The following is a 57,671-nucleotide window of genomic DNA, read 5'->3' as shown; positions in this document are numbered from 1 at the left end:
CCAGGTCGTTCTGCAGCTCTTTCTGGGTCACGTTGAGCAGGCGCAGTTTCAGCCGGGTGCTGGTTTCGGTGTTCTGCACCAGCATGTGCAGGCCACGCCACGAGGCTTCGAGTTTTTGCAGGTCGGGATGGTGCAGCACCTCGTTGAGCTGGGCGCTGATCAACTCGTCGATCTGGCTGATGCGGTCGTTGATCATCGCCACGGTGTCCTTGTCGATGGCCATGCCTTCGTCGAGCACCTGGGTGGCGAATTCCGCGAGCATGTCGCGGGCGTAATCCTGCTGACTGTCATCGTGGGCCATACGGCCATCGAGAATGATCTGGTCGAGCAGGGAAAGTGTCTCGGTTGTACTGTCGCTGGCTTGGTTCTTGGCGGCGGCGGGCATGGCGAATTCTCCCCTCGGTTAAGTGGACGATCAGGCTTGCGGTTCGGCCGGCGCCTCGGCATCAGCTGCCGGGGTAGCGGTGTCTGGGCGGGCCGATTTGATTTCCTGCAAGCCTTCGGTGTTGGCGATGACGTCGCGCAACAGTTTGTCCAGGTCATCGTTGCCGTCGAGTTTGGTCAACAGGTCACGCAGACGTTGGCGGGCCTCGAACAGGCGACGCAGCGGCGTGACTTGCTCCACTACCTTGACCGGGTCGAAGTCGTCGATGTGTTTGAAATTGAGTTCGATGTTCAGCTTGCTGTCGTCGCCGCTGAGGGTGTTGTTGACCTGCAACGTGGCGCGCGGGGCGATCGAGGCGAGTACTTCGTTAAAGTTGTCGCGGTCGATTTCGGTAAAACGCCGATCGGTCAGTTTCGCCAATGGTTCAAGGGGTTTGCCCGAGAGGTCGGCGAGGATGCCGACCACCAATGGCAATTCCTTTTTCTCGATGGCGTTGCCGATTTCGACGTCGTAAGTGATTTGCACTCGGGGCGGGCGCACCCGGTCGAGCTTGTGCTGAGTACTTTCTGCCATGTCGGCGGACTCCGATGCGATGAGCGGGCGCAATGCATCGGGGGGGGCCGTTCATCGCTTTCCCTTGCTGGACCGTAGGTTAGAAAGGGTGGCAGATGAGCTGTCGTTCCTTTGACAAACCTTCTTGGATTCGGCTGTAGGAACCGAACTACCCAAGACGCTAGAACAGGTCTATAAAAATGCAAGCAAAAACATTTTTGGACACGGCCGAGAAAAGGAAAATTCATTTTGTGCGGACGATTTTTTGTAGCGTTTTGGTTGGTGCTTCTGACGGGCTGTTCTTTCTTCGAGCCGACGGTGGACCTCGACAGCCTGACCCTCGACGTAGCCCCCAAGGCCAACGACGACACGCCGATTGCCGTGGATTTCATCGCCGTCAACGACCCTGATCTGCTCAAACAACTGTCCGGTATCAGCGCCAGTCAGTGGTTTGCCGAGCGCGAACAGTACCAGCGCGACTATCGTCAGTTGATGAGTGTGTGGGGGCTGGAGTTGGTGCCGGGGCAATTTATCGACCACCAACCCTTCCCGCTGGGGGGCAAGAAGGCGGCTGGACTTTTGGTCTTCGCCAGCTATAACACTCCCGGAGCGCACCGCTTGCGCCTCGATGATCAGCGTCGAGCGTGGCTGAAGTTCGACAGTCGCGAGATGAGCCTGGTCAGTCAGGAAAACTGAAACACACCGCCCGCCGCCGGATCGCGGCGAGGTCGAAGGGAGTCGTATGAGTTTGCTACCTGACGCGGTTTGCTGGCATGAAGGCATGCAATTGCTGCCGCAGCATTTTCAGTTGCAGGGGCTGCGGGCCGAAGCACTCGGCGCGCATCTGGCGCATGCGTGTAACCCGTGGTTCTGGGGCGTCAGCCACATGGAGTTTGACCCGTCGGCACTGAGCGCCGGCGTGGTGCGGGTGGTGTCGCTGCAAGGGACGATGCCCGACGGCTTGCCGGTGGATGTGCAGGCGGGTGTGGGCCCAGTGCTGGAACTGGATGTCAGCGCGGCGATCAACGCCACTGACGACGCCACCGTCACTGTGTTCCTGGCGATCAGCCCGATGTGGCGCGCCGGACAATTGCTGCCGCTCAAGGGCCGTTTGCAATCGGTCGTCGGCGAGGCGCTGCCGGATCTCACCAGCGGCCAATTCCCTGAATCGATCACGGTGTGGCGACCCAATCCACGCCTGTGCACACAACTGAACAAAGCCGACTCGATCTGCCTGCCGCTGCTGAAAATCCGCAAGGAGGGCGGAGGCTTCCTGGCGCTGGGTTATACGCCGCCAACGCCGAACCTGTTGCCCGAATCTGTGCTCGGTCGACGCATCGCCGGGCTCTGCGCGCGGGCTCGGGAGAAGTGTCTGTTTCTGGGCGGGCGCTTGCGTCAGGCGCAACAGGCCGGCAATCAGGATGATGCGCTGGAAATCCGTCGGCAGTTGACCGCGCTATGGGCACGCCTGCCGGAAGTCGAAGGTTCACTGAACAGCCGCATTGCCCAGCCGCAAAGGCTCTATGTGCAACTGCTCGGAATGGCCGGTGCATGGTCGGCGCTTGATCCGCTGGCCGGTGTGCCGGCGTTTGCGCCGCTGGATTTTCTCGAATTGCAGCGTGGTTACGACGCGGTGCTTCAGTGGCTGGAAACCACCCTCGAACTGATCCGCGCCGGCTATCGCAGCCTGCCGTTCGAACGCAGCGAGCAGAGTTTTTCCATTCAGTTGCCCGATGAGCAACCGAGCCAGCGTCTGGTCATTGGCTTGCGCATGCCAAACGGCGCCAGCGAGCAAGCCGCGATTGACTGGTTGCGCGGCGCGATCATCGCCTCGGCACCACACATCTCGCTGCTCGGTCGCCAGCGCATGAGCGGTCTGCCCCATCAAGTGATGAACCGCAGCGAGCAGGTGGCCTACAGCGTGGGCGAGGACACGCGCCTGTTTGTCATCACCGCCGAAGGCGCGTGGTTCGACGCGCAACTGCCGCTGGTGATCGCCGCCCCCGCCGCGAAGCTGACCAGCAGTCCATGGCAAGTGGTGCTGTTTGTCGCCCAGAACAGTGAAAGTGCCTGATCACACAAGGAACGCCGTATGTCGCAAGGAAGTGCCGCAAGCCTGGGGTTGCAGGACGCACCGTTGAGCAGCGCGTTCCGGCAGACGTGGCAGCAATGGCAACAGGATTGGGTGCAATTGCCCAAGGACAGCGACGACGAAGCGGCGCTGGTGGAGACGGTGGTCGAGCTGTCGACGCAGGCTTCGCAACGGCTCTGGCGCACGGCGTATTCGCGGGTCGGTGATTCGGCGACGGATCAGGTCAAGGCACTGGTTTACGCGTTTGTTGCACTGGTCGATGAAACCCTGTTGTTTACGCCGTGGCCGGGGCAAGCGGCGTGGCAGGAAAAACCGCTGGAGTCGCGGTTGTACGCCAGCCGTCAGGCGGGCGAGCAAGTGCCGGCGGCCATTCAAACCCTTCTCGATGAACAACAACCGACCACCCGCGATCTGGCCAACGTGTACTTGCAGTGCTTGATTCTCGGTTTCCACGGGCGTCTGCGCGGTGAGCACGCTCAGGCGCAACGGGAGAAATGGCGGCTGGCCCTGTTCAACTTTGCCTGGCAGGACGAAGCCACGTATGACGATGTCAGCCAGCGACTGGTGCAACCTTCACTGGTGGCGCCGTTGCAGTTGCCCGTGCGCACCGCGCTGCCGGACGGCTTTCGTCTGGCGTTGGGTATTCTCGCGATGGTGTTGTTGCTGACCGGACTTGGCCAGTTCCTGTGGCGTGACATTCGTTCCGAGCTCGATCCGGTGCTGCAAATGACCGATTCAGTGGCCGCGCCGGAGCAAGACTCATGAGCCCCCTGACGATTGTCGCGTGGGTCGTCGCGCTGCTGCTGTTGCTGGTCATCATCGCCGTGGCCGTGTGGTGGCTACGGACCCAGAGCGGCGCGGCGATCCGCAGTTTTTATGCGTCCGTGCGCCATATGGAGCAGGAGCAGGGCAGTCACGATCGTTATCAGATGCCGTGGATGTTGATGCTCGGCGATGAAACTCAAGGCACGCAATTGGTCACCGAGTGGCGATTGCAGCCGACCGATAAACCGGCGTGGTTTGGCCGCTGGTGGTCGGACCCCGAAGGCGCTGTGCTGGTGGTGCCGCAGGCATTGTTTCTGCCGGACGACGGCATGCATTTGCAGCGCGGTGGCTGGTGGCGACTGCTTGGGTTGATCCTGCGTATGCGCAGCAAGCGGCCGCTGGACGGCGTGATCTGGACGGTGCCGGTCAGCCACCTGAGCAATCTTGAGCAGGCTGCCAGCCTTGGTCTGGCCGCACGCCGACGTTTTATCGATCTGCTGCAACGCTTTGGCTTGAGCGTGCCGGTGTACGTGATCGTCACGGGACTGGAAGAGTTGCCGGGGTTTCAGGAACTGATCAGCGCCTTGCCCGAGGAGGCCCGTGAACGCACCTTGGGCTGGTCGTCGCCCTACGCGCGCGATGCCGTGTGGCAAGGGCAGTGGAGTGATCAGTCGCTGGATCGAATCCACCGCGCCATGGCCGAAGCCGTGATCGAAATCGGCACGTTGTCGGGGCAGTTGAGCGCCGACCTGTACGCCTTGCCGGAGCGTCTGGAGACGTTGCGCCGTGGACTTCAGAGCGTGCTCGAACCGGTTTTTCAGGGCAACGCGCAGGGCGAAGCGCCGTGTTTTCGCGGTGTGTATTTCACCGCCAATGAAGCTTCAGAGGACGCCAAGGACGGCTTTTGCGCCGATGACAGCGGCTTGCAGCAGAGCGTGTTCGTGCGCCAGTTGTGGCGTCAGCGTCTGGTCGGCGAACACGGACTGGCCCAAGGCGTGCCGCGTCTGTTGCGTTTGCGTCAGCGTTGGCAGCGGCTGACAGCCGGGGTGGCGTTGGTGGTCGCAGTGGTCTGGGCGGTAGCGATGCTGTGGGTCTGGCACCAGTCGGTCAAGGATGCCCACGAACTGGCGCGGCTGATGCAGGGCGCGCAAAAGAGTTACGTGGCGGTCACCGATGAGGCGCATCGGATTGAACCGACCCGGCGCAATGTGCAGGGTTTCTGGCGGGTGCTGGAGCGAGCACCGCAATGGCGCTACGTTTCGCTGGCATTTCCGTCCTCTTGGTTTTCATCCCTGGACACCCTGCTTGAGCAGGAGCTGTTCCGCTCAGCCCAGCGCCAGATGCTGGTACCGCTGCATGAACTGCTGGTTGCTGAACTGGCGAAAATCAAAACGATCCGCGCCACTGATCGGCGCAGCAGCATTGAAAGTGAAGACCCGGCACAGTGGAAAAACTATCAAAAGGCCACGGATCTGGTGGACCGGGCATTGCGTCTGGAGCAGCAGAACCAATTGTTTGGCGAAGTGCAGAACAATCAGCGGGCACCGCTGGACGATCTGGTGCAACTGAGCAACAGCGCTCTATCACTGAACCTCAATGCCGCGACATTGCCCCATGCCGCGTATTACAACCGGTTGTTGGCGGCGGGTGATGGCGGCAATTTGCAGGCGTTGGATTTGAGCGTCGAGCAGCCGCTGATACTGAGCAACTTCAACGGGTTGATGGAACTCTGGCTCAATCAGTATTTCCTTGCCGACAACTTTGTCAGCAAGGCCGGTTACCTCAAGTTGCACCTGGAACAACTGGAGGCCGGCAGCGGCAACAGCCTCGGTGAACTGGAAGAACTGCGCGCACTGATTGATGGCCTTCAAGGAGCGATTTCCATGACCAACGCGGCGTGGGGACGCGGCAAGGGCCAGGAACTGGTGCCCGGCTATCGCGCTTTTCTCGACAAGGTGCACAAGAGTTCATTGCTGGGACCAACCGTGGAGCAACAACTGGAAAACCAGGCCAGCAAATTGCAGCAGAGTTTTCGTGACCAATGGATCGCCCGCGCAGGTTCACGGGACAACTTGCTGGTGCAGCAAGGCAGTGGACAACTGGCGCTGCAGGAACACGTGATCAAACTCGATAACGCCCTGCAGTCGCTATTCAAACGCGATTTTCTGGCCGTTGCCTTGCGCGCCAATCAAGACGATGGGGGGATGCAAGGCCAGACCGTGGACGGCGATGACTTCAACCTGTCGTTGAGCTATTTCGCCAGTTACAAAAGTTACGTGGCTGAAGAGCTGCCCCGGATCCCGCCGGCCTATCGCGGCGCGGTGTTGCAAGCCGCCGAAAACGCCGCCGCCCAGGCGATGTGGCTCAGCCTCAGGGATCACGACGACCGGACTCAATCGTACGCAGTGTTCAACGTGCGCGCCGAGCAGGCCATGGCCCTGCAAAAAGCCTTTGTGGAACTGCGTCGCAGTGATCTGGCGGCACGTTTGCAAGGCGGGTTGAACCGTCGGGCGATGGCGCAGATTGTCAGTGGCCTGAATGAAATCAGCGACCAGCCGCTGTTTGGCGGGCGCACTGAAGTCAGTCAGTGGGACGGCTCGAAAAACCTCGGTCTGCAACTGTACGGCGCCAGTGATGTGCAGGACTTGAAACTGAGCCTCAAGCAGCAGTTCAACACCATGCTCGGCATCACCGAACGGCGCACCTCGGCGTTGCAATGGCTGATGACTCAACAGGGCAGTCTGTCGGCGCTGGATTACGAGCGGGTGACACAGTTCAGCGCGCTCAACGACGACTTGCTCAAGTACAAGGATTCGAACCCGGCCAGCTCACCGGCGCAGATCGAGCAACTGGTCAGCCGCGATTTCATCGAGATGGATACCGCCTCGTGCGAACACGTATTACAGACCGCCAATGTTGCTCCCGGACGCAGCACGCTGGCGATGCGTGCCGTGGAACTGCAACAGTCAGCCATGCAGCGTTGCCAGTCCCTGCAACAGCAACAGGCCGCAGCGGCGTGGAATGAACTGGCCAACTATTTCAATCAATACCTAGCCGATCGCTTTCCCTTCGCCAATGGCGTGCAAGCGCAGGATGCCGACCCGGCACGGGTTCAGTATTTCCTCGACATCATCGACAAACGCTTGCCGGTGGCGCAGGCCGGACTGGTCCTGAGCCAGACACCGGAACGGCTGGCGGCGGAAGATTTTCTCAATCGCCTGAAGCAGGCGAGCGTCTGGCTCAAGCCGCTGTTCGTGCGCGACAAGAGCGGCATTCTCGGCGTTGAACTGGACGTGCGTTGGCGTACCGATCGCGATGATGAAAAGGGCGCCGATAAGGTGATTGCCTGGAGCCTGCTCGCCGGCCGTCAGGAGATCAACTACCCGGCAGCCGAGGAGCCGAATCTGCGCTGGAGGGTCGGCCAGCCTATTCGCCTGACCCTGCGCTGGGCGCGTAACGGCAAGGAACGTCCGGTCAACGATCCGCTGCAACCGAACCTGGTGGTGCGCGATCTGGAGGCAGGCTGGGAGTACGGCGGGCCGTGGTCGCTGCTGCGCCTGATGCGTGCGCATTTCTCGGTGCAGCGCCAGCCGAGCATGGATTACACCGATTTCCCGCTGGCCCTGCGTTTGCCGGTGACCGGGGCGCCCGACAGCGTTACCAGTGAATTCGCACGGATGTACGTGCGCCTGTCGTTGATGAGTCAGGGCTCGAAACTGCCGCTGTCGATTGCACCGTTGCCCACGCGCGCACCGCACTCACCGTTTCAGTTCATCGGCACGACGACGGCCGCCATTGAATCGCAGAAGGAGGGATTGTGAATCTGCCATCGACCCCGTTGCCGGATCTGATTGATCAGTTGCTTGCGCCGATCAGCGCAGAAGCGCCGTGCGGCGTCGATCTGCGCTATGAACGCGAGTTCGACCAGTTGCGCGACCTGCGCCGCGAAGACGACGCCAGCCTGCCGACCGGCGTGTGGCAGTCGACGCTGAAGCGGGCGAACTGGCCGCAAGTCGAAAAGCTCACGACCACGTTGTTGCTGGAACGCAGCAAGGACCTGATGCTCAGCGCCTGGCTCGGCGAAGCGTGGCTGCACCAACAGGCGCTGGACGGTTTACCCGGTAGCCTGGCGCTGATTGCCGGTTTGTGTGAGCGTTTTCCCGACCAGTTGCACCCGCAAGCCGAGGACGGCGACCAGTCATGGCGGGTGATTCCCCTGGAATGGCTGGTGCGTCGATACAGCGAGGTGTTGCTCACCCGGGTGCCGCTGTTCGGCAGTCGCAACAGCGATTTCGAGGCCTATACCCTTGAAGTCTGGCGGCGTTTGCAGGTTCAGCAGGTGCAGGCCAACGACAGCAAGAATGCCAAGACATCGGCGCAAACCGCGAGCAATGAACAGAAAAAACTCAACGATCAGATCCGCGTTACGCCGCTGGCGTTCTGGCTACGCACCCAAGGCAATCTGCTGCTGAGCCTGCAACACCTGCAACGGCTCGACACCTGGAGCGAGGCTTATCTGGGCGATCAGGGCCCGGGGTTACGCCCGTTGCAGGACATCATTGAAGCGCTGCTGAAGCTGGTTCAGGAGTTTATCGCCATGCACCCACAACAACCGGCGTCGTCCGCGCCAATGCCCGACGTACCCGCCGCCGTGGCGCCATCGACTGAAGAAACCCCAGTGGCTCAGGTGTTTAGCGAACCGGCCAGCCGCGAAGAGGCCTACCGCCAATTGCTGCTGATCGCCGAATACCTGGCGCGCACCGAGCCCCATAGCCCGGTGCCGTATCTCATCCGGCGTGGAGTCGAGTGGGGCAACAAACCGCTGAGCGAGCTGCTTGGCGAGTTGATCTCGGCAGATGCCGAGTCACGACGTTTATGGACGTTGCTCGGGGTGCTTTAGTGCACGCGCTGATTGCCGGTTCTCGGCGGCAGTTGAATCGGTGTGAGTACCGGTTGGCCTGAAAAAAACGCCACGAGGTTTTTGCCCACCAACTCGACGGTACCTCGAATGGCTTCCGGTGACAGACCGGCGACGTGTGGCGTGAGCAGCACATTGCTGAGGGCTTTCAGCGCCTCCGGCACTTGTGGTTCGTGGTCGAATACATCCAGCGCGGCACCGGCGATTCGGCGTTGTTCAAGGGCCGTGATCAGGTCCGCGGTGGCGATCACACTCGCCCGCGCAATATTGACGATGAAACCTTTGGGCCCCAGCGCATCAAGTACCGGGCGGGTTACCAGGTGCTGAGTGCCGATGCCGCCGGGTGTGGCGACGATGAGAAAGTCCGACGCCCGAGCCAATTCGGTCGGCGTCGAGCAGAACGCGTAAGGCACGTCATTGCGTACCTGACGGCTGTGATAGCTGATCGGCATGTCGAAGCCCAGGCCTGCGCGTTTGGCAATCGCCATGCCCACAGATCCCAAGCCGAGAATCCCCAAATGTTTGCCGGCCAGCGACGGACGCATGATCTTCGGCCATTCACCCCGACGCACGGCCGCATCGCAACGTGGAATGTCACGCACCAACGCCAGCAGCATGGCCATCGCGTGATCAGCCACCGACGAGGCGTTGACCCCGGCGCCATTGGTCACAGTGATCCCGCGATCACTGGCAGCTTGCAAGTCGACGTGTTCGTAACCGGCACCAATCACCGTGATGATTTTCAGCGCGGGCAGGGCGGCGATTTCTTCGGCGGTCAGGCCCAAGGGGCCACGGGTGAGCACAGCGTCGATGCGGCTGCCATGGGTGGCGATCGCTTGAGCGCGTTCAGCGGGTGTCGGCGCCAGAATCAGGTGGAAGCCCTGATGTTCAAGAATCGGCAAATAGTCATTGATGGTTTCAACCAGTACCAGAACGGATGCGGGCATTGCGCGGCTCCTGTGATCGTCGGTGTCGAGGGCATCAAATGAGTTTCAGAGTGCTGATAGCAAGGCAGCATGGCAATGGTCGACATTCAAGCATGGGTGCTTTGATTCTGGACGGCTTCGCGCAAGAAGCAAGGGCCGCAGCACACCGGCTATCCAGTGCGCTCAAGGTTGGCGACTGATCGTGTTTGAGCCAGACGGTCAGTTCCCACAGTTGTCAATTAGCGGTCGGCGGCCTTTACCCCCCCCCCCACACACATGAACTCGTGGTTTCAAACCTGAGTCGCACGTTGCTTACCTGCAATCTGTCAGATATTTCGTCAGCTTTTGTAGCTGATAAACGCGATTCTTGGCTTCCGTGTAAAGACATCCGTAGTTACGTGCCAATGCCCACAAATTCTTGCGTCGTTGCCTACGCGTGCGCCAGAATCCGCCGGCTTGTGCGCCTGGAGGGCGGTCGGTAACTTGGTTCGCATCACTGATTTCCAGTGATCGGGCTTAGCGGTCCGAATAAACGACATCGGTTGTACAAGCGACATTCAGTCAGGCACCCCTTCGCCTGCACTCTATGGTGGCTGTGCGCATGGCGCCCTCGGGCGCACCGGTTTTTGTTGCTTATCCGGTCCGCTAACTTGCGCACAGCTGCCACCCTTTCGCTTAGCGGCGAAATCGTTGCGGCCTCTTATAGAGAAAGCGACTATGTTCAAGGTAACGCCAAACCCGCCGAATCCCGATCCGGCATCCCCCTACGAATCCCCTGGCTCCAAGAAATTCCACGAAGCCGCCGAGCGCGCCCTCGACCACTACCTGGATCCGCCAGCCGCCAAAGTCATGGCCGCGCCCTACGCACCCAATCGCCTGTACATGGCCAACCCCGCCGCCGGCAACGAACCCCTGCTGGCCGATGCGAGCGAAACCCTCGGTTCGGCCAACGTCATGCTCAACAACTTCGCCGCCCTGCTGGAAGGCACCCATCGCCAGACCGCATTAGGCATCGCCCAGAACGTGATGCTGGCGGAACTGGCGGTCAATCAGGTGCTCGATAATCTGGTGCCCGCGGAATAAGCCAAACGCTGCGGCGGGGTCATTCGCCTCGCCGCAGTCTCTGTCATTGCGTTGTATGAGGCGGCCTGCTCGACTCCCGGATTTTGCCTGCGAAACCCTCGGATCCATCCGCTTTCCGGCAAGCGATGAGCGCGAAATCATGAGGACTCAATGCAGTCTGAGCAGCCACTGCCAACAGCCAAGGAAGGCCAGTTTTGCATTTCACTTGGATTCATATTGGGTCGATCGGTCTGATCAAGTTTTTTCGGTCACATGTGGCACTGAAACATGCCTAAAAACGACAGTTAACCTTTCCATGGCCGACATATATTTTGCCAAAAGCGACATTCAATAATCTGATCCGCACAACCATTGCTCAGCTAAGTCTTTGCTTCTGTTGATTTATCACGGAGAATCGCGCCCCTGTTTCGGCCGGAGCATGTCTGTCGGTTTTTTCCGACGCGTCCTGACCGAGTGGCAAGTGACCGGAATGCGGAGATCCGACCGGATGAATGAGCAGGCCAATAGCGTCAACGAACGCTATGAAGCAGCACCAGCCGAGCTGTCGAGCTGGAGTCGCCAGGACACCACCTGGATGTTGGGACTGTTTGGGACGGCGATTGGCGCCGGTACCCTGTTTTTGCCAATCAATGCGGGGCTGGGCGGCTTCTGGCCGCTGGTGATTCTCGCGCTGCTGGCGTTCCCGATGACGTTCTACGCACACCGTGGCCTGACCCGTTTTGTGCTCTCCGGTCGCGAAGGCGCCGACATCACTGAAGTGGTCGAGCAGCATTTCGGCATCAAGGCCGGGGCGCTGATCACATTGCTGTACTTTTTTGCCATTTTCCCGATTCTGCTGATCTACAGCGTGGGCCTGACCAACACGGTTGCCAGTTTCCTCGAACACCAACTGCACATTACGCCGCCACCGCGGGTGATTTTGTCGTTTGTGCTGATCCTCGGTCTGCTGGCGGTGGTACGTTGCGGCGAGCAGGCGATCGTCAAGGCGATGAGCCTGATGGTTTACCCGTTTATCGTCGCGCTGCTGTTTCTGGCGGTGTACCTGATCCCGCACTGGAATGGCGGCATCCTCGCCACCGCTTCGCACGTACCGGCGCCATCCGCGTTGCTGCATACGCTGTGGCTGGCCATTCCGGTGATGGTGTTCTCGTTCAACCACTCGCCGATCATTTCCGCGTTTGCGGTCGATCAGAAGCGTCGTTACGGCGTTCACGCACAAGAGCGCAGTTCGCAGATCCTGTCCCGCGCTCATGCGTTGATGGTGCTGATGGTGCTGTTCTTCGTGTTCAGTTGCGTGCTGACGCTGTCGCCCGCGCAACTGGCTGAAGCGAAGGCGCAGAACCTGTCGATCCTGTCGTACCTGGCCAACCACTTCAGCAACCCGACCATCGCCTTCGCGGCGCCGTTGATTGCATTTGTGGCGATTTCCAAGTCGTTCCTCGGTCATTACATCGGTGCCAGCGAAGGTCTGAAAGGTCTGATCGTCAAGAGCGGCAAGCGTCCGGGGGCGAAAGCGCTGGATCGCATTGTGGCGGCGTTCATGCTGGTCATCTGCTGGATCGTGGCGACGCTGAACCCGAGCATTCTGGGCATGATTGAAACCATCGGCGGCCCGGTGATTGCGGCCATTCTGTTTTTGATGCCGATGTACGCGATTCGTAAAGTGCCGGCGATGGCGCGCTATCGTGGGCAGGCGTCGAACGTGTTTGTCACGGCTGTGGGGCTGGTGGCGATTTCGGCGTTGATTTATTCGCTGACGGCGTAGGCCAAAGCGCCGGATACTCAGCTACAGTGGCCGCTGTGCGTGATGCGCACAGCGGCTTTTTTTCGTCTGGAGACAGTGGATTGTCGAGCGCCCCGCAACCTGTTGAACCCACCCACCGCTGGCAGGACGTACTCGCCGGCCTGTCGATTGCCGGGCTTCTGTTGCCTGAAGCCGTCGCGTATTCGACCATCGCCGCGCTGGCGCCGCAGGCCGGAGTCATCGCGCTGTTTGCCGGTTTGCTCTGTTACGGGTTGTTCGGCACCAGTCGCTTTGCGATTGTTTCGGCCACCTCGTCATCCGCGGCGGTGCTGGCGGCGGCGACGGCGACGCTGGCTCAGGGTGATCCACAATTACGCTCGACCTTGGCGGTCGGCTTGGTGCTGGTCACCGGGGCGCTGTTTTTTCTGGCCGGGATCTTTCGTTTCGGCAGCGTCACCGCGTTCATCGCCAAACCGGTGTTGCGCGGATTTGCCTTTGGTCTGGCGCTGACGATCATTCTCAAACAGGTTGCCAGCGTCGTCGGTGTGCATCTGAGCGACGCCAATCTGGTGCGCTTCGCCCCGCAACTGCTGGAGCAACTGCCGCAATGGAACTGGCCGGCGGCGGGCGTCGCCGCTGTGGCGCTGGTGTTGCTGGGGCTGTTCTCACGCTTTCCACGGGTGCCGGGTGGCTTGCTGGTGGTGGTGATCGGCATTGTGGCCGGGCAATGGCTGAACCTGCCGGCGTATGGCGTGAAGATGATCTGACTCATCGATCTGAGCCTGGAAGTGCCGACTCTGCCAGTGCTGCCATTTGCTGATTGGCTGCGGTTGGGGGAGGTGGGGTTTGCGCTGGTGATGATTCTGTATGCGGAGTCTTTCGGCTCGATCAGTTCGTTTGCGCTCAAGCATGGCGATCGGGTGACTTCCAATCGCGATCTGCTGGCATTGGGGGCGTCGAACCTGTTGTCCGGGTTGTTTCATGGCATGCCGGCAGGGGCAGGGTATTCGGCGACATCGGCGAATGAGGCGGCGGGTGCGACTTCACGCTGGGCGGGTGGGGTTGCGGCGATGGTGGTGTTGCTGATCGTGCTGACGGTGTTGCCATGGATCGCCCTGACGCCGGAGCCGATTCTTGCCGCCATCGTCATGCATGCGCTGGGCAGGGGCTTGAGCTTGCAGCCGCTGGGTCGCTACTTCATTTGGCGCCGGGATCGGGTATTGGTGCTCTGTGCTGTGGGCGCGGTGCTGGTATTGGGCGTGCTGGATGGTTTGCTGGTGTCGGTGGCAATCAGTGTATTGCTGATGCTCAAGCAGATGTCGGCGGCGGATATTCAGGTACTGGGGCGGATTGACGGCGGGCATGATTTCGTCGACTTGCAGCGTCATCCGAGCGCGACAACGGAGTCGGGTGTGTTGATTGTGCGGCCCAGTGAGGCGTTGTTCTTTGCCAATGTCGAACGGATTCTCGGCGCGGCGTTGCATTTGGTCCGCCATTCGCCGGTGCCGGTGCACACGGTGATCCTCAGCCTGGAGGAAACGCCCAACCTGGATGGCACCAGCATCGAGGCCATGCAGGAGTTTTTTCTGCGGGTGGATCAGGAGGGTAAGCGACTGATCCTGGCGCGGCTCAAACATGAGGCCAAGAGTGCCTTGGCGAAGCTGCCGGAGGTTTCTGCCAATGACGTGATTCTCAGCGGGCTAAGTGTCGATGGCGCTGTCCAGCAAGCCCAATCCCACAGGTAATTTGAGTCCGATTGTTTGGGGTATAAAAAAACGCCGCTCATCTCACGATGGGCGGCGTTTTTCATTGCGTTGCAGCGTTAGGCTTGAACGACCGGGATGTTGGCGTTCGCAGCCGCTTCACGGAACTCGGCAATCTGGTCGAAGGACAGGTAGCGGTAGATATCGGCCGCCATGCTGTCGATCTTGCCAGCGTATTCCATGTACTCCTCGACGGTCGGCAGGCGACCCAGGATCGAAGCAACGGACGCCAGCTCGGCCGAAGCCAGGTAGACGTTCGCGCCGTCGCCCAGACGGTTCGGGAAGTTACGGGTGGAGGTCGACACCACGGTGCTGTTCGGCTCAACGCGTGCCTGGTTACCCATGCACAGCGAGCAGCCTGGCATTTCCATGCGAGCACCAGCCTTGCCGTAGATGCCGTAGTAGCCTTCTTCGGTCAGTTGGTGAGCGTCCATTTTGGTCGGCGGCGACAGCCACAGACGGGTTGGCAGCTGACCCTTGACCTGGTCCAGCAGTTTACCGGCAGCGCGGAAGTGACCGATGTTGGTCATGCACGAACCGATGAACACTTCGTCGATCTTCTCGCCAGCAACGCTGGACAGCAGACGGGCGTCGTCCGGATCGTTCGGCGCGCAGAGCACAGGCTCGTTGACGTCGGCCAGATCGATTTCGATGACTTCGGCGTATTCGGCGTCGGCATCGGCTTCCATCAGCTCAGGGTTGGCAACCCAGGCTTCCATTGCTTGCGCGCGACGTTCCAGGGTACGTGCATCGCCGTAGCCTTCGCCGATCATCCAGCGCAGCAGGGTGATGTTGGAGTTCAGGTACTCGGTGATCGACTCTTTCGACAGCTTGATGGTGCAACCGGCAGCCGAACGTTCGGCCGAGGCGTCGGACAGCTCGAAAGCCTGTTCCAGCGTCAGACCTTCCAGGCCTTCGATTTCCAGGATGCGTCCGGAGAAGGCGTTCTTCTTGCCTTTCTTCTCGACGGTCAGCAGACCGTTCTGAATGGCGAAGTAAGGAATGGCATGAACCAGGTCACGCAGGGTGATGCCGGGTTTCATTTTGCCTTTGAAGCGCACCAGGATCGATTCCGGCATGTCCAGCGGCATGACGCCGGTGGCAGCGGCGAACGCGACCAGACCGGAACCGGCCGGGAACGAGATGCCCATCGGGAAACGGGTGTGCGAGTCACCACCGGTACCGACGGTGTCCGGCAGCAGCATGCGGTTGAGCCACGAGTGGATGATGCCGTCGCCCGGACGCAGGGAAACGCCGCCACGGGTCATGATGAAGTCAGGCAGGGTGTGGTGGGTGGTCACGTCGATCGGCTTTGGATAAGCCGCGGTGTGGCAGAAGGACTGCATCACCAGATCAGCGGAGAAGCCCAGGCATGCCAGGTCTTTCAGTTCGTCACGGGTCATTGGACCGGTGGTGTCCTGAGAGCCGACGGTGGTCATCTTCGGTTCGCAGTAGGTGCCAGGACGAACGCCTTGGCCTTCTGCCAGACCGCAAGCCTTGCCGACCATTTTCTGCGCCAGGGTGAAGCCCTTGGTGCTTTCAGCCGGTGCTTCAGGCTTCTTGAACAGGTCGAACGCAGGCAGACCCAGTTCGGCGCGCGCCTTCTCGGTCAGGCCGCGGCCGATGATCAGCGGAATACGACCGCCGGCACGGACTTCGTCCAGCAGCACAGGGGTCTTCATTTCGAAGGTGGTGATGACTTCGTCGGTACCGTGCTTGCAGACTTTGCCGGCGTGCGGGTACAGGTCGATCACGTCGCCCATGTTCATGTTCGAGACGTCGAACTCGATTGGCAGTGCGCCGGCATCTTCCATGGTGTTGTAGAAGATCGGAGCGATTTTGCTGCCGAAGCAGAAACCGCCAGCGCGCTTGTTCGGCACGTAAGGAACGTCGTCACCGAAGAACCACAGCACCGAGTTGGTGGCCGATTTACGCGAGGATCCGGTACCGACCACGTCACCGACGTAGGCGATCGGGAAGCCTTGACCGCGCATTTCTTCGATCTGCTTCATCGGGCCGATGGCGCCCTGCTGATCAGGAACGATGCCGTCGCGAGCCATTTTCAGCATGGCCAGCGCGTGCAGCGGGATGTCTGGACGCGACCAGGCATCAGGGGCAGGGGACAGGTCGTCGGTGTTGGTTTCGCCGGTGACCTTGAACACGCGCAGGCTGATCTTGTCGGCCAGGGTCGGGCGGTTCTTGAACCACTCGCCGTCAGCCCAGGATTGCAGCACGGCTTGGGCGTGAGCATTGCCGTTCTTGGCTTTTTCGGCCACGTCGTGGAACGCATCGAACATCAGCAGGGTGTGCTTGAGTTGCGCGGCAGCGACGGGCGCCAGTTCGGCGTCGTCCAGCAGGTCAACCAGGGTCACGATGTTGTAGCCGCCCTGCATGGTGCCGAGCAGTTCTACAGCGCGTTTTTTGTCCAGCAGAGGGGAGGCAACTTCGCCCTTGGCCAGTGCAGACAGGAAGCCGGCTTTAACGTAAGCCGCTTCGTCCACGCCAGGTGGAATGCGATTGGTGATCAGGTCAACGAGAAATTCTTCTTCGCCAGCCGGAGGGTTCTTCAGCAGCTCGACCAGGCCTGCTGTTTGTTCGGCGTTAAGCGGCTGGGGAACGATACCCAGGGCTGCACGCTCTTCGATATGTTTGCGGTAGGCTTCAAGCACAGTTATTACCCTCATCAGTGGTCCCAAATGGGTGTCCGGGACGCTCATCCCGAAATGGCCGTACTCATGCACCTCGCGACGTTGTGGGTCGCTTGGCCAGAATTACCGGCTATTCCTTACAGAAGCTGCTTTCAAAGTTTTACGCCTGCAGAACGGGGAGCTGATGAGGGTTGGCGTTGAGTTTTTCCCCGCTGGAAAAACCCTTCGCCAACACCGCTCTGAAGGAACGACTGTGCTCGTGACGCTTTGAAAACAGCTTCTAACGGACATTGGCGCCTTAAAAGGCTGGCTGATTCTACGGCAAAAAAAAATTAAAGGTAAGTTAGGCCCTCAAGTTTGAGGGGTGATCAATGTTAGACAAAGGGCTAACATGCCGACCTGTTCCGCGTTTCAGTGCCTTTGCCAACCTTATGCCCAATCAGACCATCAAGACTCCCTGCGTCGGCCTCTGCTCCACTGTTTACGGTGATCTGGTGTGCCGTGGCTGCAAGCGTTTCCATCACGAAGTGATCAACTGGAATGGTTACAACGAGGAGGAAAAACGTGCGGTGTGGCTGCGTCTGGAGCAATTGCTGTCACAAGTGATGGCGGCCAAGGTCGAGATCTTTGATTCGGCGCGTCTGCGTCAGCAACTGGAGCAGCGCAAGATCCGCTTTGTGCCCCATCAGTCCGAGTATTGCTGGGCGTATCAGCTGATTGCCCGAGGGGCGCGGGTGATCATTAATCTGGAAGCCTACGGGATGGTGCTGCTGCCGGAGTTTCGCGACTGGAACCTGCCGGAACTGCGCGATGCCATTGATCGGGAATTCTTCCTGTTATCGGAAGCGCACTATCAGCGCTACATCGCACCGGGCTTTCTCAAAGACGCGTTTGGCGCCTGAAGGTCAAAAGTTTCGCGAGCAAGCCCGCTCCCACACGGGAATGCATTTCAAACCGTGGGAGCGGGCTTGCTCGCGAAGAGGCCCTGTGTGACGCCGCAAAACTTAATGCTTCACCGCCAATTCCAGCAAATGATCCTCAACCTCCTGCGGCTTGAGCACCAACACATCGCTTTCCAGCGTATCGAGCACCACCTCCGCCGTATTGCCGATCAACGCACCTGACAATCCGGTACGCGCCACGGTGCCGATTACGGTCACGGCTGCTTGCAGTTTGTGCGCCATGAACGGAATCAACACATCCGCTGGGCCTTCCTCGATGTGCAGATGCTCGTCATCGACATCGAACTCCGCCTGGAACGCCCTGCATTGCTCGCGATACTTCGCCTCGATTGTCGATTTGAGCTGGAAGGTCGGGTCGGCTGCCGACAGCATCGGCGACGGATGGGCGCTGATCACATGCAGATGCCCTTTGGCCAGGCTGGCAATATCAAACCCATGATCAATGATCGTGGTATGCAGATGGCGGTGTTCACCGTCGGCATTGCCGACATCGACCGCCGCCAGAATGACTCTGTCTTTCCAGGGCGTAGAGGTTTTCACCAGCAGCACCGGGGTCGGGCAGTGGCGCAACAGCTTCCAGTCCGCCGGGGTCAGCAGGGCTTTTTTCAACGAGCTGTCAGGGAAGTGCTGTTTGATCACCAGCCCGCAACCCTCGGCCTGCTGCACGTCGGTGATGGTTTCATGCAGGCTCTCGTTCCAGGCCTGTTCGGTGGTGACGCTGTAACCGTCCGCCAGCAGGGCGGCTTTGAGCACGCCGAGCATGCCGGCATGGTCGTGCTTCTTGTCGCACACCAGCAGGTGCAGATGGGCCTGGGTCACACCTGCGATCAACTTGGCGCGCTTGAGCGCCAGGCTCTCCGAATGTTCGGGTTCGATGACCACCAGAATGCTGCGAATGGCTTGCATGAGCGGAGTCTCCAGCGAGTAAAGGGCACGGCGTTGCACAACTATAGTTGCTGCGCCAGCACCTGCGACTTGATGCATATCAACGCCAGCCGCTGGTGGTCTTCGGGCAGGCCGGTATAATCGGCGCCCTTCGCTCGAACACCTTGACCGTGAGCCCCATGATCCTTCCCGAAATCCACGAATTCCTTGGCTGCCGCACACCCGATGCCTGGGTTCAGGCCGCACTGGCCGATCAGGAAACCCTGCTGATCGACCACAAGAACTGCGAGTTCAAGGCTGCCAGCACCGCGCTGAGCCTGATTGCCAAGTATCACTCCCACGTCGACCTGATCAACATGATGTCGCGTCTGGCCCGGGAAGAACTGGTGCACCACGAGCAAGTCATGCGCCTGATGAAACGCCGCAAGATCGAGTTGCGTCAACTGCATGCCGGCCGATACGCCTCGGGCCTGCGTAAAGTGGTGCGCAGCCACGAGCCAGTGAAACTGGTGGATACGCTGGTGGTCGGTGCATTTATCGAAGCGCGCAGTTGTGAGCGGTTCGAAGCACTGGTGCCACATTTGGACGAAGAACTCGGCAAGTTTTACTTCGGCCTGTTGAAAAGCGAAGCCCGGCATTTTCAGGGGTATCTGAAACTGGCTTATCAGTATGGTGAGGCCAGGGATGTGGCTCAGGTGATCGATAAGGTGCGTGCGGCCGAACAGGAACTGATCGAATCGCCGGACGCCGAATTCCGTTTCCACAGCGGTGTGCCGGCGCTAGCCTGAAGCTCAAACTGTCGCAGCCTTCGGGGACTCTCCGATTGCCAGGGGTGCGATTGAACCAAGAATATTCTGCATGATGCCTGCCGGTGTGATTCGATGCATGCCGCCAGCGTCTAGCCTCAGTGTCCCCGCAATCCCACGGGGCGAGACTTCGGAACCCGGCATGCAAGCGCTGTTGAACGAGATCCTTGATGCTGTCCGGCCCCTGATCGGGCAGGGCAAAGTGGCTGACTACATTCCTGCCCTCGGCACCGTGGCGCCCAACCAGTTGGGCATCGCTGTGTACGGTAACGACGGCGAGATGTATTGCGCCGGTGACGCCGAGACGCTGTTCTCGGTGCAGAGTATTTCCAAGGTGTTCAGCCTGGTGCAGGCCATTGAACATTCCGGTGAGGCGATCTGGGAGCGTCTGGGCCATGAGCCGTCCGGTCAGCCGTTCAACTCGTTGGTGCAGCTGGAATTCGAACGCGGTCGCCCGCGCAATCCGTTCATCAACGCCGGCGCGCTGGTGATCTGCGACATCAACCAGTCGCGCTTTGCCGCACCGACCTTGTCGATGCGTGACTTCGTCCGGCGTCTGTCGGGCAATCCGCAGATCATGATCGATGGCAAAGTCGCCGACTCTGAATACCAGCACCGTGCACGCAACGCGGCAATGGCGTACCTGATGCAATCGTTCGGCAACTTCCACAACGACGTCGAATCAGTGTTGCGCAGTTACTTCAGCCACTGCGCGCTGCGCATGAACTGCATCGATCTGGCCCGGGCCTTTTGCTTTCTGGCCAATGACGGCTACTGCAAGCACAGCGGCGAACAGATTCTGACGCGACGCCAGACCCAGCAGGTTAACTCGATCATGGCCACCAGCGGTTTGTATGACGAGGCGGGCAACTTCGCCTATCGCGTCGGCCTGCCGGGCAAGAGTGGCGTCGGCGGCGGGATTGTCGCGGTGGTGCCTGGGCAGTTCACGGTTTGCGTGTGGTCGCCGGAATTGAATGCTGCCGGTAATTCGCTGGCGGGCATGGCGGCGCTGGAGATGCTCAGTTCGCGCATTGGCTGGTCGGTGTTCTGACCCGATTAGCTAGGCTCTGCAAACCTTGTGGGAGTGTTATTCCGGCGAAGAATCCGCTACATTTTCCGGCCGCCCTCTGCATGGTGAATCTGCTTCATGTCTCTTGCGCTCGAACGTCTAGTCGCTGGCACGCCGATCCCTTTCGCTGGTAACCGCGTCACCGTGGTCAGCCCCGAACTGGCCGCGCGCTTTCAGCCCGGTGACCACCTGCTGGTGGAGCAGGTGAGTGGCGAGTTGTTGCTGATTCCGGTGGCCGATCAACAAGCGGCCGCCGTGGCGATTGAACGTGCGGCGGCGGCTTTTATCGCGTTGTCTGCGGTCAGCGACGAAGCGATCAGTCAGTTCTTCGATTTGTTCGCACAGCGCCTGCAAACCCCTGAGTGCTGGGCGCAGATCGAGGCAGCCAACCTTGCCGACATCGAACGGGCGAAGGCTCGCGGGCGCTCCACCACACGCTTGCTGGCCGATGAGCGCATGCGCCGCGACATGATTGCCGGCCTGCGCGCCTGGCGTGATGCCGCACCGACGCGCGGCAAAGTCATCAGCAGCGTCGAGCACGATGGCTGGAAGGTCGAGCAAGTGGTCTCGCCACTGGGTATCGTCGCTTTCGTCTTTGAAGGTCGGCCGAATGTGTTCGCCGATGCCGCCGGCGTCTTGCGCACCGGCAACACCGCTGTGCTGCGTATCGGCAGCGATGCGTTGGGCACGGCGCAGGCCATTGTTGCTCACGCGTTGAACCCGGCGCTGGCTGCGGCCGGTCTGCCCGTGGGCGCGGTGTCGCTGGTGGAGAGTGTCAATCACGCCGCCGGTTGGGCGATGTTTGCTGATCGACGTCTGTCGTTGGCGGTGGCTCGTGGGTCAGGACGTGCAGTCAGTCAATTGGGCAGCATTGCCCAGCAGGCGGGCACGGCGGTCAGCCTGCATGGCACCGGGGGGGCATGGCTGATAGCCGATCGTGAGGCTGACGCAAAGCGCTTTGCGGCGGTGGTGCGCAACTCGCTGGATCGCAAGGTCTGCAACACCCTGAATGTCTGCCTGATTCAGCGCGAACGTGCCGATGAACTGGTGCCGCTGTTCCTCGACGCGCTGCAGCAGGCCGGTACCGCACGCGGCCAGGGCTGCAAATTGCACATCGTCGAGGGCAGCGAACGTTGTCTGCCGGGCGAGTGGCAGAACGCGACGGTCGAGGTCTATCGTGCCGAGGGTTATCAGACCGAAGCACTGGCTGAACCGTTGGCGCAGGCGGATTTGGGGCGCGAGTGGGAATGGGAAGAAACCCCGGAAGTCAGCTTGATGATCGTCGACGATCTGGATCAGGCGATTGCATTGTTCAACCGCTATAGCCCGCAATTTACCGTGTCGTTGATCAGTGAGGATGCCGCTGTTCAGGAGCGCTTCTATAACGCGGTCAACGCACCGTTCGTGGGTAATGGCATTACCCGCTGGGTCGATGGCCAGTACGCGCTGAACAAGCCGGAGCTGGGGCTTTCGAACTGGGAGAACGGACGGTTGTTTGCGCGCAGTGCGATTCTTTCGGGCGATGGTGTGTTTACCGTGCGTAGCCGCATGACCCAGATTGATCTGGGTGTAAAGCGCTGAAAGAACCTGTGGTGGGGGAGCAGGCTCCCTCGCCACAGGGGCGCAATGTAATTCAGGCTGCTGCGCTGGTGTTTGCGTGAACGGCGCAAGTAGCCGGTTGTTCGGCCAGCGGCACAAAGGTGCGGCGGTCCGAGGACAGCGCATCGATCGAGCCGGTCTCGATGTCATACACCCAACCATGCAGATTCAGCAGGCCTTTCTCCTGTGCCAGGCGCACGCTCGGATGGGTCTGGATATTCGCCAGTTGCGCGATCACGTTTTCGCGCACCATCGAACTCAATTTTGCCGCGTCATTGGCATGTGGCCGGGCTTCGTTCACCACTTTCGCTGACTCGGCATGCTGCAACCAACCGCTGACGGCCGGCAGATGATCCATGCATTTGCATTTGGCAATCGCCGTCATCGCGCCGCAATCGGAATGGCCGCAGATCACAATGTCGGTCACACCAAGCACCGCCACCGCATATTCCACTGTCGCCGAAACCCCGCCCGGATGCGGACTGTAGGACGGCACGATATTGCCGGCGTTGCGGATCACGAACAGTTCGCCGGGTTCTTGCTGGGTCAGCAGTTCCGGGACTACACGGCTGTCGGAGCAGGTGATAAACAAGGTGCCGGGCTGCTGGGTGGTTGCCAGGTGTTTGAACAGTTCGGTGCGTTGCGGAAAGGCTTCGTTCTGGAATTTCAGGAAACCGTCGATCAGGGCTTTCATGTGCATGTCCTCGTTGAAGGGAGATCGGATGGCCCGCACGCAAAGTGCGGGCCGGGCACATCAGAACGGACGCAGGGGCAGGAACTTGCCGTCCAGGGTGACCACGGCGCGGGAGCCGCCTTCCGGGTCTTCGACTTTCTTGATGTCGAGTTTGAAGTTGATTGCGCTGATGATGCCGTCGCCGAACTGCTCGTGAACCAGTGCTTTGAGGGTGGTGCCGTAGATCTGGATCATTTCATGGAAGCGATAGATGGTCGGGTCGGTCGGCACGCCGCTGAGGCTGCCACGCAGCGGGATGATTTGCAGGGCCGCGACAGCGTCGGCGTCCAGCTCAAGCTTGTCGCCCACCACTTGGGCGGCGGTTTTCGACAGCGGATGTTGGCCGAGCAGGGCGGCGGTGACGTACGCCAGGCTGAGGCCGGTGCCGTCGGCGAGATCCTGCCACGACAGATTCTTGCGTGCCTTGATGTCCAGAATGCGGGTGGTCAGGGCCAGGCTGGTGTCGTTGTAGGCGTGGGACTGTTGCATGGTGTCACTCCTTTCAGGGGTTGGCTTGCTGTGTGGGATTGATTTTCTGCCGATTTATCCATAGCGTCCAAGACCGATATACAATGCTTTGCATAAGCCCTGCCTATAGATGGTGCTCCCACATGCTGCTGCGACATTTGCGTTACCTGCTGGCCGTTGCCGATCACGGCGGCTTCACTCGCGCGGCCGAGGCGCTGCATGTGTCGCAGCCAACCTTGTCGCAGCAGATTCGCCAACTGGAAGAAACACTGGGGGTGAGCCTGTTTGATCGAACTTCACGTACGGTCAAAGCCACCGATGCCGGCGAGGCTTACATTGAATGTGCGCGTCGGGTGCTGGTGGAGTTGGAGGCGGGCAAGCGCGCACTGCATGACGTGAAGGACCTGACCCGCGGTACGTTGCGCCTGGCGATGACGCCAACGTTTATGGCGTATCTGGTCGGGCCGCTGGTGCGCGACTACGCGGCGCGATATCCGGGGATTCATCTGGAAATCTTCGAGTTGTCGATGGACGACATCGAGGCCGGTCTGGCGGATGACTCGCTGGACATTGCGATTGCGTTCACCCCGGTACGCAGCCCGGACATCGAGTGCATTCCGGCGTTTACCGAGACCCTGGGTGTCATGGTCGGGCGCGAGCATCCGTTGTATGAAAGTGATTCAGTGCTGACGCCTGACGATATCGCGCAGCTGGATTTCGCCTTGCTGGCGTCGGATTTCATCACGCGCTTGTCGGTCGATGAGTATTTTCGTCAGCACGGGATCACGCCGCAGGTGCGCATTGAGGTGAATTCGGTGAGTACGTTGCTGGAGGTGGTGCGGCATTCGCCGATGGCGACGATGCTGCCGGAAGCGATTGCGACGTCCGATCGGGCATTGCGCAGGCTGCGGGTCGAGAGCGAAGCGCCGCAGCGTGGGGCCGCGTTGTTGCGGCGGCGCAATAACTATCACAGTGCGGCGGCGGTGGCATTTATGAATCTAATCCTGGAGCCCCCGCTCTGAACTGGAACGCAATAAAAAGGGCCTGCTTCTTATTGGAAGCAGGCCCTTTTTATTGAAGTTGTAAATCAGCAGAACCGATCAATCACCCGAACTTCGTTCTTGTTCTGCATCGCGTCCCACGCCTGTTTCAGCGTTTGCAGAACATTACCGATGAAGTCCTTGTCGGCTGCGGCTTTTTTGCCGACATAGCCGTGGCCGCGACGGTACATCTTCAGGCGGGCCAACAGGTTCTGGTTGTTCTGCTCGAACTCTTCTTCGCCAGCGTGGGGCGACAGGCAGTCGATATGCACCTGCCCCGACTTGCTGATCCACAGAATATGGCTGTCGTGGCTGTCTTTTTGCGCAGCGAACATACGAGCCAGTTCTTCGATAGTAGGTTGGTTGTTCAGATTCATGATGTTGCCCCTTGACCAGTTTGGTGATCTTTCAAAGTTGATTCGCTAATACAGGTAGCCCATCGGTTAGTTGATCCCTGGCACCGAAACAAGGACGTCAGCGCTCGCCCGTTTGAAGTACGGGGTCGTGCATCTGTTGCATGTAGTCGTGTTGAATAACTGCTACGCAATAGCGTCACAACGAAGAGAAGCAGCGAAAACCGGGAGGCCCCTTGCCGACGTTTTCAGGGTCGACCACAAGCGTCTTGAGAATTTTCGCCAGCGCTTCTCGTCCTTGTACTGGACGTTCAGGCCAGGTCAGCTTCTTCAATCTGCCTTGTGGGCAGCGTGTATCCGGAAAAAACAACTCGGCGGTCAGACGAGTTTGCTCAAGCGTGTTACCAAATGTTCCCGATCGGGGAACGTCTTCATCATGCAAAAGCAAAACGATGCCGTCAACGGTTTTGTAGTGTTTATTTTTGGGCACTACATATTGTCGGACAAAGCAGTTTTGGAATGAGAAAGGATCCGTTCAGGCAACGGAAAAAGGTGTGTGAAGGGCGTAGAACGTGCACGGGTAACCGTCCATTTCACGCTGGTGCAAGGTGAAAGCGCCACCGGTCAATTCCGGGATCAGCTTGGTCCAGAAGCGCTGTGCCGGCAGGTTGGCGTCGATATGGAAAATTTGCCATTGACCGGGGATGCGGCTCAAGAGGGCAGAGACGACAAACTGCGCGACGCCTTGGCCACGAAAGCGCCGGGCGAGGAAGAAGTAGCCGATGTTGTGTTCGGCACCCTCGATATGTGTTTCGTTATCAACGGTCACGAAGCCGGCGAGTTCGTCGTCGACCCGTATCAGGAACGGTTGGGTTGCCGGGTGACGCCAGTATTCGGATTTCGATTGGATAGGGAAGAAGCCATGTGCAGCGAGTTTCAGCGGCAACCACTGGCTGAAGTCGTACATGTAGAACTGCATCAGGTTTTCGAGGGTTTCGAGTTCATCGCGTTGGGCCGGGTGCAGTTCTAGGGTGGGCATGCTTTGGGTTCCTGAAAGTGATGGGCCTCTCGGAAACAGTAGCGTGTTTTATTTTTTGGCTGCCGGTTTTGCTTTGCGTTTCGTAGCGACGGCGGTGTTGCTCCGCGTCGATTTGCGCTTTTTCTTCCAGGGGGTGGCAGCTTTGCCGGCGGGCGGTGGGCCGCTGATGGTCAGGCTCAGATGGGAGCAGCGTGTCACTTGTTTGCTCATCCATGCCGCCTGTTTGGTGACGAACTCTTCCAGACTCATCTCGCCGCTCTGCACCATGTCCAGCGCTTGTTCCCAAATCGCTGTGGTGCCGGGGTCGGCAATGGCGCGGGGCACGGCGTCAATCAGGCTGAACGCGGCGGGTGTGGCGGCCAGCGCCTTGCCGTTTTTCACCAGATAACCGCGATCCAGCAAGCCCTGAATGATCGACGCACGGGTGGCTTCAGTACCAATGCCCGTGGTGTCCTTGAGTTTCTGCTTGAGCAGTGGATCTTCCACCAGTTTGGCGACATTCTTCATCGCCTTGATCAAATCGCCCTCGGTGTAGGGTTTGGGTGGTTGTGTCCACAGATCCTTGAGCGTCACGTTCGCAACGGCGCACTCGATGCCCTGAGATAACGCTGGCAAGGTTTGCGGCACCGGTGCCTCACGCCCCTTGGCCGGCGCGAGCGCTTCGGGTAAGGCGCGTTTCCAGCCCGGCTCGATGATCTGTTTGCCGACGGCGCGTAACGCTTGAGCGCCGCAATCGAAATCAGCCTGGGTGCGATCGTATTCATGATTGGGCAGGAACTGCGCCAGATACCGTGCGCGGATCAGTGTATAGACCGCCCGGTGTTTGCCGCTCAGGCGTTCCAGATTCTTCGCGGCAGCGGTGGGAATGATGCCATGGTGGGCGCTGACTTTGGCGTCGTTCCACGCCCGGGATTTTCGCTGAGGTTCAAGAAAACTCTGCAGCGCTTCAAGGCTTGGGTCAGCCTGACGCAACGCCGCGAGAATCCCCGGCGCCTCACTGTGCTGGCTCAGCGGCAGAAACCCGCAATCGCTGCGTGGGTAGGTGACGACTTTGTAGGTTTCGTACAGTGCCTGGGCGATGTCGAGGGTTTCCTGCGCGCCGAGGCCGAGCTTCTTCGAGCAGACTTCCTGCAAGGTGCCGAGGTCGAAGGGCAGGGGCGCCACTTCGCGCATGCGCTCGGTACGCAACTTCACCACCCGGGCACTGGCTGCACCCCTGATCGCAGCTGCGGCGTGCTGCGCCAGCGCCTGATTCAGGCAGCGATCCTGATCATCACAAACATCCGACGGGGCGCGCCATTGCGCGGTAAACGGTGTGCCGTTGTGCAGCAGTTGCACATCGATCGCCCAAAACGGCACCGGTACGAAATCGGCAATGCTGCGGTCGCGATCCACCACCAACCGCAAGGTTGGCGTTTGCACCCGACCGACCGGCAACACACCTTGATAGCCCGACTGACGGCCTAGCAGGGTGAACAGGCGGCTCATGTTCATGCCAATCAGCCAGTCTGCCCGCGAGCGACCCAGCGCCGAGTGATACAGGCTGAACGTTTCGGCCCCCGGTTTCAGCGCGGCCAAAGCCTTGCGGATTGATGCCTCATCCAGCGCTGACAGCCACAATCGGCGGATCGGCCCGCGATAGCGGCAATGCTCGACCAGTTCCCGGGCGATCATCTCGCCCTCACGGTCGGCGTCGGTGGCGATGATCAGCTCGCTGGCTTCGCCCAGCAAGCGTTTTACCGCTTTGTACTGGCTGGCGGTACGCGGCTTGACGGTCATTTTCCACTTGTCCGGGATGATCGGCAGATCCGCCAGCACCCAACGCTTGTAGCGGGCGTCGTAGGCATCCGGCGGGGCCGTTTCCAGCAAGTGGCCGATGCACCAGGTCACCGTGACGTCTGTTCCCAGCCAGCAGCCGTCGCCCCGGCGTTTTGCACCGAGTACGGCCGCAATGTCTTTGGCCTGGGAAGGTTTTTCACAGAGGTACAGCCGCATATCCACCATCGTCGATCAATGTCCGAACAGGCGCACAGAATGGCCGGAGTTAGCGTCAGGGGCAACTTTTATCTGTATGGATATACAGATAAAAAGGATTGCCGAACATGACGGGCTTTCACGGGACATGCCCGGCGCTATCGAGAAATTGAGTAGCGCCGCGTGGGTGGCTGTGTCAGGTTTTTCGCGCCTTAAAGAAAAACGCGAGCGACAGGACGGTCTCGCCAGGAGATCGCCGTGGTCTGTCGGACACTGACTCTTTTGCAACAAGGACGTAACTCATGTCTCAAGCATCTTTCCAGGCCAGCAGCGCCTACTCCGCCGTGGACACGTTCAGCCACCTGTATGACCGTGGTGTCGGGCTGGTCAACGGCAAACCCTCGTTCACTGCCGATCAGGCCGCCGACGAAATCCTGCGCAAGGGCCTGTCGTGGGGCGATAAAAATGCCGATGGCAAGATCTCCCTCAGCTACAGCTTTCTGACCGACAAACCGGCCAACTACAACCCTAAACTCGGCAACTTCAGCGAATTCAGCGCCCAGCAAAAAGCTCAAGCGGTGCTCGCCATGCAATCCTGGGCCGACGTCGCCAACGTCACTTTCACCGAGGGCAAGGGCGGCGACGGTCACATGACGTTCGGCAATTACGACGTCAGCACCGGCGGCGCAGCGTTCGCGTATTTGCCGAGCGGCGGCAGCTATGATGGCCAATCGTGGTACTTGATCAACGATCAATATCAGGTCAACAAGACCCCGGACACCAACAACTACGGGCGCCAGACCCTGACGCATGAAATCGGTCACACCCTCGGCCTGTCGCACCCTGGCGCCTACAACGCGGGCAACGGCAGCCCGACTTACGCCGACGCCAAGTACGCCGAAGACACTCGCGGTTACAGCCTGATGAGTTATTGGAGCGAAGCCAACACCGACCAGAACTTCAGCAAGGGCGGCAGCGGGGCTTACGCCTCGGCACCGTTGCTGGATGACATTGTTGCGGTGCAGAAACTCTACGGTGCCAACTACGAGACCCGCGCCGAGGACACGAGGTACGGCTTCAATTCCAACACTGACCGCGATTATTACAGCGCGACTTCGGCGTCGTCCAAAGTGGTGTTTTCGGTGTGGGACGGTGGTGGTAATGACTGGCTGGATTTCTCCGGATTCACCCAGAACCAGAAGATCAACCTCAACGAGGGTTCCTTCTCCGACGTCGGCGGTCTGGTCGGCAACGTCTCCATCGCCTATGGCGTGACCATGGAGAATGCCGTGGGCGGATCAGGCAATGACCTGCTGATCGGCAACGGGGCGGTCAATCACCTGTTTGGCGGGGCCGGCAACGACATCCTCTACGGTGGTGGCGGCGCAGATGTGCTGTGGGGCGGTGAGGGCGCGGATACCTTCGTGTTCGGCGCAGCCAGCGACTCGACCAATAACCAGCCGGACTGGATCATGGATTTCCAGAGCGGTCTGGACAAGATAGATCTGTCGGGCATTACCGCGTTTGCCACGGGGGCGGCGTCGCTGAATTTCGTCAGCAGTTTCACCGGCCATGCGGGCGATGCGATTCTGACTTACTACGCGCAGCACGGTCAGACCGGGCTGCTGGTCGATCTGACCGGGCAGGGGCAGGTCGACTTTGCCGTGGGTGTGGTAGGGCAGGCGGTGGCGACCGATATTGTTGCTTGATCTGAAATAAACAGGGCCAACCTGAATCTTGTGACGAGGCAGTTCGCTCCCGCTCGGCGGCGAAGCCGTCGCAAACTCGGAAATCGCGTTATACCTGACACACCGCGATTTCCGGTTTTGGGGCTGCTGCGCATCCCGGCGGGAGCAAGCGCCTTCGTCACAGTCATTTTCATGAGCAGGAGAAACCCGATGAAAACCACCGGCCTCAACCCCGTCATCACCCTCGAAGAACTTGCCGGTTGCCTGGTGGTGAAATTCCACGGCATCCAGGTCGCCGCCTCTTCCCATGTGCTGGTTCTCAACGAAGCCAACTACGCGCCGGTCTATTACGTCCCTCGTGAAGACATCGACGAGAAATACTTCGCCCGCACCGACCATACCAGCTACTGCCCGTATAAAGGCGATGCCAATTATTTCAGCTTGCAGGTGCCGGGGCATGAGGGGGCGAATGCGGTGTGGACTTACGAGCATCCGAAAATATCGGTTGATCAGATCAAAAACCATGTCGCGTTTTATCCTGATCAGGTGAAGTTCGAGGTGATCGAAGCGGATGTTTAGTCCAGGAGGTGCCCGCCGCCGGGTGTGCGGTGGCGGGCTGATACTTACTTGGCCTTGCGTTTTGTCGCCGTTTTGCCTTTTGTCGGCGCAACCTGACGAGACCGCGGTGTGCGCTTGACCGCAGGTGGCGCTTGCACAGGCGCCCACTGATTCTGTACGGGCACCTGGATGCCCGCTTGAACCGTTGCAAGGGATTGTTCGAGTCTATTGAATGCCTCCAACGCGGTGGTCTTGGCCTGGGCTTTGATTAGCGCCTGTTTTGACGTCAACAGTGAATCCATCTTGTCCTCAAATTGCTTGGCCATACGCTTGTAAGCCAAGGCGTTCAGGTGCAGTTCGTTGATCCAGTCGTCGTCGTTGATCAGATTTCGCAGATCAATGAAATAGACATCGGGATGAGCGTCGGCAACAGACTTGAGCATGGTATTGAGCTGATCAATAAAGTCCGTGACGATTTGGCGTTGAACCTGCGGGTTCATGATGTTCTTGCGCGTCAGCGATGGGCGCAGCCATGGGCCGATGAAGCGGTAGTTACCAATGTTGACCACGCCTTTGCCTGTCGGAATAGCACGCCCGTAACCATGGAAAATGATCTTGATTTTCGGGTGAGCGGCTTTTACTCGTTTGATCATGTCTTCATAGGCGTTACGAAAGACCCGGTCAACGGTGTCATTGACATAATCGGTTCGCACCAGTGAGGCGGGCGAGGCATCGGCATGGTTCAGGAAAGACGCGAATTCGTCACCGGCAATGTCATTGCCAGCACCGGAAAACAGAAAAAATGCCGGTTTGATCCGTTTGATTTCCGCCAGTACATCCTCAAACTCGGGCCGCGGTCGGGTCCAGGCTCCGTCTTTGATTTCTGTCCCGTAAACCATGTTTTCCAGCGTGTCGCCACCCGAAGCGAAACTCTTGATCTTGTAGCCGGACGTCAGCTTCAGCCACTTGATGATGTCCACGCCGGGCAAATAGTCGAACCAGGAGTCTCCCTGTGCCACGACGTCTACGCCGTTGGAACCGAAGAAGAATCCAGTGACACCCTCAACCTGCTTTTGCGCTGGCTGATCGTGTTGCCATATTGCCAGATCTATTTTTGCTAACGCGTCTTCACTTTCATAGTTCATGTCGGCAGTCCTTTTTTCGGTAAACCCAGTGGAACCAATGTTTTCGCGGTTCCGTTCATTGAGTCCGAACGACGTCATGAGGGTGCTGCTACGTCCAGACTGTTCAGCACTACTGTTTTTCGCCACGCCGGATGCATCCGGCATGCTGCGAGCGATTGTTAACGATGAGACTCGTCCGGGGTTGAACACTCGGGCAGGCGTCGACTGGAGGGGAGATGTGCACGAGGGTGCGTCGTGTGGCGTACATGGAAGGATCCTCGATCCAGGAGGTTCGATCCCCCACGTCACGAACGCTTTTCTGCGTCGCAGGGCTTTGCTCTGAAATTATCGTAGACGAGTTTTGGCCAATGCAAAAGACAACCCCCAGAGAAGTTTTCGGCACGGCCTCGACGCGCCGGGGCAACTGCGGTATTTCAATCCTCCAGTGGCGGGAGGGCTTGCCCCGTCCACTGAAGGCGTGCTGGAGGGCCTGTTCAGTTCTTGTCGAGATCGATATTCTTCGTCTCACGCAAACAGATCATCCCCACCACCAGACTGACCCCGGTAATCAACACCGGGTACCACAGCCCGTAGAAAATATCCCCGGTGTACACCACCAGCGCAAACGACACGGTCGGCAGGAAACCGCCAAACCAGCCATTGCCAATGTGGTACGGCAGGGACATCGAGGTGTAGCGGATGCGGGTCGGGAACAGTTCGACCATCAGCGCCGCCAGCGGCCCGTAGCACATGGCCGAGATAATGATCAGGGCGACGATCAGGGCGACGATCATCGGTTTGTTGATTTGCTGCAGGTCGGCCTGTTGCGGATACCCGGCCAACGTCACGGCACCGCGCAGGGCCGCTTCGTCGTAGCCGTCGATCTTCACGTCGCCGATGCTCACCTGCACGCCGCTGCCGGTCGGTGCGGCGACACTGGAATAGGGCAGGCCTTGTTTGACCAGGAAGGTTTTGACCTTGTCGCACGGGCTGTCGAATTTGGCCTTGCCCACCGGATCGAACTGGAAGGTGCAGGTCGCTGGGTCGGCCAGCACGGTGATCGGTGCCTGACGACTGGCCTGGTCAATCGCCGGGTTGGCGTAGTGGGCCAGGGATTTGAAGATCGGGAAGTACAGCACGGTGGCCAGCAACAGGCCGAGCATCAGCACTGGTTTACGTCCGACTTTGTCCGACAGCCAGCCGAAAATAATGAAAAACGGCGCACCGATCACCACGCTGATGATCAGCAGCGTGTTGGCCACCGCCGGGTCCATTTTCAAGAACTGCGTGAGGAAGAACAGTACATAAAACTGCGCCGCGTAGAAGGTCACCGCTTGCCCGGCATTGATGCTGAACAGGGCGATCAGCACGACTTTGAGGTTTTCCCATTTGCCGAAGGATTCGCGGATCGGCGCCTTCGAGGTTTTGCCTTCCTTTTTCATTTTCAGATAGGCCGGCGATTCGTGCAGGCTCAGGCGGATCCAGGTGGAGATGCCCAGCAGCACAACCGACAGCAGGAACGGAATCCGCCAGCCCCAGACTTCGAACTGATCGCCCGTGAAGTAGCGGCAACCGAGTACCACCAGCAGTGATAGCAGCAAACCGAGGGTGGCGGTGGACTGAATCCAGCTGGTGTGCAAACCGCGTTTGCCGATGGGCGCGTGTTCTGCGACATAGGTTGCCGCGCCGCCGTATTCACCGCCGAGCGCCAAGCCTTGAAGCATGCGCAACAACACCAGAATGATCGGTGCGGCGATGCCGATGCTGGCGTAGTTCGGCAGCAAACCCACGCAGAAGGTCGCGATACCCATCAAAATGATGGTCGCCAGAAACGTGTACTTGCGCCCGATCATGTCACCCAACCGACCGAACACCAGCGCCCCGAACGGCCGTACGACAAATCCCGCCGCAAATGCCATTAGCGCAAAGATGAAGGCAGTCGTGTCATTGACCCCGGCGAAAAACTGCTTGCTGATCACCGCCGCGAGGGCGCCGTAGAGGAAGAAGTCATACCATTCGAACACCGTCCCCAGGGACGAGGCGAAGATGACTTTCTGCGTGGCATTGCTGGTGCTGGCGCCGCTCGCGGCATCCAGCGGCTGAACGTGTTCTGACATATCGGTATCCCTCACAGTGATTGTTTTTGTTGTTCCACTGGTGTTGCGTGTCCGGGTGATGCGCGATGCCCATGAATCAAACGCCAATCTCCTTGTGGGAGCGGGTTTGCTCGCGATAGCGGTGCTTCAGCCAACTTCAATGTTGAATGTCATACCGTCATCGCGGGCAAGCCCGCTCCCACAGGGTGGGTGTTTAGTGTTGGTTTGAGGATCAGTTGCGCTGCTTTCTCGGCAATCATCAGCGTCGGCGAACAGGTGTTGCCCGAGGTGATGCGCGGCATGATCGAGGCGTCGGCAATGCGCAAACCCGGCACACCATGCACGCGCAACTGCGCATCGACCACCGCATCGGCGTCATTGCCCATTCGACAGGTACCGACCGGGTGAAAAATCGTCGTGCCGATTTTCGCCGCCGCTTCGTGCAACGCTTCCTCGCTCTGCAGGCTGTCGCCCGGCAGATACTCGACCGGTTTATACGCTTGCAGGGCAGGGGCGCTGACGATGCGTCGGGTCAGGCGAATCGCATCCGCCGCCACGCGCAGGTCTTCAGGATGGCTCAGGTAATTGGGCTGAATCAGCGGTGCGTCTTGTGGGTTGGCGGAGCGAATGTCGATGCGGCCACGGCTCTGCGGGCGCAGATCGCACACCGAAGCGGTGAACGCCGGAAAACTGTGCAACGGCTCGCCAAAGCGCTCCAGAGACAACGGCTGTACGTGATATTCAAGGTTGGCTGATGTCTGCTCCGGCCCTGAGCGCGCAAAGGCGCCCAACTGACTCGGCGCCATCGACAATGGCCCGCTGCGGTCATACAGATAACGCAGGCCCATGCCCATCTTGCCCCACACGCTGCCAGCGATCTGGTTAAGGGTGCGGGCGTTTTCCAGTTTGTAGATCAGGCGCAATTGCAGGTGATCCTGCAGATTGCCGCCCACCCCGGGCAGTTCATGTAGCACGCCGATCCCCAGTCGCTCCAACAACCCACGCGGACCGATGCCCGAACGCTGGAGAATATTCGGCGACCCAACGGCGCCTGCGCACAGGACGATTTCCTTGCGCGCCTTGAAGCGTTTGACCTGACCCTCGTGACGCGCACTGACTGCCGTCGCGCGACCGTCCGTAAGCAATACCCGATCGACCTCAACCCCGGTCAGCACCGTCAGGTTCACGCGATTGCGCAGCGGTTTGAGAAAGGCCTTGGCCGCGTTCCAGCGCACGCCGGCCTTCTGGTTGACCTGAAAGTAACCGCAACCTTCGTTATCGCCCTGATTGAAGTCATCGATGCTGGCAATGCCGCTTTGTTCGGCAGCGCTGCGAAATGCATCCAGAATGGGCCAGGACAGCCGCTGTTGCTCAACCCGCCATTCGCCCTTGGCGCCGTGAAACTCAGCCGCGCCGGCAAAGTGGTTTTCGCTTTGTTTGAACAGCGCCAGCACATCGTTCCAGGCCCAGCCCGGATTGCCTTCGGCCGCCCAGCCGTCGTAGTCGTTGGCCTGGCCGCGCATGTAGATCATGCCGTTGATGGAAGAACAGCCGCCCAGTACCTTGCCGCGCGGATAGCTCAGTGCGCGGCCGTTGAGGCCCGGTTGTTCTTCGGTTTTGAAGCACCAGTCGGTGCGCGGGTTGCCGATGCAGAACAGGTAACCGACAGGAATGTGAATCCACGCATAGTTGTCGCGCCCGCCGGCTTCGAGCAACAGCACGCGCTGCTGTGGATCGGCCGACAGTCGATTGGCCAGCAAACACCCGGCAGGGCCGGCGCCGACCACGATGTAGTCGTATTCATCGAGGGAAGTCTGCATTCCCTGACCTCGCTTTTTGTTTTTATTGTCGGACACTCTAGTTGTTAGCTTTCGTTAAAAGAATGTTAGTTTTTGCGCAGCCGCTGTGCGTTTTTAAACAGCCTTGAATGACGATCGCTGACAAGGACACCCCATGTTCGACTGGAACGACCTGCGGTTTTTTCTTGAGTTGCAACGCAGCGGCCGGCTGCTCACCGCCGCCCGCCGGCTGAACACGACCCATGCCACCGTTGCCCGCCACATCGAAGCCATCGAAAAAAGCCTCGGCACCGCGCTGTTCGTCCAGCACGCCCAAGGTTACGAAATGACCCCGGCGGGGGAGGCGTTGCTCAAACACGCCGAAGCCATGGAAAACGTCGCACTGCTGGCCCAGGAAGAAATCACCCAGTCCACGGCGCCGCTGGGCAAGATCCGCGTCGGTGTGACCGAAGGCCTGGGCATCAAATTCCTCGCCAGTCGCATGATCGGCCTGTTCGAACGCTACCCGGGGCTGGAAGTGGAACTGGTGGCTGTGCCGCGCTTTGTCAGCATCCTCAACCGAGAAGCGGAAATCAGCATCCACCTGGAGCGCCCGGCGGCCGACATGCTGGTCACGCGCAAACTCACCGATTACCGCCTCGCGCTCTATGCCAGCCAGCGCTATCTCGCCAACGCGCCGGCGTTGCGCAGTCGCGAAGATCTTGGGCGGCACGCGTGGATTGGTTATGTCGATGATTTGTTGTTCAGTCAGGAACTGATGTTTCTCAACAGTTTCTGTCGCAGCCCTCGGGTGGTGTTTCACAGCACCAGCGTCATCGCCCAGCAGGAGGCGGCGCGCTCGGGATTGGGGATTGCCGTGTTGCCGTGCTACATGGCCGCCGCCGATCCGGACCTGGTCGCGTTGCTGCCCGATGAAAGCATCGAGCGCAGTTACTGGATCAGCACGCGGCGCGAGTTGCACAAATCGGTGAGGCTGCGGGTGGTTTGGGACTATGTGGTGGGGTTGTGTGAAGCCGAGCAGGGGCTCTTACGCGGTTAACCCAGCTAACACCCATCCACAGGGGGGCTTCGATGTGCTTGGGGCCGGGGTTGATTAATATATGGATATCCGTATATTCGATTTTCCGTATGTATGGTGCGTCCAGATGATCACCCCCCCTGAACTCTTCAAAAGCCTGGCCGACGAGACCCGAGTGCGTGCCACGCTGTTGATCGCCGACCAAGGCGAATTGTGCGTCTGCGAGCTGATGTGCGCCCTCGGCGACAGCCAGCCGAAAATCAGCCGCCACCTCGCGCAACTGCGCAGTAACGGGCTGTTGCTCGATCACCGTCAGGGTCAATGGGTTTATTACCGGCTCAACCCGGATCTGCCCGAGTGGGTCCGCGACATCCTGCAAGTGACTGCAAAGGCCAACGCCGATTGGCTCAAGGACAACGCCGCCCGTCTGCGCAACATGGATGGACGTCCCGTGCGCGATAGCGCGTGTTGCTGAATCCCCACACTTTTTAGGAGCACTCCATGCGAGTTTTGTTCATGTGCACGGCCAACAGTTGCCGCAGCATTTTGTCTGAAGCGATGTTCAATCACTTGGCCCCGTCGACACACGAGGCGGTAAGTTCCGGCAGCTTCCCCAAAGGCCAGGTGCTGCCGCGCAGTTTGTCGACCTTGCAGCAGGCCGGCATCAGCATCGTTGGCTTGTACAGCAAGGGCAACGACGCTTTCGAAGACCACCTGCCAGACATCGTCATTACCGTTTGCGATAAGGCCGCCGGCGAAAGCTGCCCGGTGTATTTCGGCCCGGCGCTGAAAGCCCATTGGGGCCTTGAAGATCCCTCCGACGTGGCCGGCGACGACGCGACGGTCGAGGCGGCGTTTCGCTCGACGTTGGGGCGCATCGAACGGCGTTGCCAGGCCTTTCTCGACCTTCCCTTTGACCGACTCAACCGCGATGAACTCAAGCGCGAGCTGGATCGGATCGGCACCCTTTAAGCAGGATCCCCCATGTCTGAACAACTGCCCAATCTTGACCTGAGCCTGTTCGAAAGCGAGCAGCATCCGAAGCCGCCAAGCACGCACAAGCCAAGGATTTTGTTGCTCTACGGATCGACCCGCGAACGCTCCTTCAGCCGTCTGTTGGTCGAAGAGGCCGCGCGCCTGCTCGAGCACTTTGGCGCCGAGACGCGCATTTTCAATCCTTCAGAGTTGCCCCTGCCCGACGATGTCCCTGTCGAACACCCCAAAGTGCAGGAACTGCGCGATCTGGTGCTGTGGTCGGAAGGCCAGGTCTGGTGCTCGCCGGAGCGCCACGGCGCGATGTCGGCAGTGTTCAAGGCGCAAATTGACTGGATCCCCCTGGCGCTCGGCGCCGTTCGTCCCACTCAGGGCAAAACGCTGGCGGTGATGCAGGTCTGCGGCGGTTCACAGTCGTTCAATGTGGTCAATCAGTTGCGCGTGCTGGGGCGCTGGATGCGCATGTTCACCATCCCCAATCAATCCTCGATCCCCAAGGCGTTCATGGAGTTCGACGAGGCGGGGCGGATGAAACCCTCGCCGTTCTATGACCGCGTCGTCGATGTGATGGAAGAATTGGTGAAGTTCACCGTGTTGCTGCGCGACAGTCAGGCCTATCTGGTCGATCGTTATTCAGAGCGCAAGGAGTCAGCCGAGCAACTGATGGCTCGGGTCAACCAGCGTTCGATATGACGCCCTGGTTGTCAGTGCGCGACGTGGCGCTACAAATGCAGGCGATGGATGACCTGGCGGCTATCGTCGGGATCCGTGTGGGTTTCAAAGCCCAGGGCTCTGGCCAGGTCGCGCATGGCCGTGTTGTTGGCCGAGTCCACCGAGTACAGGTGCGTGAAACCGTTTTTGCCAGCCGCTTTGATCAGATGCTCCATCAGTAAGGTACCCAGGCCCAGATGCGCCCACTCATCGGCGACAGTCACGGCGCATTCACCTTCCTGCTCGCCCGTGGCGGCGTAGCGGCTGACACCGATTTCGATCAATTCGCCGTTTTCGTGAACCAGGGCAATGAAAGCGGCGCGTTGCTTTTGATCAATGTCCATCAACTGATCGAGCAGCGCCGTGCCCGGCTCGCTGATCTGCGCCAGAAAGCGCATGTGGCGGGACTCGGGGGACAAACGCTGGATAAACGTGTACTCGCGTTCGCGGTCGTTGTCCGCCAGTGGCCGGATCAACACATGCCGGCCGTCCTTGAGCGATTCGATCCAGTATTCACCGGTGTGTGCGGCGTAAGCGGCCGTCGCCCGGTCATTGTGGTCTTTGACAGTGAGCATGATGTGAACCTCCAGCGAGGGAAAGAGCAACGCGCGGTTGTACTGCGCTCATTCCTTTCTACACTGTTAACGACGCTGGCGTCTGATCTGATTCAAACCGACGCTAAACGTACCCCGTCGCTCGACTTCCAACCCTGTCAGGCCAATCGGAGGATGCAGCCGGACTTTGTTGTTTGTGAAAAACTCGCGCAGGTCAATTGAGTTGCAGATGAGCGCCACAGTGAGCCACCACGTCTTGCGTTGATAACGACCGGATCCCACGATCTACGCCCAACGACTACTATTGCTGCGGATGGTCGATAGTTTGTTACACGTCGTAAAGCAGGCCGTCGATCCGGTGAGGAATACCGAATGCGAGTGATGATTCTGGATGATGACCCTTGGATTTCAGATCTTTTAAAACAACTGGTGTTGAGTATTCGCCCGGCGGCACAGGTCGATTGCTATATCGACGTTGCTAGCGCTTTGGCTGCCTGGCACCCAGGTACCTATCAACTGGTCATCGCGGACTGGAATCTGCCAGATGCGCCGGGCGTTGACCTGCTGCACAGCATTCGCCAAAAAGATCACGACATGCCGCTGATCATCATCACCGGGCGCGCCGACCGAGACAGCGTGCTGGCGGTGAAATCGCTGAGGGTCAGCGCATTTTTTACCAAGCCCTTTCAGGTTTCACGCCTTGTCGAGCGCCTGGAGGCACTGCTTCCGCCGGATGACCCGCTGCGCCCCCCCACGATCAATACTGAAGACTTACCCAGCTATCTCGGCAGTTTGACTGCGGACGAACTGGACTTGCCTTTACTCGCCTCGGTAAAGGAAAAGCTTCAGCTTGGCTATGGCGGCGCCGTACTGGATCTGCGCGAACTCGCCAATGATTGGCAGTATGACCCGGCCTTGTGCGCCCATTTGATCGCTGCCGCCAACAGCGCCGCGTATCTCGGCCAGGGCCAGCCGTGCACGAACCTGAAAGCGGCACTCACCCGGTTAGGCGGGTTGACCAGCGTCAACCTGGCGATCAGCCAGGCGTTGCGACAGAGCGCAACGCACCCCGGCGCTATGCTCATGCCAGGGGTTCAGGCACTTCTGGATGATTCCGAGCGGTTGGCTGAAAGAGTTGTGCTTCTGGCCCAGCAGTGCGGGCTTGATCCTGCGCCGATGCAAACGGCCGCACTGTTGCACCGCATGGGCGAACTCTGTGTGTATTACCAGACCCAGAAATGGGAGAACCTGGGCAATAGCGTTAGTGAAGAGGCACTCTTGCACGCTGTCCGCGATTTTGCGGCGCCTTTTGCCGTTCGATTGAAAGCAAACTGGGGTCTGCCGATGGTTTTGCGTGAGCTGATTGGTGCTATTTATGTCTTGCCGACCCTGCAAGTACGTCGTGAACAGGTCGTGATGCGTTTGGCCGCCGCCATGAGTAATGGCGAACCCGAAGCAGACGTTGAAAGGCTTCAACGGTTGGCCGGTCTGGCCTGAGCGTGTCTGGTAGTGCGAGGGTGGAGCAGGGCGCGGACTCAGGGTTGTCGGTTATTCAATGCAAGGAATTTGCGAGGAGCAACGGAATGCGCAATCAGCCGTTTAGTCTCAAACCGGTCCTCCTGATCGTTGATGACCAGATTACCGCCTTGAGAACACTGAGCAGTGCCGTGTCTGACCTGGCTGAAGTCCATACGGCCCAAAGTGGTCAGCAAGCCCTCGATATCGCCCGTCAATGCCGGCCCGATGTGGTCTTGCTTGATATCGAAATGCCCGGTATGAACGGTTTCGAGGTGTGTCGGATACTCAAGTCTGACCCGGAACTGTTTAGCGTCGCGGTCATTTTTGTCAGCGCTCATACGCAAACAAGCGCTGAATTACTGGCGATGGAGTGCGGTGGCGTGGACTTCATTCAAAAACCGTTGAATATTCCGGTTGCCAGAGCCCATATCAAAGCTCACATCGCCTTGCGCGTAGAGGCCAAGAGGCTGGCCAATCACGATGCTCTGACGGGCCTGCCCAACCGGATCCTGTTGCAGGACCGCACCGAGCAGGCCTTGCAAAAGGCCCGTCGCAGGCAGGGGCGTGTGGCGATGCTCCTGATTGATCTGGACAACTTCAAGGTCATAAACGATTCGATGGGCCACTCGGTCGGTGATCTGGTGCTGCGGGAGGTTGCAGCGCGAATATCGGGTTCCCTGCGCATGGAGGACACTGTCAGCCGGCAAGGGGGAGACGAGTTCATCCTGCTCCTGCCAGAGGTGGTCGGGTTCGATGCCATGGGGGACTTCGCGCAAAGGCTGCTCGAGATCATCGCCAGTCCTTTTTCAATTCAGGGTAACCGCTACGACCTGTCGGCGAGCATCGGCATCAGCGTGTTCCCTGAAGACAGCGACGACATGGAATCGCTGCACCGACATGCTGATGCGGCCATGTATCAGGCGAAACTTTCAGGGCGTAATCGCTACTGTTTTTTTTCCTCGCATATCGAGAGCAGCATGCGCGCCAGGCACCTGCTTGAACGCCACATGCGCAACGCTTTGGAAGAAGGCGTTTTTGAAGTTTTCTACCAGGCGAAGGTTGATGCCCGACATAACCGCATCATTGGCATGGAGGCGCTGATCCGCTGGCGCAATCCTGAAGGGGGGCTGGTTTCTCCTGCCGATTTCATCCCGCTGGCAGAAGAAACCGGGCTGATCATCCCTATTGGTAAATACGTTTTGTTGCAGGCCTGCAGGGACACCAGGACACTTCGCGAACTGGGCCATGACATTTCCATCAGCGTGAATATCTCCGTCGTGCAATTTCGCGAGGCGTCCTTTCTGACCATGGTCGAAGACATCCTGCTTGAGTCTGGATTGGAGGGCAGATATGTGGAACTGGAGATCACCGAGGGGGTACTGGCACGGGACATTGAAAGCGCCCGAGAAACCCTCTTTCATCTCAAAACGCTCGGCGTTCGTATTTCGATCGACGATTTCGGCACCGGTTATTCAAGCCTGGCTTACCTGAAACGGTTTCCGATCGATGTTCTGAAAATAGATCAGAGTTTTGTGCGAGACATGATCACCGATAAAAGCGATTCGGCCATCATCGCAGCAATCATCAAGTTAGGTCAGGCGCTAGGTCTGGAGTTGGTGGCCGAAGGTGTCGAAACCCAGGAACAGGCTCATGCACTTCTGGAACTGGGTTGTCAGATCATGCAAGGCTATCTGTATTGCCGCCCGATCAATTTTGCGCAAATAAAGTCGTTTTTATCTGCTGGGCTAGACGTTACTGTTCCCACTTTGAGCTAAGTTGCAAACACTTCCCCGACAGGGTCGAACTTTAAATGTGAAGGCTGAAAGTCTTCTGCAGCAGGGCAAACCGGGTGAAGAAATCCAGATTTTTTACATTGAACTGGGGCGTCGCGATTACCCTGGCTGTGGGCCTGGGGGCAAGCGTTCTGGGTAGCTGGGTGCTTGACCGTATCAACGAGCGCCACGCTCAAGAAGCGATCGTTGCAGCTACAGCCGAGGCCGCTGAATTGGTTTTAAGTCGCCTCAATCTTTACCAGTACGGTTTGCGTGGTGCTCGCGGTGCAGTAGTGACAGCGGGGGAGCAGGGGATAAGTCGTGAACTGTTCAGTCGTTATCAGAAAACGCGTGACCTGGCCGTGGAGTTCCCCGGCGCAAGAGCTATCGGGTTTGTCAGGCGCGTACCGGAACGCGATGAAAGCGCGTTTATCAAGTCAGCCCGGGCCGATGGCGCCGCTGATTTTTCCATTCGTCAACTCTCGGCTCATCCTGGCGAGCGCTACGTTATCCAGTATGTCGAGCCTGTTGAAGGCAATCAGCCCGCCATTGGCCTGGACATAGCCTCGGAACCTGCTCGGCGCGAAGCTGCTCACTCTGCAATACAGAGCGGCATGACGCAGATAACAGCGCCCATCACCCTGGTACAGGCCATTGGCAAACCGCAGCAGTCGTTCTTGTTGTTGATGCCCATTTTTCGCAACGGCGTGACACCTGCGACGGCAGCCGAACGTGACGCCGCCGCGTTCGGCTGGAGCTATGCAGTCTTGCAGACCGAGCAGGTCCTCACGGGCCTGCGCATAGAAGACAAGGCCGTGCACCTGAAATTGAGGGACATCACTGTCCCGGGGCAAGAGACGTTGTTTTATGAGAGCGCCGACAACTCGGCCAGCTCTGCAACGCTGATCACTCATCAGGTGGAGCGCGAGGTTTACGGCCGGCGGTGGCAAATCGAACTTGGCGCCAATTCGCTGTTCATCCAGCGTTTGCGTCAGGTCTCACCGAAGGTGGTGCTGTTGCTGGGCGGTGTTCTCACCCTTCTTTTGGCGACTCTGGTGGGGGTCGGCAGTGTCAGTCGTCAACGTCGACGTCAGGTTATTGCCGAACAGGCAAGGCTAGCCGCCATTGTTGAAAGCTCGGCAGAGGCGATTATCGGTAAAACCCTTGATGGCGTTGTCACCAACTGGAACAAAGGGGCTGAGCATCTTTTTGGGTTTACCTCGCAAGAAGCCGTGGGCCACACACTGGCCAATCTGATTGTTCCCTCGGAGCTGGCCAGTGAGGAGGCGCACATCCTTGAGCGTGTCAGGGCGGGCGATCGTATCGATAGTTTTGATACTCAGCGCCGTCACAAAGACGGACAACTGATCGACGTCTCCGCGAGCATCTCTCCGATTTATGGCGAGGGTGGCCGCGTCGTCGGTGCCTCCAAGACAATCAGGGACATTTCGGCCAAAAAGGCCGCAGAGGCGCGGATTCTCGAACTCAATTCAAGCCTGGAAGAGCAGGTCGCACAGCGAACGTCAGAACTGCAGCACCTCAATGTGTTGTTGAATAGCGTGCTGCGCTCGGCCACTGAGGTGTCGATCATTGCGACAGATCTTGAAGGCGTCATTCGTGTCTTCAACAACGGCGCCGAGCATTTGTTGGGTTATGACGCCGAAGAGGTGCTGGGCAAGCACACGCCGGCGCTCTTCCATGTAGCCGATGAAGTCACTGCGCGGGGCCAGGAACTGAGCCAGGAGTATGGTCAGACCATTAATGGCATTGGTGTGTTTACCCATAAACCCGAGCATGAAAGCGCAGAAACTCGAGAGTGGACTTACGTACGCAAGGATGACTCACGGTTTCCTGTGACGCTGGTCGTTACCTCCATGCGCGATGACGATGGGAAATTGACTGGCTACCTGGGCATCGCCGTCGATATCACCGAACGTAAAGCGGCAGAAAAGGAGCTGGCGGCAAGCCTGGAAACGACACAGCGACAGCGTAGCGAACTGATGGCGGTGCATCATCAATTGCTGATGGCCGCGGAAGTGGCGGAACTGGGGATCTGGTCCTGGACGTTGTCGGATAATGCCTTGCAGTGGAATGACCGCATGTTCGAGTTTTACGGGCAGCCTTTGGCGTTGCGCGACAACGGCCTGAACTATATGCATTGGTACACCCGTGTTCACCCCGAGGATGTCGAGGCTGCGGCTGCAAGGCTCAGTGCCGCCGTCGATGGGGTGGATGAGTACGACACGGTATTCAGGGTGACTGGCCCGGACAGCCAGATTCGCTTTATCCATGCCGCCGCGCAGATCGAGCGCACGCCGACCGGGGCAGCGCTGCGTGTGACCGGTATCAACCGGGACATCACCTCCCAGCGCGAGCTGGAATCGCGCCTGCTTTACGCCAAAGAGCAGGCCGATCTGGCGAGTGCGGCGAAGTCGGCCTTTCTCGCCAACATGAGTCATGAGATTCGTACGCCGATGAACGCTGTGCTGGGCATGTTGCAGTTGGTGCAAAACACGCCGCTTGACGGGCGCCAGCTCGATTACGTGAGCAAAGCGCAGGGCGCCGCGAAATCGCTGCTGGGCTTGCTCAATGACATTCTCGATTATTCCAAGATCGAGGCGGACAAGTTGCAACTCGATGTGCACCCGTTCGAACTTGAGTCGTTGATGCGCGATCTTGCCGTCGTGCTGGCGGGCAACCAGGGTGAGAAAGAGGTTGAGGTCATGTTCGACCTGGACGCCAATCTGCCCAACGGCCTGATCGGCGATAGCCTGCGACTGCAACAAGTGCTGATCAACCTGGCGGGGAATGCGCTCAAGTTCACCCCGCAAGGCCAGATAGTCGTCAGCGTTGAACAACGCAAGCGCACGGAAAACGCCGTTGAATTGCGCATCGCTGTCTCTGATACCGGCATCGGCATCAGCCCGGAGCAACTTCAGCGCATTTTCGAAGGTTTTACCCAAGCCGAAGCGTCGACCTCCAGGCGCTTTGGTGGCACCGGTCTGGGGCTGGTGATCTGCAAGCGGTTGGTCGGTTTGATGGGGGGAGAGTTGCAAGTGGAGAGCCAGTACGGCGTCGGAAGTCGCTTCTGGTTCGATATCACCCTGAATGTCGCTCAGAACGCGCTGCTGCGATCCGACTGCCCAGGCGTTGATGTGCCGATGCGCCTACTGGTCGTCGACGACAACGCAATGGCGGGCGAACTGCTGTTACGAACCGTTCATGCGCTGGGATGGACCGCAGACTATGTGAGTGAAGGCGCGCAAGCGGTGGAACGGGTCAACAGCGCCCAGGCGCGCGGCGAGGCTTACGATGTCGTACTGATGGACTGGCGGATGTCGGGGATGGATGGCTTGAACGCTGCGCAATTGATCAAGCAGCAGAGCCGTGACGCGCCACCACCACTGATCATCATGATCACCGCCTACGGCCGTGAAGTGCTGACAGATGCCTATCTTGAAGGCGATGCTCCCTTTGCCGGGTTTCTCACCAAACCTGTCACTCCCAAGCAGTTGGCCGACTCGGTTCAGCGAGCCTTCGAGGGTAAAGACCCTCTGCAATCTGCGCGGGTGCAACCAGCGGGTGCCGGGTCACAACGCTTGGCGGGGCTGCGCTTATTGGTGGTCGAAGACAATATGCTCAATCGGCAGATTGCCAGTGAACTGCTGACCAGTGAAGGCGCTCAAGTGACGCTGGCTGAGTGTGGGTTGGAGGGTGTCAGCAAGGTGCTCAATGAGCGTGTGCCCTTCGACGCCGTATTGATGGATATCCAGATGCCGGATATCGATGGCCTGGAAGCAACCCGGCGCATTCGTGCCGACTCGCGTTTTGCGACGTTACCGATTGTGGCAATGACGGCCAATGCCTCCAGTGCAGACCGAGAAGCCTGCCTGGCGGCGGGGATGAATGAGCACGTCGGTAAACCGGTAGACCTGGAACAACTGGTCGTGACACTGCTCTGTCAAACCGGCCGCGAGGGCAGTCAAACATCGACAGACCTTGTGCAAACCGACAGGGATGAGGCCCTCATTGAGGACCGGCAGTCGATCATCAATCGCTTTGGCGGTAACCTCGAGTTGATCCGCAATGTATTGATGAACTTTGGCCCCGAGCTGGAAAAACAACTGGTGCAGTTGCATGATCAGATCCAGCGACAAGAGGCGTCGGGGGCTGTTTTCGTTCTCCACGCCATTAAAGGCAGCAGCGGCACCTTGGGGGCCAGGGCATTGTCACGGTTGGCCGGTGATCTGGAACACAAGCTTAAACACGAGGATGCTGAATCCGCAGCAAGGCTCTTGGCTGACCCCTCCTGGTTTGAGGAGCTTGGCAGGCTGCTGCAACAAAGCCTTTTACAGATGAATGTCGAATTTTCTCAGAGCCCATCAACAGAAATCCTTACCGATAGGGAAGTCATGGAATCTGCGCAATGGAAAGAGTCCCTTGAAGAGATTTTGCTCTTGCTGGAAACCGGTAATCTTCAAGCCATTGAACTGACAACTGGACTGCTGTCAAAAACGCCCCCGGCACTGCGCCCGCAATTCAACGAACTCGTTGTTATGGTGCAGTCGTTGGACTTTAGTGCTGCGATGCCCATAGGGCGTGAACTGTTGAGATCTGCCTGATGGAGCAATTGAAAAAGACTTGGCTACTTCAGCCGCACAAACGCCCAAAACTGCTTATTGTCGACGATCAACCGACCAATATCCGGGTCCTGCATGAGCTGTTTCGTGAGGACTGCGACGTGTTCATGGCCACCAGCGGCGAACAGGCAATCACGGTATGCCAGGCGCAAATTCCCGATCTGGTGCTACTGGATGTGGTCATGGATGGCGTGGACGGTCATGAAGTCTGTCGTCGCCTCAAGGCAGACCCGGCGACTCAAGACATTCCTGTCATCTTCGTTACGGCGAAACAGCAAGACTCTGATGAGGTGCTGGGCCTGGAACTGGGCGCGGTAGATTTCATCAGCAAACCCATCAACCCGATCGTGGTCAGGGCGCGGGTGCGAACACACCTGACTCTGAAACTGCAGAACGATCTGCTGCGCTCCATGGCGTTGCTGGATGGTCTGACGGGAGTGGCCAATCGGCGCAAATTCGATGAGGAGATATCAGCTGATTGGCGCCAGTGTTATCGAGAGCAAAAACCCCTGTCGCTGATCCTGGCCGATGTCGATTTTTTCAAACGCTACAACGACCAGTATGGTCATCAGGCTGGAGACAGTTGCCTGAGGTCTGTTGCTCAGGCGTTATCTGAAACGGTCAGACGCCCCTACGACCTGGTCGCTCGATACGGCGGCGAAGAGTTTGCCTGCCTTTTGCCCACGACCAGTCATGCGGGAGCCGTCGAGATTGCAGAAAAAATGCAAGCGAATGTTCGAGCGTTGGCCATCGAACATTCGACCTCCGATGCCGATCATGTGGTTACGGTCTCCCTCGGCGTGGCGACCGTGACCCCTACGGGCGTTCTTGCTTTCGAGGCCTTGATCGAAGCGGCGGACATGCAGCTCTACGAAGCGAAGAATGCCGGTCGGGCTCGGGTAGCCTCGGTGGAGCTGTAGGGCCGCGGCCTGCTGCTGGCAAGTGACCGCGATTGTCAGTGAGGTTCAACCTGATCCATCGACCGTCGCAGATCACTGCCTTGCGGGCATCGACAACGTCGCCCGCAATCCACCCTCAGCCCGGTTGACCAACGTAATCCGCCCACCCAGTCGCATGGCGATGGTGTTGACGATGGTCAGCCCCAATCCCGCACCCTGCGCGTTACCGCGGCTGTAGAACCGTTCGAACAAGCGCTCTCGATCTTCCTCATCAATGCCCGGCCCCTGATCTTCGACGCTCAAATGGCAGAAGCCGTCGGTTTGAGTCAGCGTCACGGTGATCACGCCGTGGTCCGGGGAGAAGTTGGCGGCGTTGGTGATCAGGTTGTTCAGGGCAATGTCGATGGCGGCAGTGCTGGCCAGAACATGGAGCGTTTGGGCGCCGTCTTCAAAGGCCAGTTCCAGCTGTTTACTCAGCAACCACGGGGTCAGTTGCACCAGGCTGTTGCGCACGGTTTCGCTGAGGTCGATGCGTTGCAGGGGCGGCGGGTTGGGTTTTGGCTCCAGGCGGGCCATGGTCAGCAACTGATTGACCAGACGGCTGGTGCGATCGACACCCGAGATCAGAAATTGCAGCGAGTCGCGGCGCTCCTGTTCGGTGCCGGCCTCCAGCAGGTTTTGCGCATGCACCCGCAGCACCGCCAGCGGTGTGCGCATTTCGTGGGCGGCGTCGGCGATGAAGCGGCGTTCACGGCCGAGCACTTCCTGGATCTGCGCGAGCATGCGGTTGAGCGCTGCTTGCATCGGTTCCAGCTCGCTGGGCAAGGGTGTCAGTTGCAAAGGTTCCAGCGAGCCGCTGTGGCGGGCGCGCAGGGTCGCCGCCATGTCCGCCAGTGGCTTGAGGCCCCAGCCGATGGCGAGCCAGACCATGGCCGCAAGGATCAGGCTACCGAGCACGTTCGGCCACAGTGTGTGACGGACGATGCGGTCGACCAGATCGGCGCGTACATCATCGCGCTCACCGACCCAGATGCGCAGGCCGTTCTGCTTGTCTTCCAGCATGAATGCGCGCCATTGGCGGTTTTTCAAATCCACGACATCGCTAAAGCCAGGCTGGGTTGGCGGGGAGGTGAAGGTGGGGGCGCTGGCGGTGTGTACCAGCACTTCATTCCTGGGGTCCCACACTTGAAAGGCCATTTTGCTTTCGTAAGGATGACCGTCGACGCGAGGCTCTGCTTCTCCCAGCGCAGTATTGAACGCCTGATACAGATCACTGTGCGCCTGACCATTGATCGGCATACGCATCACGCCTTGCAGTAACCGCGCGTTTTGCGCCAGTTGTGCGTCGTAGACTTCGGCGATTTCGTGGTTACTGTCGTGCAGATTGAACACGCTCAATACCGCTAAACCGGCGAGCATCAGGCCGATGATCAGCGTCAGCGTACGGCGACGAATCGAACTCATCGGCGCTCCTCCACCAGATAACCCACGCCACGGATGGTGCGGATCAGGTCGGTGGAGAACTTTTTGCGCAGGTGGTGGATATGCACTTCCAGGGTGTTGCTTTCTGCTTCTTCGTTCCAGCCGTACAACAACTGAATCAGTTGGTCGCGGGTCATGACGCGGCCCGGTGGCGAGAGCAATTCATGCAATAGCTGATATTCCTTGGGCGTCAGCGCCACGGGCTGGCCGTGATAGGTGACCTGCTGTGTGCCGGGGTTGAGGCTGATACCGGCGTGCTCGATCAGCGCTTGGGCGCGCCCGGCACTGCGTCGTAACAAGGCACGCAAACGCGCCTTGAGTTCGGCCAGATCGAACGGTTTGATCAGGTAATCGTCGGCGCCGGCATCGAGCCCGGCGATACGATCCTCGGTGGCATCGCGAGCGGTCAGGATCAGCACCGGCAGGTTCGAGCCACTGTCGCGCAGTCGACGCAGCACTTCGAGGCCGTCCATGCGCGGCAGACCCAGATCAAGCACCGCCAGGTCAAAGGTTTCACTGAGCAAGGCGTGCAGGGCGCTGCTGCCGTCCTTGAGCCAGTCGACGGTGTAGCCTTCGCGCCCCAACGCTTGATGAATACCCTCGCCGAGGGCCTCATCGTCCTCGATCAGTAATAAACGCACACGGACTCCTGTCATTCGAGTTTCTTGTTCACGTCCACCAGCAACGCGGCGATTTCTTTGCGGCGCCCGGCATCGGCGGTTTCCCGGCCCGGGCGGGGCGCCGCTTGCAGGGCTTTTTGCAATGCAGCTTTGGCTTCAGCGTAGCGCTTCTGACGGTAGAGGTGATCGCCCCAGAAGTACAGGCTGTCGATGCCCTCGGGGTTGAGTTGCAGCGCCTGCTTGAGCAGTTGCTCAGCCTTGTCGCTGTCGCCAAAACCGATTGGCCAGCCCGGCACGCGATCATACAGGGCGGCGAGGCTGGTGTAGGCCGAACCTTGCAGGGCTTTGGGGTCCAGGCTCAGGGATTTTTCCAGGTCAGCCTTGGCGTCTTTGGCTTTGCCCAACGCACCGAGCCCACCCTGGGCACCGGCCCAACTGCTGGTGACGATACCTTTCCAGATCCACGCTTCGGCCACGGCCGGGCGTTGGCTGGTGAAGCTCGTCGTTTGCGCCGACAGTTGCTCGAAAGCGGCGGCGCGCTGTTTCTCCGGTGTTTCGTATTGAATGTGCGCCCAGCTCTGTTGAATGCCGGCCAGGCGTTGCTGATCGGCGGTGTCCAGCGCCCAAACACTTTGGCTCAGCGCGCCGAGCAGTAGACATGCGGAGATTTTCTTCATGGTTTTGGCGGCTCGTTGTCGGGTTTTTCACTCAGGCGACGGATCAGTGGCAACTGCTTGCGCAGGCCTCGATCCACCAGATGCGGCAGCAGGCTGTTGAGGCGCACGAAGAAGCGCTCCGGCCAGCCCAGATACAAATCGCGACGGTCGCCGGCAATCGCGTGGATCACCGCAGACGCCACGGCTTGCGGGTCATCGACGTTGGATTTCAGCGCATCATTCAAGGCTTGCGCCGCCGCGCTGTTCATCGACGTGCGCGTAGCGCGGGGCGCGACGTAAAGCACGCTGACCCGGGTGTCGGCCAGTTCCCGGCGCAAGGCTTCGGAAAAACCGCGCAGGGCAAATTTGGTCGCGCAATAACTGGCATAACCGGGGTAGCCGATCGAGCCGTACGTGGAGCCAACGTTGACCACCATCGCACTGTCGGCGTCCTTGAGCAGCGGCAGCAGCAGTTTGGTCAGGCAGATCGGCGCACTGATGTTCACCGCCAGCATCGCGTTGATGTCGCTGTCATCGAGTTGCTCAAGCATGGCGAAGTGATTGACCCCGGCCGCGTTGATCAGCAGGTTGATGCCACCGATGGCTTCGGCGGCAGCCAGCACATTGCGCCGGTCGGCAAGGAAGGTCAGGTCAGCGGCCACCCAGCACAGGTTTTGCGGGTAGCGCTCGATCAGCGGCTGCAAGGCTTCCTGGTGGCGGGCCACGGCTAGCACCCGGGCGCCGGCGGCGCACAAGGCATTGGCGATGGCCATGCCGATGCCACCACTGGCGCCGGTCAATACCACACGCGCTTCACGCAGCTGCATGTTGAGCCTCCGCGTCACGCGGCAAGCCACGGAACATGTCGGTGTACAAGCGATAGACGACTTTCGAGGCGTGGATCACCGCGGCCTGGTCTTCTGGATCTTCCAACTGATTCATCAGTCGGCGATAGGTCTGCATATGCTCAACGTCCAGCGAACCGTGGGAGCTCAGGTAGCTGAATGCCGTCTCCGGCAGCGCCAGACGCTCGCGAATGCTGCCCGCTGCGTGGGTCGCCAGGGCAATGCTGGTGCCTTCGAGCACGTTGACCATGCCGAACAGCCCCACCGGGTTGCCGCGAGCGATCAGGTCATAAAGGAAACTGACCATCAACTCGATCGACAGCGACGGCTGACCATCACGCACCGCATCGCGGTCACCGCCACACGCGGCGATATCGTTGAGCACCCATTGTTCATGGCCGTACTCGTCCTCGATGTACTCGCACACCGCTTTGCGCAGCCATTCCAGACGCGTCGGCAAACGCGCACCGCAAGCCATCATCAAAGGCACGGTGTGGCGTACGTGGTAATAGGCCTGGGCGAGAAATGCGCGATAGCTTTCAAGGCTGACCTTGCCTTGCAGCGCATCAAGAATGATCGGCAGATTGAACAGCTCGTGACGTTCCTGTTGAGTGGCTTCTTGCAGTGTGTCGAAAAAAATCATGATGCGGATTCCTCAGAGACGGCGGATTCGGTCAGTTGTGTGTGGTACTGCGCGACGATGGCCTCGCGGCGCGGGCGGCCATTGGCGGTGAGCAAGCCATTGGCGGCGGTGAACGGTTGTGGCAGGCGCGTCCAGTTGTGTACCTGGGCGTAATCGGGCAGCGCCTCGTTGGCCTCGGCAACGGCAGCGGCCAGTTCCGCGTCGGTGCAATCCGGGCGATGTGGCCAGAGCAAGGCATGGTTGTGCGGCATCGCCTCGCCATAGACGAACGCCTGGGCGATGTGGCGGCGCTGGGTCAGCTCGGACTCGACCCATTCCGGGTTGACGTTGCGCCCGAAACTGGTGACGAACTGATGCTTCTTGCGGCCCTTGAGGTAGAGAAACCCTTGCGAATCGAACTCGCCCAGATCGCCGCTTGGCCACCATTCTTCGGCGTACGGCGCATCCCCCAGATAACCCAACAGCGGCGAACCCTTGATCAGCACTTCGCCGTCCTCGGCCACGCGCACTTCAACGTGAGGCAGCGGCCTGCCGACGCTGCCCGGACGCCAGGCACCGGGGCGATTGAGACAGACCACCGAGGCACACTCGGACAAGCCATAACCTTCATAAACCGGCAGGCCGACCCGTTGGGCGCGGTGCAGCAGATCCTCGGACACCCGCGCGCCACCCACCGCCGCAAAACGCAGAGTCTGGGGATCGAAGGCTTTCTGTTCGGCGGCGCCGACCAGCAATAGCAACAACTGCGGCACCAGAATCAGACTCTCCGGCGCACGGCTGGCCAGATAGCCCAGCAGGCGTGGCACATCCACGCCACTGGCGCCCTGAATGCCGAGGGTTTTCTGGCCAGGCAGACTCAGCGTCGCACCGGCATACAGCGCCGCATAACAGCCAAGGTTTTCCAGCAGAATCGCCAACGGCAAAAGCGCCAGGTGATGCTGAGGAGCGGTCGGTTCGCTGGCCTGATGCAGCTCGCGTGCAACCCGCAACAAACTGTCGGCGCTCAGGCAAACGCCTTTGGGCGTGCCGGTGGTGCCAGACGTGAAGGTCAGTTTGGCCGTGCCGGCGGGCATGTGGCTCGGACCACTGAAGGTACGGCACCAGAACTCGCCGCTTTTCACATAACCGCCTGCGAGCAACTCGGCCTCCAGTTCCGGCTCGGCGATCACCCGTTCGGCCTGACTCTGCTCCAGACAATGAGCACGTTGCGCCGAGCTGAAAAACGGCGGCAGCGTCACGCAGGTCAGGCCTTCGAACAGCACGGCCAAGTCCCAGAGCATCGCGTCGACGCCGTTGTCCAGCGCCAGTGCAATCACTTGCACGTTTTCCTCGCGCAAACGCTCCTGGCGATACAGCACCTCGGCGTACAACGTGGCGTAATCGAGCCTTAGGGTGTCGCCCCACAGGGCAATCGTGTTGTCATTGCGCCCGGCATGGCTGCGCAGGGTTTCCTTGAAACGTTGCAGTTCAAGCGACATGGCAAGCTCCTTCAATCGAGGTTGGCAGACCCAGGCGCGTGAACAGACCGATATTGCGCAGATGGATAAAACCGGCGCGGATGTTGCCCACATGAACCCACGGTTTGCTTTCGTAATAACTGCCCCAGCTGTGACGGTCGTCCCCCAGGCGTGCCGGGTCGGCGGCGCACAACGTCACCGGTTTCAGGCCCAGACGATGGAAGCTGTTGACCAGCCCGATGTTGCCGGTGAACGTCACCCACTCCAGACCGCCCATGGCCAGCAAGTAAGTGATGGCGATAATGCTCAAGCGCGCACTGCCGGTGTCGCTGGCAGCAAGGTTGCCCACCTCGACGATCGCGTCGCGATCCACCGGGCGATCGGCTGCGGCGCTGATCAGCGGCTCGATCGGCTCATCCAGATAGCGCTCAAGAAACAACGGCTCCAGATGCGCGCGGCGCAGCCCGGCCACCGCACACAACTCACCGTCGCCGTTGTGCATACCGAACAGCTCGGGCATGAAGTGGCGGATGTCAGCGCCATGGGCCTTGCGAAAACGTTGCTGGATAAAGGCCTCGAACACCGGTCGCTGAACATCGTCCGGCAAGGCACTGGATAAGGTCATCTGCGGTGTTTCGGCTTGGCCGAAGTGCAGGGGCAGGGGGATGTTCCAGTGGAAATCGGGCATGGGCAGAACGCCTCCCTCAATGGTTTGAGCGAAGTATCCGAACCATTTCTTAACGAAGTCTGAAGGTAAAAAAAGGGTAATCTGCGGGCCGATCTTCAGACTGTCTTAAGACTGGGCGGGGAGGGTGATGCCGTCGGTTCGCCCGGCAACCGAATCGAGACCGTCGAATGAATCGACCGTCGCTCACGACAATCACGAGGCGCTTCTTATGACCCGCGACAACGCCGTAAACCGTTATGGAAAACTCTCAATCATGCTGCACTGGCTGATGCTGGCGCTGTTCGTCGGTGTTTATGCCTGCGTCGAGCTCAAAGGTTTCATGCCCAAGGGCAGCGAAGCGCGCGGCCTGCTGATGGGCTTTCACGGCCTGTTCGGCGCCAGCATCTTCGCCCTGGTGTGGATCCGCCTCATCGGCCGCCTGACCCCACGCCCACCGATCACCCCCAAACCACCGGCCTGGCAGACCGGCATCTCGCACCTGATGCACCTGGCCCTCTACGGCCTGATGATCGCCACCCCGATCCTCGCCTGGCTGATGCTTGCCGCCGGCGACAAACCGTTCCCATACTTCGGCTTCCACGTACCGGCCCCGGTCGCCATCGACCCGGACTTCGCCAAACGCCTCAAGTACTGGCACGAACTGATCGGCAGCGCCGGCTACTGGCTGATCGGCCTGCACGCCGCGGCAGGCTTGTTCCACCACTATTGGGTGCGGGATAACACGCTGGTGCGGATGCTGCCGGGCCGTTCTGATACACAATAAGCCCATTGACCTCAAACCCTGTGGGAGCGGGCTTGCTCGCGAAAGCGTCTCACCAGTCGACATCCATGCCGACTGACCGGACGCCTTCGCGAGCAAGCCCGCTCCCACTGTTTTTTGTGCAACGGCTGACGACTCACTGCTCCTCGGCTCTGAGTTGGCCGCTCATGGCGTCACAGCTCATCGACCACGATGTCAACCACTGCGGCATCTCGGGTGATTGTTCGGGTAATCCCAGCGCCTGGACAAATTCGCTTGGCGCAACAGTCCCCTTTGCCGAACGAAACAGCCCGCGCATGACCACGACGCCGACCACCCTGCCATTGCTCACAAAACGGTGTTCCATGAAGCTCCATTTGTCGTCCCAGCCCAGCATCTTGCTGTGGATTTCGAACGCTTCAAACAGCTTGAGCTCACGTCGAAACTTACCCCAGGTATCCCCAACAATCGGCAGTGCTTTTGCGCGCAGTGCCACGCGGAAGGCGCCACTGCGCAAAACAAAATCCATGCGTGCAACGTCAGCCATCGTGAAATAGCGGCCATTGGTGACGTGTCGATTGAAGTCCAGATCCAATGGCCACACACGCATGCGGATGACGGTCGATGCCAGTGCATTGACCGGTTTGCGCCATGGTCGCCGTAGAAGCATGCAGAGCAGTCGAAACCAGAGATTCATAAGTACGCCCATCGTTTGAGGAGGGCTGCACTCTAGCGACGCAGACTTGAACGAGGTAGGTGCGTAAATGACTGTTTTGGCCTGAAAAGTACGTTCCGGTCATGACGGCTGACGAATCATCGAACAGCGTCAGTGGCTGAATCGTCAGTCATCACGAACAGTGGATAAACGGGAGATGACCGGGCTGTTTAACGGAGGTGTCCGGTAACCACTCAAACCCTACAACGTCTTGCGCCATCGCCTACGACTACGCCAGAATCCGCCGGCTTGTGCGTCTAGGTCGCGGGTTCTATCGTTTGTCGGTCACTGAAAAACAGTGATCGGGTTTGGTAGCCCGCCATAACTAGTCGCATCGCGCACCGTTTGCAGACCCGGTCGGGTATCTGCTCAATGGTGGCCATGCGCAGGACACCTTCGGGTGTGCCGGGTCCTAGTTACCGGTCTACCAACCCGCGTATGGCCGCCACCCTTCGTTTGGTAGCGAAGGTGAAGGCTCCTCTTTAATTAACTAGGAGTTTCACCATGTTCAAAGTAACGCCGAACCCGCCAGCCACCGACCCCACATCCCCCTACGAATCCCCCGATTCCAAGAAATTCCATGACGCCGCCGAACGCGCCCTCGACCACTACCTCAAACCCGCCGACCAGATCATGGCCAGCACCAACGAACCCGAGCGCATGTACCTCGCCAACCCGAAGTACGACACCGAATCGCTGCTGGCCAACGCCAGCGAAACCCTCGGCTCCGCCAGCGAAATGCTCAACAACTTCGCCGCCATACTCGACACCTCCCACCGCAAAACCGCGCTAGGCATTGCGCAAGTCGTGATGCTCAGCGAATTGGCGGTTAACCAGGCGCTAGATCGCGTGGAAATCTCCAAATAACCCAACCACCACGACGAGGGGAAACCCTCGTCACAATCCACTGTCTCAACCGGGCTGGCACACGGCCACGCCTTGCGCCCCCAAGCCACGGCTGTCACCCTTCGGGCCGTTCTCAAGGATCAGAGCAAGGAATCAAGGATTGAGCGGCTATGTCCCCAACCCCCCGAAAAACTATCGCTACGAAGAAGCCAAACCCGTCGATATCCACGCCCAGCGTTGGGCTGAATACGAAAAACACGGGAAAGAACCCGCACCCGCGCCCGAGAAAATCGGCATCGCGTTGAGGATTGGGGTGTTCTTTGATGGCACCGGGAATAATGCGAATAACACGGCCGCTGGGTTGCTGTGTGGCGCGCAGCATCCGATTGCGCCGCAGGATATTCCTGCGAGTTGCGCACCCTATATGGGGGATCCGGATAGCAGCTATGGCTCCGATGCAACCAATATAAAAAACTGGCTGACCTCTATTACGAATCACCGATAGGCGAGGGAGAAGGGGCGATAAAAAAGGTGTCGCGCCCTTTGTATATCGAAGGCATTGGCACGCGAGCCAATGAAAAGGACAGTTTGGTCGGACAGGGCATGGGACGCGGAGAGACGGGAGTCGCCGGTCGTGTTCAAACGTCTTTTACCTTCATCAAACAAGTTATCGAAGACGCCCTTCAAGAGAATCCAAACAGTGAAATAGCCTCAATCACCTTTGACACCTTCGGGTTTAGTCGAGGGGCAGCAGCGGCTCGCCACTTCTCTAATGAAATTGTCAGAGGCAAGCAGGGGCCGTTAAGGGATTCGTTAACTACTGCCAAAAATTTTAGCCGTACCTTTAGCGACGAGTACGGTGGTGGCATCAATATGGGCTTTATCGGGTTGTTCGATACAGTGCCCTCCATTGCCGGCTTCACCAATTTTGGTCGAGTGAAAAGTCCCATCGCTCCAGGCGTGAGGCTTTACCTTGATCGTCGGTTCTTCCATAACGTCGTCCACTTGGTCGCCCGGGATGAATGTCGGGCTAATTTTGCCCTCAGCCGAGTCAAGCCCGATTACCCGGAATACACGTGCCCCGGCGTCCATTCGGATATTGGTGGTAGCTACCTTGATGAGGTTGAAGAGTGCGTATTGGTCAGTCCTATGCAAACGCTTCAGGTGTCGATCAACACAGACGTCAAAATAACCTCGATTTATCAAGACGCCGCCAAAGTGAAGAGTCAGTGGGTAGCCAAAGGGTGGCCGGCCCATTTATTGGAAATCGTGACTCCTGAGGCATTCGACTTGCCGACGGATCTGCAAGACCGGCTCGGGCCTAAACAAAAACGCGTATACGCCGGACTTCAACTTAAGCGTCCGGTCAGTGGCAAGCTTTCGACGGTTTATCTCAAGGTGATGCATCAACTGGCCAAGGAAAAGGGTGTTCCCTTTACCGACATACCAGGAAGAAGCGAGTATGCCGTTCCCCAAGAATTGCAAGGTATGTGCGACAGGTTCCTTGCCGGCGACTTCAGCACCACCCAAGAAGAAGAACAAATGCTGAAACTGAAGTACATCCATACCTCCGGCGTTTTTCAAGGTTGTTGTCGCGTCGCCGTCTAACTATGCCGCTCTTTTCTCGGTCTGCTGCTGCCGATCCGGGTTCAACATCACAGTGCCCATCGGCTCCCAGTTTCTTGTCTGTCCAGACCAGCGTTCCGGGCATTTCTCCCGAGCTTGCTCGTACAGCTCATGACGCCGAGCCAGGATCTGATGATCCTGACCACGGTGCCGTTCGGCCGGGGTCACGAAGCGGATTCG

47 protein-coding genes and 3 pseudogenes (1 of these 50 running past the window's edge) are annotated in these 57,671 nt (G+C 59.2%); 26 read left to right on the top strand and 24 right to left on the bottom strand.

The genetic code is table 11. The features are described from left to right. Both tssC and tssB read right to left on the bottom strand, forming a co-directional pair. Positions 1–385, bottom strand: the 5' end (the start) of a protein-coding gene (gene tssC, locus AACY11_RS07070) for a type VI secretion system contractile sheath large subunit (RefSeq protein ID WP_339432712.1). The gene continues 1,097 nt to the left of window position 1, outside the view; only the first 385 of its 1,482 coding nucleotides appear in the window; its start codon is at positions 383–385; the stop codon falls past the left edge of the window. A gap of 30 nt (positions 386–415) precedes the next feature. Continuing rightward, on the bottom strand, positions 416–958 hold the full coding sequence (gene tssB / locus AACY11_RS07065; protein WP_339465613.1) for a type VI secretion system contractile sheath small subunit: 543 nt from the start codon (positions 956–958) through the stop codon (positions 416–418). Between the two features lie 228 nt (positions 959–1,186). On the opposite strand from tssB, the gene AACY11_RS07060 reads away from it, so the two are divergent. Genes AACY11_RS07060 through tssA form a run of 5 tightly spaced genes read left to right on the top strand, consistent with a single transcriptional unit; the run spans position 1,187 to position 8,694 of the window. Next, positions 1,187–1,633: a type VI secretion protein gene (locus AACY11_RS07060; protein WP_339432710.1), complete on the top strand. Its 447-nt coding sequence runs from the start codon at positions 1,187–1,189 to the stop codon at positions 1,631–1,633. A 46-nt stretch (positions 1,634–1,679) separates the two neighbouring features. After that, positions 1,680–3,011, top strand: a complete 1,332-nt coding sequence (tssK, locus tag AACY11_RS07055) for a type VI secretion system baseplate subunit TssK (RefSeq protein ID WP_339432709.1) — start codon at positions 1,680–1,682, stop codon at positions 3,009–3,011. An 18-nt stretch (positions 3,012–3,029) separates the two neighbouring features. Next, the gene (locus AACY11_RS07050) at positions 3,030–3,794 is read left to right on the top strand and encodes a DotU/TssL family secretion system protein (RefSeq protein WP_339432708.1); all 765 of its coding nucleotides are present in this window, start codon (positions 3,030–3,032) and stop codon (positions 3,792–3,794) included. Then, a complete protein-coding gene (locus tag AACY11_RS07045; protein ID WP_339494217.1) occupies positions 3,791–7,615 on the top strand; it encodes a type VI secretion system protein in 3,825 nt (1,274 codons plus the stop codon). The genes AACY11_RS07050 and AACY11_RS07045 overlap by 4 nt, the downstream gene beginning before the upstream one ends. Beyond that, positions 7,612–8,694: a type VI secretion system protein TssA gene (tssA, locus tag AACY11_RS07040; RefSeq protein WP_339432706.1), complete on the top strand. Its 1,083-nt coding sequence runs from the start codon at positions 7,612–7,614 to the stop codon at positions 8,692–8,694. The genes AACY11_RS07045 and tssA overlap by 4 nt, the downstream gene beginning before the upstream one ends. Here tssA and AACY11_RS07035 read toward each other — a convergent pair. Beyond that, positions 8,691–9,659 carry a 2-hydroxyacid dehydrogenase gene (locus AACY11_RS07035; protein ID WP_339494216.1) on the bottom strand — a complete coding sequence of 323 codons (969 nt, stop codon included), beginning with the start codon at positions 9,657–9,659 and terminating at the stop codon, positions 8,691–8,693. The genes tssA and AACY11_RS07035 overlap by 4 nt on opposite strands. Positions 9,660–10,355: 696 nt before the next feature. Between AACY11_RS07035 and AACY11_RS07030 the strand changes: the two genes are divergently transcribed. From AACY11_RS07030 to AACY11_RS07020, 3 genes and pseudogenes are all read left to right on the top strand, one after another. Next, entirely contained in the window at positions 10,356–10,721 is a 366-nt protein-coding gene (locus AACY11_RS07030; RefSeq protein ID WP_339432704.1) for a DUF6124 family protein, read from the top strand. Positions 10,722–11,208: 487 nt separating this feature from the next. Continuing rightward, positions 11,209–12,486, top strand: coding sequence for an HAAAP family serine/threonine permease (locus tag AACY11_RS07025; protein WP_221732714.1), 1,278 nt, complete (start codon positions 11,209–11,211; stop codon positions 12,484–12,486). Positions 12,487–12,566: 80 nt separating this feature from the next. Then, a pseudogene (locus tag AACY11_RS07020) lies at positions 12,567–14,210 on the top strand (SulP family inorganic anion transporter). A gap of 77 nt (positions 14,211–14,287) precedes the next feature. On the opposite strand, the gene acnB reads toward AACY11_RS07020, so the two are convergent. Beyond that, the gene (gene acnB, locus AACY11_RS07015) at positions 14,288–16,897 is read right to left on the bottom strand and encodes a bifunctional aconitate hydratase 2/2-methylisocitrate dehydratase (protein ID WP_339432750.1); all 2,610 of its coding nucleotides are present in this window, start codon (positions 16,895–16,897) and stop codon (positions 14,288–14,290) included. Between the two features lie 410 nt (positions 16,898–17,307). On the opposite strand from acnB, the gene AACY11_RS07010 reads away from it, so the two are divergent. After that, positions 17,308–17,778 (top strand): DUF1289 domain-containing protein, encoded by a 471-nt coding sequence (locus AACY11_RS07010; RefSeq protein ID WP_221732659.1) that lies wholly within the window; start codon positions 17,308–17,310, stop codon positions 17,776–17,778. A 102-nt stretch (positions 17,779–17,880) separates the two neighbouring features. Here AACY11_RS07010 and AACY11_RS07005 read toward each other — a convergent pair whose 3' ends face one another. Beyond that, positions 17,881–18,744: a universal stress protein gene (locus AACY11_RS07005; protein ID WP_339432702.1), complete on the bottom strand. Its 864-nt coding sequence runs from the start codon at positions 18,742–18,744 to the stop codon at positions 17,881–17,883. A 158-nt stretch (positions 18,745–18,902) separates the two neighbouring features. Between AACY11_RS07005 and AACY11_RS07000 the strand changes: the two genes are divergently transcribed. The 3 genes from AACY11_RS07000 (at position 18,903) to AACY11_RS06990 (ending at position 22,179) form a co-directional block, all read left to right on the top strand. Beyond that, the gene (locus tag AACY11_RS07000; RefSeq protein WP_339432701.1) at positions 18,903–19,511 is read left to right on the top strand and encodes a tRNA-(ms[2]io[6]A)-hydroxylase; all 609 of its coding nucleotides are present in this window, start codon (positions 18,903–18,905) and stop codon (positions 19,509–19,511) included. A gap of 160 nt (positions 19,512–19,671) precedes the next feature. After that, complete coding sequence (gene glsB, locus AACY11_RS06995) at positions 19,672–20,580, top strand: glutaminase B (protein WP_339432700.1); 909 nt, start codon at positions 19,672–19,674, stop codon at positions 20,578–20,580. Between the two features lie 96 nt (positions 20,581–20,676). After that, complete coding sequence (locus AACY11_RS06990) at positions 20,677–22,179, top strand: aldehyde dehydrogenase family protein (RefSeq protein WP_339432699.1); 1,503 nt, start codon at positions 20,677–20,679, stop codon at positions 22,177–22,179. Between the two features lie 52 nt (positions 22,180–22,231). Here AACY11_RS06990 and AACY11_RS06985 read toward each other — a convergent pair whose 3' ends face one another. Next, positions 22,232–22,891 carry a carbonic anhydrase gene (locus tag AACY11_RS06985; RefSeq protein ID WP_339432698.1) on the bottom strand — a complete coding sequence of 220 codons (660 nt, stop codon included), beginning with the start codon at positions 22,889–22,891 and terminating at the stop codon, positions 22,232–22,234. A 60-nt stretch (positions 22,892–22,951) separates the two neighbouring features. Continuing rightward, positions 22,952–23,419 carry a cyanase gene (cynS, locus tag AACY11_RS06980; protein WP_339494215.1) on the bottom strand — a complete coding sequence of 156 codons (468 nt, stop codon included), beginning with the start codon at positions 23,417–23,419 and terminating at the stop codon, positions 22,952–22,954. A 122-nt stretch (positions 23,420–23,541) separates the two neighbouring features. Between cynS and cynR the strand changes: the two genes are divergently transcribed. Next, the gene (gene cynR, locus AACY11_RS06975; protein ID WP_339494214.1) at positions 23,542–24,420 is read left to right on the top strand and encodes a transcriptional regulator CynR; all 879 of its coding nucleotides are present in this window, start codon (positions 23,542–23,544) and stop codon (positions 24,418–24,420) included. 65 nt (positions 24,421–24,485) lie between these two features. On the opposite strand, the gene AACY11_RS06970 is transcribed toward cynR, so the two are convergent. The 4 genes from AACY11_RS06970 to AACY11_RS06955 all read right to left on the bottom strand — a co-directional run bounded on the left by AACY11_RS06970 (position 24,486) and on the right by AACY11_RS06955 (position 27,825). Beyond that, on the bottom strand, positions 24,486–24,815 hold the full coding sequence (locus AACY11_RS06970) for a hypothetical protein (protein ID WP_339465601.1): 330 nt from the start codon (positions 24,813–24,815) through the stop codon (positions 24,486–24,488). A 175-nt stretch (positions 24,816–24,990) separates the two neighbouring features. Beyond that, positions 24,991–25,281: a hypothetical protein gene (locus AACY11_RS06965; protein WP_339465600.1), complete on the bottom strand. Its 291-nt coding sequence runs from the start codon at positions 25,279–25,281 to the stop codon at positions 24,991–24,993. A 45-nt stretch (positions 25,282–25,326) separates the two neighbouring features. Beyond that, on the bottom strand, positions 25,327–25,830 hold the full coding sequence (locus AACY11_RS06960; RefSeq protein WP_339432693.1) for a GNAT family N-acetyltransferase: 504 nt from the start codon (positions 25,828–25,830) through the stop codon (positions 25,327–25,329). A 48-nt stretch (positions 25,831–25,878) separates the two neighbouring features. Next, positions 25,879–27,825 carry a DNA topoisomerase III gene (locus AACY11_RS06955; RefSeq protein WP_339432692.1) on the bottom strand — a complete coding sequence of 649 codons (1,947 nt, stop codon included), beginning with the start codon at positions 27,823–27,825 and terminating at the stop codon, positions 25,879–25,881. 281 nt (positions 27,826–28,106) lie between these two features. On the opposite strand from AACY11_RS06955, the gene AACY11_RS06950 reads away from it, so the two are divergent. Both AACY11_RS06950 and AACY11_RS06945 read left to right on the top strand, forming a co-directional pair. Next, on the top strand, positions 28,107–29,513 hold the full coding sequence (locus AACY11_RS06950) for a serralysin family metalloprotease (RefSeq protein WP_339465598.1): 1,407 nt from the start codon (positions 28,107–28,109) through the stop codon (positions 29,511–29,513). Positions 29,514–29,702: 189 nt separating this feature from the next. Beyond that, complete coding sequence (locus AACY11_RS06945) at positions 29,703–30,071, top strand: DUF427 domain-containing protein (protein ID WP_339494212.1); 369 nt, start codon at positions 29,703–29,705, stop codon at positions 30,069–30,071. A gap of 44 nt (positions 30,072–30,115) precedes the next feature. Here the strand turns inward: AACY11_RS06945 and AACY11_RS06940 are convergent, their stop codons facing one another. The 3 genes from AACY11_RS06940 to AACY11_RS06930 all read right to left on the bottom strand — a co-directional run bounded on the left by AACY11_RS06940 (position 30,116) and on the right by AACY11_RS06930 (position 35,090). Next, on the bottom strand, positions 30,116–31,339 hold the full coding sequence (locus tag AACY11_RS06940; RefSeq protein ID WP_339465597.1) for an SGNH/GDSL hydrolase family protein: 1,224 nt from the start codon (positions 31,337–31,339) through the stop codon (positions 30,116–30,118). A 329-nt stretch (positions 31,340–31,668) separates the two neighbouring features. Next, positions 31,669–33,291 (bottom strand): MFS transporter, encoded by a 1,623-nt coding sequence (locus tag AACY11_RS06935; RefSeq protein WP_339432688.1) that lies wholly within the window; start codon positions 33,289–33,291, stop codon positions 31,669–31,671. 149 nt (positions 33,292–33,440) lie between these two features. After that, the gene (locus AACY11_RS06930) at positions 33,441–35,090 is read right to left on the bottom strand and encodes a GMC family oxidoreductase (RefSeq protein WP_339465595.1); all 1,650 of its coding nucleotides are present in this window, start codon (positions 35,088–35,090) and stop codon (positions 33,441–33,443) included. A 133-nt stretch (positions 35,091–35,223) separates the two neighbouring features. Here AACY11_RS06930 and AACY11_RS06925 point away from each other — a divergent pair, with 133 nt between their 5' ends. The 4 genes from AACY11_RS06925 (at position 35,224) to arsH (ending at position 37,773) form a co-directional block, all read left to right on the top strand. Further along, positions 35,224–36,108 (top strand): LysR family transcriptional regulator, encoded by an 885-nt coding sequence (locus AACY11_RS06925; RefSeq protein WP_339465594.1) that lies wholly within the window; start codon positions 35,224–35,226, stop codon positions 36,106–36,108. 106 nt (positions 36,109–36,214) lie between these two features. Continuing rightward, on the top strand, positions 36,215–36,562 hold the full coding sequence (locus tag AACY11_RS06920; RefSeq protein ID WP_339494210.1) for a metalloregulator ArsR/SmtB family transcription factor: 348 nt from the start codon (positions 36,215–36,217) through the stop codon (positions 36,560–36,562). Between the two features lie 26 nt (positions 36,563–36,588). Beyond that, positions 36,589–37,059, top strand: coding sequence for an arsenate reductase ArsC (locus tag AACY11_RS06915; RefSeq protein WP_339432684.1), 471 nt, complete (start codon positions 36,589–36,591; stop codon positions 37,057–37,059). 12 nt (positions 37,060–37,071) lie between these two features. Next, entirely contained in the window at positions 37,072–37,773 is a 702-nt protein-coding gene (arsH, locus tag AACY11_RS06910) for an arsenical resistance protein ArsH (protein WP_221732639.1), read from the top strand. A gap of 29 nt (positions 37,774–37,802) precedes the next feature. On the opposite strand, the gene AACY11_RS06905 is transcribed toward arsH, so the two are convergent. Then, on the bottom strand, positions 37,803–38,366 hold the full coding sequence (locus AACY11_RS06905) for a GNAT family N-acetyltransferase (protein ID WP_339432683.1): 564 nt from the start codon (positions 38,364–38,366) through the stop codon (positions 37,803–37,805). 351 nt (positions 38,367–38,717) lie between these two features. On the opposite strand from AACY11_RS06905, the gene AACY11_RS06900 reads away from it, so the two are divergent. The 4 genes from AACY11_RS06900 (at position 38,718) to AACY11_RS06885 (ending at position 47,195) form a co-directional block, all read left to right on the top strand. After that, positions 38,718–39,842, top strand: a complete 1,125-nt coding sequence (locus AACY11_RS06900; RefSeq protein ID WP_339432682.1) for an HDOD domain-containing protein — start codon at positions 38,718–38,720, stop codon at positions 39,840–39,842. A gap of 86 nt (positions 39,843–39,928) precedes the next feature. Further along, complete coding sequence (locus AACY11_RS06895; protein ID WP_339432681.1) at positions 39,929–41,638, top strand: two-component system response regulator; 1,710 nt, start codon at positions 39,929–39,931, stop codon at positions 41,636–41,638. A 74-nt stretch (positions 41,639–41,712) separates the two neighbouring features. After that, complete coding sequence (locus AACY11_RS06890) at positions 41,713–46,257, top strand: PAS domain-containing hybrid sensor histidine kinase/response regulator (protein WP_339494208.1); 4,545 nt, start codon at positions 41,713–41,715, stop codon at positions 46,255–46,257. Continuing rightward, entirely contained in the window at positions 46,257–47,195 is a 939-nt protein-coding gene (locus AACY11_RS06885) for a diguanylate cyclase (protein WP_339432679.1), read from the top strand. Before AACY11_RS06890 ends, AACY11_RS06885 begins: the two co-directional genes overlap by 1 nt. A gap of 72 nt (positions 47,196–47,267) precedes the next feature. Here AACY11_RS06885 and AACY11_RS06880 read toward each other — a convergent pair whose 3' ends face one another. Genes AACY11_RS06880 through AACY11_RS06850 form a run of 7 tightly spaced genes read right to left on the bottom strand, consistent with a single transcriptional unit; the run spans position 47,268 to position 53,565 of the window. Beyond that, positions 47,268–48,638, bottom strand: coding sequence for an ATP-binding protein (locus AACY11_RS06880; protein WP_339432678.1), 1,371 nt, complete (start codon positions 48,636–48,638; stop codon positions 47,268–47,270). Then, the gene (locus AACY11_RS06875; RefSeq protein WP_221732632.1) at positions 48,635–49,297 is read right to left on the bottom strand and encodes a response regulator; all 663 of its coding nucleotides are present in this window, start codon (positions 49,295–49,297) and stop codon (positions 48,635–48,637) included. The genes AACY11_RS06880 and AACY11_RS06875 overlap by 4 nt, the downstream gene beginning before the upstream one ends. 11 nt (positions 49,298–49,308) lie before the next feature. Further along, on the bottom strand, positions 49,309–49,953 hold the full coding sequence (locus AACY11_RS06870; protein ID WP_339494206.1) for a tetratricopeptide repeat protein: 645 nt from the start codon (positions 49,951–49,953) through the stop codon (positions 49,309–49,311). Continuing rightward, a complete protein-coding gene (locus AACY11_RS06865; RefSeq protein WP_339432677.1) occupies positions 49,950–50,759 on the bottom strand; it encodes an SDR family oxidoreductase in 810 nt (269 codons plus the stop codon). The genes AACY11_RS06870 and AACY11_RS06865 overlap by 4 nt, the downstream gene beginning before the upstream one ends. Further along, positions 50,746–51,420 (bottom strand): TenA family transcriptional regulator, encoded by a 675-nt coding sequence (locus AACY11_RS06860; RefSeq protein ID WP_339494204.1) that lies wholly within the window; start codon positions 51,418–51,420, stop codon positions 50,746–50,748. The genes AACY11_RS06865 and AACY11_RS06860 overlap by 14 nt, the downstream gene beginning before the upstream one ends. Further along, positions 51,417–52,898 carry an AMP-binding protein gene (locus AACY11_RS06855; RefSeq protein ID WP_339494202.1) on the bottom strand — a complete coding sequence of 494 codons (1,482 nt, stop codon included), beginning with the start codon at positions 52,896–52,898 and terminating at the stop codon, positions 51,417–51,419. The genes AACY11_RS06860 and AACY11_RS06855 overlap by 4 nt, the downstream gene beginning before the upstream one ends. Further along, the gene (locus tag AACY11_RS06850; protein WP_339494201.1) at positions 52,888–53,565 is read right to left on the bottom strand and encodes a thermostable hemolysin; all 678 of its coding nucleotides are present in this window, start codon (positions 53,563–53,565) and stop codon (positions 52,888–52,890) included. Before AACY11_RS06850 ends, AACY11_RS06855 begins: the two co-directional genes overlap by 11 nt. Before the next feature lie 208 nt (positions 53,566–53,773). Here AACY11_RS06850 and AACY11_RS06845 point away from each other — a divergent pair, with 208 nt between their 5' ends. Continuing rightward, on the top strand, positions 53,774–54,328 hold the full coding sequence (locus tag AACY11_RS06845) for a cytochrome b (protein ID WP_339432674.1): 555 nt from the start codon (positions 53,774–53,776) through the stop codon (positions 54,326–54,328). 133 nt (positions 54,329–54,461) lie between these two features. Here the strand turns inward: AACY11_RS06845 and AACY11_RS06840 are convergent, their stop codons facing one another. Further along, positions 54,462–55,001, bottom strand: coding sequence for an acyl-CoA thioesterase (locus AACY11_RS06840; RefSeq protein ID WP_339432673.1), 540 nt, complete (start codon positions 54,999–55,001; stop codon positions 54,462–54,464). A 522-nt stretch (positions 55,002–55,523) separates the two neighbouring features. On the opposite strand from AACY11_RS06840, the gene AACY11_RS06835 reads away from it, so the two are divergent. Continuing rightward, positions 55,524–55,886, top strand: a complete 363-nt coding sequence (locus AACY11_RS06835; protein WP_339432672.1) for a DUF6124 family protein — start codon at positions 55,524–55,526, stop codon at positions 55,884–55,886. Positions 55,887–56,025: 139 nt separating this feature from the next. After that, a pseudogene (locus tag AACY11_RS06830) lies at positions 56,026–57,437 on the top strand (phospholipase effector Tle1 domain-containing protein); the annotation flags it as partial. 36 nt (positions 57,438–57,473) lie between these two features. Here the strand turns inward: AACY11_RS06830 and AACY11_RS06825 are convergent. Beyond that, positions 57,474–57,671, bottom strand: a pseudogene (locus AACY11_RS06825) (IS3 family transposase); the annotation flags it as partial.

It is taken from the genome of Pseudomonas sp. RA_105y_Pfl2_P56 (assembly GCF_963970845.1).
GTDB classification, from domain to species: domain Bacteria; phylum Pseudomonadota; class Gammaproteobacteria; order Pseudomonadales; family Pseudomonadaceae; genus Aquipseudomonas; species Aquipseudomonas baetica_A.
The sequence above is the reverse complement of the archived record's forward strand: the minus strand, read 5'-3'. Positions and strand labels throughout refer to the sequence as shown.

Coding starts and splice junctions, on each gene's coding strand:
- tssB (WP_339465613.1), bottom strand. CDS start 958: ATGGCAGAAAGTACTCAGCACAAGCTCGACCGGGTGCGCCCGCCCCGA.
- tssK (WP_339432709.1), top strand. CDS start 1,680: ATGAGTTTGCTACCTGACGCGGTTTGCTGGCATGAAGGCATGCAATTG.
- AACY11_RS07050 (WP_339432708.1), top strand. CDS start 3,030: ATGTCGCAAGGAAGTGCCGCAAGCCTGGGGTTGCAGGACGCACCGTTG.
- AACY11_RS07045 (WP_339494217.1), top strand. CDS start 3,791: ATGAGCCCCCTGACGATTGTCGCGTGGGTCGTCGCGCTGCTGCTGTTG.
- AACY11_RS07035 (WP_339494216.1), bottom strand. CDS start 9,659: ATGCCCGCATCCGTTCTGGTACTGGTTGAAACCATCAATGACTATTTG.
- AACY11_RS07030 (WP_339432704.1), top strand. CDS start 10,356: ATGTTCAAGGTAACGCCAAACCCGCCGAATCCCGATCCGGCATCCCCC.
- AACY11_RS07025 (WP_221732714.1), top strand. CDS start 11,209: ATGAATGAGCAGGCCAATAGCGTCAACGAACGCTATGAAGCAGCACCA.
- AACY11_RS07010 (WP_221732659.1), top strand. CDS start 17,308: ATGCCCAATCAGACCATCAAGACTCCCTGCGTCGGCCTCTGCTCCACT.
- AACY11_RS07005 (WP_339432702.1), bottom strand. CDS start 18,744: ATGCAAGCCATTCGCAGCATTCTGGTGGTCATCGAACCCGAACATTCG.
- AACY11_RS07000 (WP_339432701.1), top strand. CDS start 18,903: ATGATCCTTCCCGAAATCCACGAATTCCTTGGCTGCCGCACACCCGAT.
- glsB (WP_339432700.1), top strand. CDS start 19,672: ATGCAAGCGCTGTTGAACGAGATCCTTGATGCTGTCCGGCCCCTGATC.
- AACY11_RS06990 (WP_339432699.1), top strand. CDS start 20,677: ATGTCTCTTGCGCTCGAACGTCTAGTCGCTGGCACGCCGATCCCTTTC.
- AACY11_RS06985 (WP_339432698.1), bottom strand. CDS start 22,891: ATGAAAGCCCTGATCGACGGTTTCCTGAAATTCCAGAACGAAGCCTTT.
- cynS (WP_339494215.1), bottom strand. CDS start 23,419: ATGCAACAGTCCCACGCCTACAACGACACCAGCCTGGCCCTGACCACC.
- cynR (WP_339494214.1), top strand. CDS start 23,542: ATGCTGCTGCGACATTTGCGTTACCTGCTGGCCGTTGCCGATCACGGC.
- AACY11_RS06970 (WP_339465601.1), bottom strand. CDS start 24,815: ATGAATCTGAACAACCAACCTACTATCGAAGAACTGGCTCGTATGTTC.
- AACY11_RS06960 (WP_339432693.1), bottom strand. CDS start 25,830: ATGCCCACCCTAGAACTGCACCCGGCCCAACGCGATGAACTCGAAACC.
- AACY11_RS06955 (WP_339432692.1), bottom strand. CDS start 27,825: ATGCGGCTGTACCTCTGTGAAAAACCTTCCCAGGCCAAAGACATTGCG.
- AACY11_RS06950 (WP_339465598.1), top strand. CDS start 28,107: ATGTCTCAAGCATCTTTCCAGGCCAGCAGCGCCTACTCCGCCGTGGAC.
- AACY11_RS06945 (WP_339494212.1), top strand. CDS start 29,703: ATGAAAACCACCGGCCTCAACCCCGTCATCACCCTCGAAGAACTTGCC.
- AACY11_RS06940 (WP_339465597.1), bottom strand. CDS start 31,339: ATGCCGGATGCATCCGGCGTGGCGAAAAACAGTAGTGCTGAACAGTCT.
- AACY11_RS06935 (WP_339432688.1), bottom strand. CDS start 33,291: ATGTCAGAACACGTTCAGCCGCTGGATGCCGCGAGCGGCGCCAGCACC.
- AACY11_RS06930 (WP_339465595.1), bottom strand. CDS start 35,090: ATGCAGACTTCCCTCGATGAATACGACTACATCGTGGTCGGCGCCGGC.
- AACY11_RS06925 (WP_339465594.1), top strand. CDS start 35,224: ATGTTCGACTGGAACGACCTGCGGTTTTTTCTTGAGTTGCAACGCAGC.
- AACY11_RS06920 (WP_339494210.1), top strand. CDS start 36,215: ATGATCACCCCCCCTGAACTCTTCAAAAGCCTGGCCGACGAGACCCGA.
- AACY11_RS06915 (WP_339432684.1), top strand. CDS start 36,589: ATGCGAGTTTTGTTCATGTGCACGGCCAACAGTTGCCGCAGCATTTTG.
- arsH (WP_221732639.1), top strand. CDS start 37,072: ATGTCTGAACAACTGCCCAATCTTGACCTGAGCCTGTTCGAAAGCGAG.
- AACY11_RS06905 (WP_339432683.1), bottom strand. CDS start 38,366: ATGCTCACTGTCAAAGACCACAATGACCGGGCGACGGCCGCTTACGCC.
- AACY11_RS06900 (WP_339432682.1), top strand. CDS start 38,718: ATGCGAGTGATGATTCTGGATGATGACCCTTGGATTTCAGATCTTTTA.
- AACY11_RS06895 (WP_339432681.1), top strand. CDS start 39,929: ATGCGCAATCAGCCGTTTAGTCTCAAACCGGTCCTCCTGATCGTTGAT.
- AACY11_RS06885 (WP_339432679.1), top strand. CDS start 46,257: ATGGAGCAATTGAAAAAGACTTGGCTACTTCAGCCGCACAAACGCCCA.
- AACY11_RS06880 (WP_339432678.1), bottom strand. CDS start 48,638: ATGAGTTCGATTCGTCGCCGTACGCTGACGCTGATCATCGGCCTGATG.
- AACY11_RS06870 (WP_339494206.1), bottom strand. CDS start 49,953: ATGAAGAAAATCTCCGCATGTCTACTGCTCGGCGCGCTGAGCCAAAGT.
- AACY11_RS06865 (WP_339432677.1), bottom strand. CDS start 50,759: ATGCAGCTGCGTGAAGCGCGTGTGGTATTGACCGGCGCCAGTGGTGGC.
- AACY11_RS06860 (WP_339494204.1), bottom strand. CDS start 51,420: ATGATTTTTTTCGACACACTGCAAGAAGCCACTCAACAGGAACGTCAC.
- AACY11_RS06855 (WP_339494202.1), bottom strand. CDS start 52,898: ATGTCGCTTGAACTGCAACGTTTCAAGGAAACCCTGCGCAGCCATGCC.
- AACY11_RS06850 (WP_339494201.1), bottom strand. CDS start 53,565: ATGCCCGATTTCCACTGGAACATCCCCCTGCCCCTGCACTTCGGCCAA.
- AACY11_RS06845 (WP_339432674.1), top strand. CDS start 53,774: ATGACCCGCGACAACGCCGTAAACCGTTATGGAAAACTCTCAATCATG.
- AACY11_RS06840 (WP_339432673.1), bottom strand. CDS start 55,001: ATGAATCTCTGGTTTCGACTGCTCTGCATGCTTCTACGGCGACCATGG.
- AACY11_RS06835 (WP_339432672.1), top strand. CDS start 55,524: ATGTTCAAAGTAACGCCGAACCCGCCAGCCACCGACCCCACATCCCCC.